This is a genomic window from Lysinibacillus odysseyi 34hs-1 = NBRC 100172, assembly GCF_001591965.1.
GTDB lineage: Bacteria > Bacillota > Bacilli > Bacillales_A > Planococcaceae > Lysinibacillus_B > Lysinibacillus_B odysseyi.
The window spans coordinates 173,015-230,685 of sequence record NZ_BCVX01000008.1 but is presented as its reverse complement, the minus strand read 5'-3'; the positions used below and the strand labels follow the sequence as shown (position 1 = coordinate 230,685).

Annotated in this window: 60 protein-coding genes, 1 other RNA gene, 1 pseudogene and 1 riboswitch (2 of these 63 running past the window's edge); of the genes and pseudogenes, 44 read left to right on the top strand and 18 right to left on the bottom strand. The window is 41.2% G+C overall.

What is annotated here, in order from left to right:
• The 9 genes from BOD01S_RS14625 to BOD01S_RS14585 all read left to right on the top strand — a co-directional run.
• Nucleotides 1-3,895, top strand: partial view of a hypothetical protein gene (locus BOD01S_RS14625; RefSeq protein ID WP_052124682.1) — the 3' portion only. It extends 527 nt beyond the left edge of the window; only the last 3,895 of its 4,422 coding nucleotides appear in the window; its start codon lies off the left edge, out of view; the stop codon is at nt 3,893-3,895.
• A 1-nt stretch (nt 3,896) separates the two neighbouring features.
• Nucleotides 3,897-4,286 carry a phage tail family protein gene (locus BOD01S_RS14620; RefSeq protein ID WP_036150476.1) on the top strand — a complete coding sequence of 130 codons (390 nt, stop codon included), beginning with the start codon at nt 3,897-3,899 and terminating at the stop codon, nt 4,284-4,286.
• Entirely contained in the window at nt 4,283-6,601 is a 2,319-nt protein-coding gene (locus BOD01S_RS14615; RefSeq protein WP_036150474.1) for a hypothetical protein, read from the top strand. Before BOD01S_RS14620 ends, BOD01S_RS14615 begins: the two co-directional genes overlap by 4 nt.
• Nucleotides 6,534-7,745 (top strand): M26 family metallopeptidase, encoded by a 1,212-nt coding sequence (locus BOD01S_RS14610; protein ID WP_143815074.1) that lies wholly within the window; start codon nt 6,534-6,536, stop codon nt 7,743-7,745. The genes BOD01S_RS14615 and BOD01S_RS14610 overlap by 68 nt, the downstream gene beginning before the upstream one ends.
• Before the next feature lie 50 nt (nt 7,746-7,795).
• A complete protein-coding gene (locus tag BOD01S_RS14605; RefSeq protein ID WP_036150472.1) occupies nt 7,796-8,128 on the top strand; it encodes a hypothetical protein in 333 nt (110 codons plus the stop codon).
• A 4-nt stretch (nt 8,129-8,132) separates the two neighbouring features.
• The gene (locus BOD01S_RS14600) at nt 8,133-9,731 is read left to right on the top strand and encodes a S8 family peptidase (RefSeq protein ID WP_052124681.1); all 1,599 of its coding nucleotides are present in this window, start codon (nt 8,133-8,135) and stop codon (nt 9,729-9,731) included.
• Between the two features lie 62 nt (nt 9,732-9,793).
• Nucleotides 9,794-10,186, top strand: a complete 393-nt coding sequence (locus tag BOD01S_RS14595) for a hypothetical protein (protein ID WP_036150471.1) — start codon at nt 9,794-9,796, stop codon at nt 10,184-10,186.
• An 11-nt stretch (nt 10,187-10,197) separates the two neighbouring features.
• Nucleotides 10,198-10,449: a phage holin gene (locus tag BOD01S_RS14590; RefSeq protein WP_036150470.1), complete on the top strand. Its 252-nt coding sequence runs from the start codon at nt 10,198-10,200 to the stop codon at nt 10,447-10,449.
• A 5-nt stretch (nt 10,450-10,454) separates the two neighbouring features.
• Complete coding sequence (locus BOD01S_RS14585) at nt 10,455-11,177, top strand: M15 family metallopeptidase (protein WP_036150469.1); 723 nt, start codon at nt 10,455-10,457, stop codon at nt 11,175-11,177.
• Nucleotides 11,178-11,398: 221 nt separating this feature from the next.
• Here BOD01S_RS14585 and BOD01S_RS14580 read toward each other — a convergent pair whose 3' ends face one another.
• On the bottom strand, nt 11,399-11,881 hold the full coding sequence (locus BOD01S_RS14580) for a DUF2975 domain-containing protein (protein ID WP_036150468.1): 483 nt from the start codon (nt 11,879-11,881) through the stop codon (nt 11,399-11,401).
• Between the two features lie 287 nt (nt 11,882-12,168).
• Nucleotides 12,169-12,345: pseudogene (locus BOD01S_RS14575) on the bottom strand (transposase); the annotation flags it as partial.
• On the opposite strand from BOD01S_RS14575, the gene BOD01S_RS14570 reads away from it, so the two are divergent.
• Both BOD01S_RS14570 and BOD01S_RS14565 read left to right on the top strand, forming a co-directional pair.
• The gene (locus tag BOD01S_RS14570; RefSeq protein WP_081977860.1) at nt 12,267-12,917 is read left to right on the top strand and encodes a M15 family metallopeptidase; all 651 of its coding nucleotides are present in this window, start codon (nt 12,267-12,269) and stop codon (nt 12,915-12,917) included. The pseudogene BOD01S_RS14575 and the gene BOD01S_RS14570 overlap by 79 nt on opposite strands.
• Nucleotides 12,918-13,039: 122 nt before the next feature.
• Entirely contained in the window at nt 13,040-13,258 is a 219-nt protein-coding gene (locus BOD01S_RS14565) for a hypothetical protein (protein ID WP_036150466.1), read from the top strand.
• A 44-nt stretch (nt 13,259-13,302) separates the two neighbouring features.
• Here BOD01S_RS14565 and BOD01S_RS14560 read toward each other — a convergent pair whose 3' ends face one another.
• The 3 genes from BOD01S_RS14560 to BOD01S_RS14550 form a co-directional block, all read right to left on the bottom strand.
• Nucleotides 13,303-13,767, bottom strand: coding sequence for a hypothetical protein (locus BOD01S_RS14560; protein WP_036150463.1), 465 nt, complete (start codon nt 13,765-13,767; stop codon nt 13,303-13,305).
• Nucleotides 13,768-13,892: 125 nt separating this feature from the next.
• Complete coding sequence (locus BOD01S_RS14555) at nt 13,893-14,180, bottom strand: hypothetical protein (protein ID WP_036150460.1); 288 nt, start codon at nt 14,178-14,180, stop codon at nt 13,893-13,895.
• Between the two features lie 13 nt (nt 14,181-14,193).
• Nucleotides 14,194-14,397 (bottom strand): helix-turn-helix domain-containing protein, encoded by a 204-nt coding sequence (locus BOD01S_RS14550; RefSeq protein ID WP_036150538.1) that lies wholly within the window; start codon nt 14,395-14,397, stop codon nt 14,194-14,196.
• A 170-nt stretch (nt 14,398-14,567) separates the two neighbouring features.
• On the opposite strand from BOD01S_RS14550, the gene BOD01S_RS14545 reads away from it, so the two are divergent.
• The 4 genes from BOD01S_RS14545 to BOD01S_RS14530 all read left to right on the top strand — a co-directional run bounded on the left by BOD01S_RS14545 (nt 14,568) and on the right by BOD01S_RS14530 (nt 16,461).
• Entirely contained in the window at nt 14,568-14,822 is a 255-nt protein-coding gene (locus BOD01S_RS14545; RefSeq protein ID WP_036150458.1) for a hypothetical protein, read from the top strand.
• Nucleotides 14,823-14,893: 71 nt separating this feature from the next.
• A complete protein-coding gene (locus BOD01S_RS14540) occupies nt 14,894-15,136 on the top strand; it encodes a hypothetical protein (protein ID WP_036150457.1) in 243 nt (80 codons plus the stop codon).
• Nucleotides 15,137-15,166: 30 nt separating this feature from the next.
• Entirely contained in the window at nt 15,167-15,979 is an 813-nt protein-coding gene (locus BOD01S_RS22650; protein ID WP_081977859.1) for a helix-turn-helix domain-containing protein, read from the top strand.
• Between the two features lie 185 nt (nt 15,980-16,164).
• Nucleotides 16,165-16,461, top strand: coding sequence for a hypothetical protein (locus BOD01S_RS14530; RefSeq protein ID WP_088321778.1), 297 nt, complete (start codon nt 16,165-16,167; stop codon nt 16,459-16,461).
• 137 nt (nt 16,462-16,598) lie between these two features.
• Here the strand turns inward: BOD01S_RS14530 and ssrS are convergent.
• From ssrS to BOD01S_RS14505, 5 genes are all read right to left on the bottom strand, one after another.
• Nucleotides 16,599-16,787: non-coding RNA, 6S RNA (ssrS, locus tag BOD01S_RS14525), on the bottom strand.
• A 162-nt stretch (nt 16,788-16,949) separates the two neighbouring features.
• Nucleotides 16,950-17,660, bottom strand: coding sequence for a YfjL-like protein (locus BOD01S_RS14520; RefSeq protein ID WP_036153486.1), 711 nt, complete (start codon nt 17,658-17,660; stop codon nt 16,950-16,952).
• Nucleotides 17,657-18,250: a zf-HC2 domain-containing protein gene (locus BOD01S_RS14515; RefSeq protein ID WP_036153483.1), complete on the bottom strand. Its 594-nt coding sequence runs from the start codon at nt 18,248-18,250 to the stop codon at nt 17,657-17,659. The genes BOD01S_RS14520 and BOD01S_RS14515 overlap by 4 nt, the downstream gene beginning before the upstream one ends.
• Nucleotides 18,243-18,740 (bottom strand): RNA polymerase sigma factor, encoded by a 498-nt coding sequence (locus BOD01S_RS14510; protein WP_036153481.1) that lies wholly within the window; start codon nt 18,738-18,740, stop codon nt 18,243-18,245. Before BOD01S_RS14510 ends, BOD01S_RS14515 begins: the two co-directional genes overlap by 8 nt.
• Before the next feature lie 378 nt (nt 18,741-19,118).
• The gene (locus BOD01S_RS14505; RefSeq protein ID WP_233153150.1) at nt 19,119-19,772 is read right to left on the bottom strand and encodes a YfbR-like 5'-deoxynucleotidase; all 654 of its coding nucleotides are present in this window, start codon (nt 19,770-19,772) and stop codon (nt 19,119-19,121) included.
• Between the two features lie 665 nt (nt 19,773-20,437).
• Here BOD01S_RS14505 and BOD01S_RS14500 point away from each other — a divergent pair.
• The 9 genes from BOD01S_RS14500 to BOD01S_RS14465 all read left to right on the top strand — a co-directional run bounded on the left by BOD01S_RS14500 (nt 20,438) and on the right by BOD01S_RS14465 (nt 28,792).
• A complete protein-coding gene (locus BOD01S_RS14500; RefSeq protein ID WP_036153478.1) occupies nt 20,438-21,172 on the top strand; it encodes a 3D domain-containing protein in 735 nt (244 codons plus the stop codon).
• A gap of 286 nt (nt 21,173-21,458) precedes the next feature.
• Nucleotides 21,459-22,466: a TAXI family TRAP transporter solute-binding subunit gene (locus BOD01S_RS14495; protein ID WP_036153476.1), complete on the top strand. Its 1,008-nt coding sequence runs from the start codon at nt 21,459-21,461 to the stop codon at nt 22,464-22,466.
• Nucleotides 22,467-22,527: 61 nt separating this feature from the next.
• Entirely contained in the window at nt 22,528-23,037 is a 510-nt protein-coding gene (locus BOD01S_RS14490; protein ID WP_036153474.1) for a DUF1850 domain-containing protein, read from the top strand.
• Nucleotides 23,027-25,036: a TRAP transporter permease gene (locus tag BOD01S_RS14485; protein WP_036153471.1), complete on the top strand. Its 2,010-nt coding sequence runs from the start codon at nt 23,027-23,029 to the stop codon at nt 25,034-25,036. Before BOD01S_RS14490 ends, BOD01S_RS14485 begins: the two co-directional genes overlap by 11 nt.
• A gap of 68 nt (nt 25,037-25,104) precedes the next feature.
• Complete coding sequence (locus BOD01S_RS14480) at nt 25,105-25,395, top strand: hypothetical protein (RefSeq protein ID WP_052124787.1); 291 nt, start codon at nt 25,105-25,107, stop codon at nt 25,393-25,395.
• A 120-nt stretch (nt 25,396-25,515) separates the two neighbouring features.
• A complete protein-coding gene (locus tag BOD01S_RS23385; protein ID WP_169745606.1) occupies nt 25,516-25,665 on the top strand; it encodes a hypothetical protein in 150 nt (49 codons plus the stop codon).
• A 252-nt stretch (nt 25,666-25,917) separates the two neighbouring features.
• The gene (locus BOD01S_RS14475; RefSeq protein ID WP_036153469.1) at nt 25,918-27,039 is read left to right on the top strand and encodes an amidohydrolase; all 1,122 of its coding nucleotides are present in this window, start codon (nt 25,918-25,920) and stop codon (nt 27,037-27,039) included.
• Complete coding sequence (locus BOD01S_RS14470; protein ID WP_036153467.1) at nt 27,036-28,151, top strand: mandelate racemase/muconate lactonizing enzyme family protein; 1,116 nt, start codon at nt 27,036-27,038, stop codon at nt 28,149-28,151. Before BOD01S_RS14475 ends, BOD01S_RS14470 begins: the two co-directional genes overlap by 4 nt.
• Nucleotides 28,151-28,792, top strand: coding sequence for a GNAT family N-acetyltransferase (locus BOD01S_RS14465; protein WP_036153465.1), 642 nt, complete (start codon nt 28,151-28,153; stop codon nt 28,790-28,792). The genes BOD01S_RS14470 and BOD01S_RS14465 overlap by 1 nt, the downstream gene beginning before the upstream one ends.
• Before the next feature lie 68 nt (nt 28,793-28,860).
• Here BOD01S_RS14465 and BOD01S_RS14460 read toward each other — a convergent pair whose 3' ends face one another.
• Nucleotides 28,861-29,571, bottom strand: a complete 711-nt coding sequence (locus tag BOD01S_RS14460; RefSeq protein ID WP_036153463.1) for an IucA/IucC family C-terminal-domain containing protein — start codon at nt 29,569-29,571, stop codon at nt 28,861-28,863.
• A 111-nt stretch (nt 29,572-29,682) separates the two neighbouring features.
• Between BOD01S_RS14460 and BOD01S_RS14455 the strand changes: the two genes are divergently transcribed.
• Entirely contained in the window at nt 29,683-30,126 is a 444-nt protein-coding gene (locus BOD01S_RS14455) for a DUF4395 domain-containing protein (RefSeq protein WP_036153459.1), read from the top strand.
• 283 nt (nt 30,127-30,409) lie between these two features.
• Here BOD01S_RS14455 and BOD01S_RS14450 read toward each other — a convergent pair whose 3' ends face one another.
• The 3 genes from BOD01S_RS14450 to BOD01S_RS14440 all read right to left on the bottom strand — a co-directional run bounded on the left by BOD01S_RS14450 (nt 30,410) and on the right by BOD01S_RS14440 (nt 33,367).
• Nucleotides 30,410-31,363, bottom strand: coding sequence for a DMT family transporter (locus tag BOD01S_RS14450; protein ID WP_036153456.1), 954 nt, complete (start codon nt 31,361-31,363; stop codon nt 30,410-30,412).
• A gap of 111 nt (nt 31,364-31,474) precedes the next feature.
• A complete protein-coding gene (pepT, locus tag BOD01S_RS14445; protein ID WP_036153453.1) occupies nt 31,475-32,698 on the bottom strand; it encodes a peptidase T in 1,224 nt (407 codons plus the stop codon).
• A 27-nt stretch (nt 32,699-32,725) separates the two neighbouring features.
• Entirely contained in the window at nt 32,726-33,367 is a 642-nt protein-coding gene (locus BOD01S_RS14440; protein ID WP_036153451.1) for a lysoplasmalogenase, read from the bottom strand.
• Between the two features lie 103 nt (nt 33,368-33,470).
• On the opposite strand from BOD01S_RS14440, the gene BOD01S_RS14435 reads away from it, so the two are divergent.
• The gene (locus tag BOD01S_RS14435; RefSeq protein ID WP_036153448.1) at nt 33,471-35,159 is read left to right on the top strand and encodes a hypothetical protein; all 1,689 of its coding nucleotides are present in this window, start codon (nt 33,471-33,473) and stop codon (nt 35,157-35,159) included.
• A gap of 128 nt (nt 35,160-35,287) precedes the next feature.
• On the opposite strand, the gene BOD01S_RS14430 is transcribed toward BOD01S_RS14435, so the two are convergent.
• Nucleotides 35,288-35,707 carry a hypothetical protein gene (locus BOD01S_RS14430; protein ID WP_036153446.1) on the bottom strand — a complete coding sequence of 140 codons (420 nt, stop codon included), beginning with the start codon at nt 35,705-35,707 and terminating at the stop codon, nt 35,288-35,290.
• 134 nt (nt 35,708-35,841) lie between these two features.
• Nucleotides 35,842-36,579 (bottom strand): oxygen-insensitive NADPH nitroreductase, encoded by a 738-nt coding sequence (gene nfsA / locus BOD01S_RS14425; RefSeq protein ID WP_036153445.1) that lies wholly within the window; start codon nt 36,577-36,579, stop codon nt 35,842-35,844.
• A gap of 367 nt (nt 36,580-36,946) precedes the next feature.
• A riboswitch (SAM riboswitch) is annotated at nt 36,947-37,056 on the top strand.
• A 158-nt stretch (nt 37,057-37,214) separates the two neighbouring features.
• On the opposite strand from nfsA, the gene BOD01S_RS14420 reads away from it, so the two are divergent.
• The 3 genes from BOD01S_RS14420 to BOD01S_RS14410 all read left to right on the top strand — a co-directional run bounded on the left by BOD01S_RS14420 (nt 37,215) and on the right by BOD01S_RS14410 (nt 40,419).
• The gene (locus BOD01S_RS14420) at nt 37,215-38,510 is read left to right on the top strand and encodes an O-acetylhomoserine aminocarboxypropyltransferase/cysteine synthase family protein (protein WP_036153442.1); all 1,296 of its coding nucleotides are present in this window, start codon (nt 37,215-37,217) and stop codon (nt 38,508-38,510) included.
• Between the two features lie 186 nt (nt 38,511-38,696).
• Nucleotides 38,697-39,092 (top strand): hypothetical protein, encoded by a 396-nt coding sequence (locus BOD01S_RS14415; protein WP_036153440.1) that lies wholly within the window; start codon nt 38,697-38,699, stop codon nt 39,090-39,092.
• 340 nt (nt 39,093-39,432) lie between these two features.
• A complete protein-coding gene (locus tag BOD01S_RS14410; RefSeq protein WP_036153437.1) occupies nt 39,433-40,419 on the top strand; it encodes a homoserine dehydrogenase in 987 nt (328 codons plus the stop codon).
• Nucleotides 40,420-40,669: 250 nt separating this feature from the next.
• On the opposite strand, the gene BOD01S_RS14405 is transcribed toward BOD01S_RS14410, so the two are convergent.
• Nucleotides 40,670-40,900 (bottom strand): MerR family transcriptional regulator, encoded by a 231-nt coding sequence (locus BOD01S_RS14405; RefSeq protein ID WP_036153435.1) that lies wholly within the window; start codon nt 40,898-40,900, stop codon nt 40,670-40,672.
• Nucleotides 40,901-41,032: 132 nt separating this feature from the next.
• On the opposite strand from BOD01S_RS14405, the gene BOD01S_RS14400 reads away from it, so the two are divergent.
• From BOD01S_RS14400 to BOD01S_RS14360, 10 genes are all read left to right on the top strand, one after another.
• Entirely contained in the window at nt 41,033-43,129 is a 2,097-nt protein-coding gene (locus tag BOD01S_RS14400; protein ID WP_036153433.1) for an MMPL family transporter, read from the top strand.
• Between the two features lie 32 nt (nt 43,130-43,161).
• On the top strand, nt 43,162-43,833 hold the full coding sequence (locus BOD01S_RS14395) for a response regulator transcription factor (protein ID WP_036153431.1): 672 nt from the start codon (nt 43,162-43,164) through the stop codon (nt 43,831-43,833).
• Nucleotides 43,830-45,215, top strand: coding sequence for a sensor histidine kinase (locus tag BOD01S_RS14390; RefSeq protein ID WP_036153427.1), 1,386 nt, complete (start codon nt 43,830-43,832; stop codon nt 45,213-45,215). Before BOD01S_RS14395 ends, BOD01S_RS14390 begins: the two co-directional genes overlap by 4 nt.
• Nucleotides 45,216-45,230: 15 nt before the next feature.
• The gene (locus tag BOD01S_RS14385; protein WP_036153425.1) at nt 45,231-45,626 is read left to right on the top strand and encodes a hypothetical protein; all 396 of its coding nucleotides are present in this window, start codon (nt 45,231-45,233) and stop codon (nt 45,624-45,626) included.
• Between the two features lie 170 nt (nt 45,627-45,796).
• Nucleotides 45,797-46,675, top strand: a complete 879-nt coding sequence (locus BOD01S_RS14380) for a DMT family transporter (protein ID WP_036153423.1) — start codon at nt 45,797-45,799, stop codon at nt 46,673-46,675.
• 97 nt (nt 46,676-46,772) lie between these two features.
• Complete coding sequence (locus BOD01S_RS14375; protein ID WP_036153535.1) at nt 46,773-47,456, top strand: response regulator transcription factor; 684 nt, start codon at nt 46,773-46,775, stop codon at nt 47,454-47,456.
• A complete protein-coding gene (locus tag BOD01S_RS23025; protein ID WP_156117014.1) occupies nt 47,434-47,589 on the top strand; it encodes a hypothetical protein in 156 nt (51 codons plus the stop codon). The genes BOD01S_RS14375 and BOD01S_RS23025 overlap by 23 nt, the downstream gene beginning before the upstream one ends.
• A gap of 12 nt (nt 47,590-47,601) precedes the next feature.
• A complete protein-coding gene (locus BOD01S_RS14370; protein WP_036153421.1) occupies nt 47,602-49,785 on the top strand; it encodes a sensor histidine kinase in 2,184 nt (727 codons plus the stop codon).
• 281 nt (nt 49,786-50,066) lie between these two features.
• Nucleotides 50,067-51,140 carry a metallophosphoesterase gene (locus tag BOD01S_RS14365; RefSeq protein ID WP_036153418.1) on the top strand — a complete coding sequence of 358 codons (1,074 nt, stop codon included), beginning with the start codon at nt 50,067-50,069 and terminating at the stop codon, nt 51,138-51,140.
• An 11-nt stretch (nt 51,141-51,151) separates the two neighbouring features.
• A complete protein-coding gene (locus BOD01S_RS14360; RefSeq protein ID WP_036153415.1) occupies nt 51,152-51,976 on the top strand; it encodes an undecaprenyl-diphosphate phosphatase in 825 nt (274 codons plus the stop codon).
• A gap of 271 nt (nt 51,977-52,247) precedes the next feature.
• Here BOD01S_RS14360 and BOD01S_RS14355 read toward each other — a convergent pair whose 3' ends face one another.
• Nucleotides 52,248-53,003 carry an alpha/beta hydrolase gene (locus tag BOD01S_RS14355; protein WP_036153412.1) on the bottom strand — a complete coding sequence of 252 codons (756 nt, stop codon included), beginning with the start codon at nt 53,001-53,003 and terminating at the stop codon, nt 52,248-52,250.
• Nucleotides 53,004-53,093: 90 nt separating this feature from the next.
• On the opposite strand from BOD01S_RS14355, the gene BOD01S_RS14350 reads away from it, so the two are divergent.
• The 5 genes from BOD01S_RS14350 to BOD01S_RS14330 form a co-directional block, all read left to right on the top strand.
• Nucleotides 53,094-53,930: a helix-turn-helix domain-containing protein gene (locus BOD01S_RS14350; protein ID WP_052124786.1), complete on the top strand. Its 837-nt coding sequence runs from the start codon at nt 53,094-53,096 to the stop codon at nt 53,928-53,930.
• Between the two features lie 176 nt (nt 53,931-54,106).
• A complete protein-coding gene (locus BOD01S_RS14345) occupies nt 54,107-55,090 on the top strand; it encodes an ABC transporter substrate-binding protein (protein WP_036153410.1) in 984 nt (327 codons plus the stop codon).
• 85 nt (nt 55,091-55,175) lie between these two features.
• Nucleotides 55,176-56,183, top strand: a complete 1,008-nt coding sequence (locus BOD01S_RS14340) for a FecCD family ABC transporter permease (protein ID WP_052124785.1) — start codon at nt 55,176-55,178, stop codon at nt 56,181-56,183.
• The gene (locus BOD01S_RS14335) at nt 56,176-57,204 is read left to right on the top strand and encodes a FecCD family ABC transporter permease (RefSeq protein ID WP_036153406.1); all 1,029 of its coding nucleotides are present in this window, start codon (nt 56,176-56,178) and stop codon (nt 57,202-57,204) included. Before BOD01S_RS14340 ends, BOD01S_RS14335 begins: the two co-directional genes overlap by 8 nt.
• A gap of 11 nt (nt 57,205-57,215) precedes the next feature.
• Nucleotides 57,216-57,671, top strand: partial view of an ABC transporter ATP-binding protein gene (locus BOD01S_RS14330; RefSeq protein ID WP_036153402.1) — the 5' portion only. Its footprint extends 333 nt past the window's final position; 456 of the gene's 789 nt are visible here — the first part of the coding sequence; the start codon lies at nt 57,216-57,218; its stop codon lies off the right edge, out of view.

The window sequence follows — 57,671 nt, the reverse complement described above, 5'->3', positions numbered from 1 at the left end:
AGCATTCAATCAGATAGCTCAGGCTACCCAGGGAGCTTCTGCAAACGTTAATCAGGTGAGACAAGCTTTGGCTCAATTAGATGCCGGGGCAAGCGTGCAGAGCGTTCAAAACAGTTTACGATCACTTAATACCGTCACACGGACAGCGGCCGATCAGACAAGGGATTTACAGCAAGCCATGCGCCTGCAACAGGAAGAAATGAAGCATACAGCTTCTGAGACACAACAGTTGGAAGCGAAAGTCAATAGTCTGCAGGCCATACACAATTCCATGCAGCGCGAGACGCAGGAAACTACGCAGCAGCTATTGGCAGCAAGAGCAGCATACGGAGCTAACTCCAGAGAGGCCCAGCAATTAGAGGCTCAGCTACAGCGGAATCGTCTCGCCCAGCAACAGACGGCCAATGCCATTACAGAAACAAATGCGGCATTAGCCCGTGCCCGGCAGGAGGAGCAACAAGTAGCAGGAGCTATGCAGGATCTAAATAGGATCTTTGCATTATCTGGCCGGACGCTCACAGATTTTACTGATGTATTAGGTAATGACCTGACACGTGCTATCCAGGAGGGACGCGCTTCCTCTGCCCAACTTGATCAGGCTCTTGAACGGATTGGCCGATCGGTAGTCGGCACGGAAGTGGATGTCAATGAGCTACGACAGGCTTTGCAAAATCTCGGCTCCAGTGGCAACCTTGATACCTTACGGCGAGACCTGGAAGATTTGTCACAGGGGGCAGATGATGCACGTGATGCTGTAGAGAATTTAGGCAGCGAGTTGGCTGGACTGGCAGCGGGTGCTGCAGCCGGTGTCGGGCTAGGAAAAGTTATCGAAGAATCCTTATCGGCAAGTGATACAAAAGCGAAAATCAATGTTGTTTTTGATGTTCCGGAATCATCCAAAGCGAGTATCCGGGCAGCCATTGCAGATGTGACAGCCTATGGAGTGGAGGGCGAGGACGCCCTCGAAGGCCTACGTCGCCAGTGGGCGCTCAATAAGAATGCTTCCGATGAAGCGAATCGGGCCATTGTTACTGGGGCTGCCGTAATTACAAAGTCGTATCAAGGTATCGATTTTGTTGAATTGGTGCAGGAAACGAATGAAGTTTCGAAAGCTTTAAAAATTAGCGATAAAGCGGCGCTGGATTTGATTAATAGCCTATTGAAAGTCGGTTTTCCACCTGAACAACTGGATATCATTGCCGAATACGGAACTCAACTGCAGCGCGCCGGCTTCCAGGCAAAAGAGATAAAGGGAATCATGGCAGCAGCTGCAGCAGCAGATTCTTTTAATATCGATAATCTCCTCGACGGTTTGAAAGAAGGACGTATTAGAGCAGCAGAGATGGGCGTGGGCCTATCCAATAGCATGAAAGATGCTGTTAAGTCTGTTGTGGACAACACAAAAGCAGCCACTGACGAACAACTAGCGGCTATGTCCAGCACATTTGCCAAGCAGGAGGACGCACTCTCCAAGTCACTCGAAAGACGCTACAATGCCATTTCCAAGTCTTACGACAACCAGAAAAAAGCATTAGATAAGGCGTTGGATAACGAGTACAGGGCGGCTGAAAAGTCATATGAAAAACAGGAGACGGCAAAAGAAAAGTCTCTGGAAAAGCAATATGAAGAAGCAGAAAAAATGTATGCGAAGCAGCTGGACGAACTGGAGAATTCCCTAGAAGCCGAACTCGAGGCTTATGAAAAAGCAGCAGATGCCAAAATTGCGCTGATCGATAAGGAGTACAATGAGAGATTAAAGCTGATTGATGAGGAGCGCTATCGCAAGGTTAAAGCAATTGAGGATGAGATAGCGCAAATCAATGCTACCCAGGCAGCAGAGGACAAGCGGCGTAAAGAGAGGGAGAATGCCGAGAAACGATCCGAGCTTCAGGCTAAAATCCGGACAGCAAAAAATGCGAAGGACCGGCAGGATGCCACAAAGGCCCTGCGCGATTTCGAAGAATCGCTCCGGATCGAAAAGGTAAAAGAGGAACGCCAGGCACAAATTGAAAGTCTCCGTACTCAGAAGGACTCTATCAAAGAAGCATTCGACGAACAAAAGGATGCCTTAAAGTCAGAATACGACGAGAAAAAAGAGCAGACGAAAGAACAGCTGGATGCTGATAAAAAAGCCATGAAAGAGCGTCAGGACGCTGAAAAAGCTTCTTTGAAGGCATCCAACCAGGAACGACTGAAACTTCTAAAAGAGGCAAATACAGCCGAAATCAATGCCTATAAGGAAACGAATCGAGCAAAACTCGAATCGCTCCGAGAAGAACATGCGACCCGAAAAGAAGCGTTAAGTGAGCGACTAAATGCTGAATTATCTGCCGTCCGTGAATCACACCAGGCAGAATTAAGCTCTTTCCGTGAGATGAATCAACAAAAGCTTGATTTAGCGAAAAATCCACCTGATTCTGCAGCTTATAAGGCTATTGAGGGTCAACTCGAAAGCTGGGGAAAAGCTATCGCAAAAGGCGGAGACGAAGGTGCTAAAGCTTTCGAGGATATGACTCGGTGGCTTAACGGTCTGGAAGATGCGACCCTGAAAAACGCTATAGGAACCGAGCTTTTTGGAACGATGTGGGAAGACCAAGGGCAGAACATTATCGATTCCATTTTAAATGCTGATGGCGCCTTGCAGGAATTGAACAAGTCTCAAAAATCTTTAAATAAAGATATGGATGATATAGATGAGAGCGCTATGGTGAAGCTACAGCAAGCAGTTTCCGATTTAAAAGTAGCGCTGGATCCTTTGTTAAATGTGATAGCCGATGTAATAGGTGCCATCGCAGAATGGATGTCTAAAAATCCAGAACTTGCATCGGCTATCGTAGCAATTGGCTCAGCTATTGGCATATTCATGGGCCTCCTCGCCGGACTGGCGCCTATTGTCACGGCTGTTGCAAGTGTTATCGGTCTGGGTGGGGGTGGACTAGGGCTCTCCGGTGTGCTTGCTAATCTTGCATCTAAAGTGTTGCCGTTGCTGATGAGAGCTTTTAGCGCCTTAACGGGACCAATCGGGATAGCGATTGCAGTGTTGACCACCGTCGTACCTTTGATTATTAAACACTGGGATTCTATAGCAGGCTTTTTCCAAAAGTTATGGGACACCGTAATTGGCATCTTTAAATCTGTGGGTGGTGCCATTGTCAGCTTTTTAAAGGAAAATTGGGCAACCATCCTTGCCGTCATAACGGGTCCGATTGGCATTTTAGTGAAAGCCATTGTTGATAACTGGAGCACTATTAAAAATAAAACAGTAGAAATTTTCACGGCCACGTCCAAATTCTTTTCAGATATCTGGTCCAAAATTTTAGAGATAGCAAAAACAGTCGTCAGCAAAATCAAAGGTTTCTTCTCCTTTAGCGACATGCTAGCAACCGTTAAGGAAAAATGGAACGGCATTTATTCGGCAATTAAAGGACCCATTGAAAAGGCACGTGATGCAGTAAAGTCGGCCATCGATAAAATCAAAAGCTTCTTCAAATTTGAGTTTGATTGGCCAAAATTAAAAGTCCCGAAATTCAGCATTAAGGGATCCATTAACCCGTTGGATTGGTTCGACGAGGGGCTTCCAAAAATCGATATTAAGTGGTTTGCAAAAGGCGGCATCATGACAGGTCCTACTGTCTTTGGTGCTACTGGAAATTCACTACTCGCAGGCGGAGAAGCGGGTCCGGAGGCAATCCTCCCATTGAACGAGCGCGTTTTAGGGACGATTGGGAATGCCATGTTTAAGGCATCTGGAGGGCAGCAAGAACCTCAAGTTATCCAGCATAACTATGCGCGTATGTTAGAAGGGGCTGTTTTCCATTTACGAGAAGAAGCGGATATCAAAAAAGTAGCGCGCGAATTTTATACCTTACAACAAAAAAACAGAAAGGGGAAATAGCATGAGCGTAACATTCAAGGGCATCCCTTGTTCACAGGTGGGGCTTGAAGTCATGGACGTTGAGCGCCCCCTTTTTGGACCTTTTAGCGATTCTTTTATCAAACTACCAAAAGTTAGCGGCGACATTGTTATTGGTGATAAAACGGAGGGGGATCTCGAAGTCCGGATCCAGTTTCTGCTCGAGCCTCCTCCGGGCCAAAGCCATTACGATGCCTGCCGGGCACTGCGTACTTACTTCAAGTCAGACGACAAAGAAAAATTGATATTTGCAAAAGACTCCGGATGGGCATATATGGCTAAATTCGTATCAAGCGACAATATCGAAAGGATTGTGGAGGACGGAATCTTCTGGGCAACGTTCCGGTGCTCTCCCGATATGGTACCGGCATGAGCTACAGCATTAGAGTCCTAAATTCAGGAGCCTCGACCGAAGTAGGAAAACTACAGAATATTGTAGATGCTGAAGTGTATGAAGTCATCAATGATCAGTACACGGCAGACGTAGAAATAGCGGAAAATAAGTTTCCTCCCTTCTTGCAATACCCTAACCTTTTAGAAATCGAAGGGGATTACTTTATCATTGCCGGCATCGACAAGCAGCGTAACAACAGTAAGTCCATCAAGCTTAACCTAGAGCATATCAGTTATCTTTTAAATGATCCGTTTGCTGCTCCCTATGTTGTGGAGGGCGAAGAGGAAATCTATGAGGGTTCACCAGGAGACATCCTGCCCCGTGTATGGGGAATGGGTGTTTTCCAGCTTGTGGACTTGGCAGGAGGATATTATCAGTACCGGCCAAGTGCAAAAGGCGGGAGAAGCCGGATCAATGAGTTTGCCCGTCAAAATGGGCTGGAGGTGGAGTACAAGCAATTTTCCGTTATCATCCATCCTCAGCGCGGAGCAAATAAAGGACTGATTTTGGAAGTCGGAAAAAACATTGAATCCATCCAGCAGAAAATTGACTTGAATGATAATTTTGCACTTGAATATGCCCATGAGGTAGAAATCATCGATTTCAGCAAAATGACAGGCGCACAGAAGCGGGATATTGCCTCTGCAGAGCTTGGCGATACCGTGACAATGATTGATACGGATTTGGCCATTCACGCTGTTGAGCGTATTGTAGGAAAGCGATATAACCCTTTATTCAAAGAAATTCCACAGCTTGATGTAGGGCAAATCATCCGGGATTATGTTTCATACGAAGAAGAAAAAAAGGATGAAAAGGAAGAAGAGGATAAAGGCCACCTCGCTCAATTTAAAGTTGGGAAAATTGACTGCCTGGCATTGGAGGACAAGATCGATGCCAAAAGTGCCGTTTTGGATTACATCAAGGACACGTCCTTACAAGGCGTGATTCCTTCAGCAGATGTGGAACTAACGGAAAATCAAACCGGAGTATTTGCCTCTTTAAAATCGGATTACAGCAGTCACAAATTAACGGCCATCATTACCACGGAAACGGACAGCGGACTGACCACAAATTTTTATGAGCTGCCGAATCCTACCGTTAGCTCGCTTGTGCTGCCACAGAAAAATATTTCGGTCTCGGTCACTTTAGTCATTACAAAAGTGCCGTTTGCTGATCTGGTCAATGGTAAGGTTCCTATTGTAGAAGACGGAGAAAATGCAACCTTCATAGAAGCCTATGGTGTCCGTTTTTTAATTAATGACAATGCAGACGGTTTTTTGGAGCACTTTAAGGTCGGTACCGTGGACGCTTTAACCTTTGACGATATCGAATGTACAGATGCGGTAAAAGCGTATATCAAAGGGCAGAAACTACATCCTCATGCGCTATGGGAATATGAAACAGAAAAGTTAAAAGGGATTTACGCTTCTTTGAAAGAGCAATACAAAAATCATTATTTAACGTTTATCCACACGAAAATTGTGGCAAGTAAGACGACTACCGAAGTCCGGAAAATGCCTTTTGCCAATGCACGGATTATGGAGGTTCCCACGGCAAAAGACGACTCGGTGATTATGGTGATCACGAAAGAACCCTATGAAAGCCTTACGGCAGCCAATGTTGATAAATCGTTTATTAAAGCGTTCGGTATTCGATTTCAAATTGGAAAGCCGGGAAAGAGTTACTGGCTCTCTGAATTTCGTATTGGTGATGTGGACTGCTTGGCAATGGAAGGTGTACAAATCGAGTCTCCAAATTCGGCTGATATTCTTGCGGAAATTGAATACTCGAAGGAAGCTGAGTTTACTGGTTTATTCTTATCTTTAAAAGAAGAATATAAAGATGCGACGATTACCGTTAAAAATCAGTCGGGTGCATCCATCAATTACAATGCCCCTACTGTGCTGCCAAACGGAAATACTGCCATTATTGTGACGCTTACGAAAGGCCAAGAAAAGCAATATTATGGGGTTAAATTTAACTACACAAAGCAATACCGGGAAGATCAATACCGAATCGAATTTGCAACGTGCCCACTCTCAAACGATATGTCATATCAATTTGATAATGTTGATGGGTATGACGAGGTTAAATCTATTACAACCGGAGTAATTGGTGATACCGGATTATCCACTCCAATTATCCTAGTGGCAAAGGCGAAAGAAACAAATGCCAAGTATACCTCCGTTGAGATTAAAGCTAATTGGGGAGAAGGCGAGATGCCGGATGTGGAAGTTAGTATGCAAGCTATTTGCCTACTTAAAGGGACGGAAGAAGGTGCCGAAGATGTTTAGTGGAGGAGAGGGGACATTACAAAAACCTTATTTAATAAGCACCGTAGAAGATTTTTTGTTAATTAACGCCCATCTTTCCGCACACTTCCGACAGATAAAGGATATTGATTTTAGTGAGGATGAAATAGCACCGATAGGCACAGAAGAGGGCAATATATTTTCGGGTGTATATGATGGGGACAACTTCTTATTAAACAATGTAACCATTCGAGGCGTTGGTGACGGTACAGCTCTATTTGACCGATGTTCGAGAGCAATACTTAAAAATATACACTTAAATAACGCAAACGTATATCCTGTTCCCAATAATGGTAAGACACGTTCAGCCCTTTTATGTAATACGATAAATGAAGGTACTGTAATAGAAAACTGTCATGTACAAGGTGCCATATTGGACGTTTCCTCCAGTTCATACAGTAGTGCAGGTGGTGCAGGTATTGCCAATATAAGTGATCAGGATTGTGTAATTAAAAAATGTTCAGCCCATTTACAAATTTCACAGACGGGTTTTGCAGCAGGACTGGTTGTTTTCAATGGTGGGGAAATACATGACTCTTATGCTTTTCTAACAGTTGATGATGTGTACGAAATAGGTACGATTGTACACACAAACAATGAGTCGGGAAATGTATATAACTCATATACCGTATTATCATTTACAAGGGCACGATATATATATTTCCCGTGTATCAATCGCCGGGATGATTACGGATTCCATAATTCGTTTTTTGATTGTAATACACTTGGAGGGGACGATTGGGAACCGGGTAGATATTATTATGATGGTACCGACTTTGTGAAGGGTACAGACGGGAATCTTTATAAATGTATTCAAATGCAGAGCGATAAAGATTATTCCTATTGGGAGCCTGGTTGGACGCAGCCTCCTTCCTGGTGGCCACCACCAATGTATAGCGCAAGACCTATAGATGGTGTTGCTTACTCGCAGTATTGGGAGGCAATTGGCCCGACTAACACCGAGGGAGCAAGGACAACGATTCAGATGAAATCTAAAAATAATTATGAGGGTTGGGATTTTAATAGTATTTGGCAAATTAGTGAAGGTAAAAGCTACCCGACTTTTAAAAGACCTAAAGTCGTTAAATGCAACTCTATCCCCTTAACAAAATTAACCGTAAATTAAACCTTCTCATTACTACGAGAAGGTTTTTGCATTGAAAAGGAGATGTTTATATGGAAGAAAAATTAATCAGAGACGCATTAGGCAGTCCAGTACCGCAGCATTTTAACGAGGAGTTAGGCATGTTTACGGTCAATACGCTGGACGGCTCCACTGTTACAAACGGGGACATTGATTTTAGCCGGACGAAATTATTGCGTGATCAGCTGGGGAGCGTAATCCCTCAGGTGTGGGATAGTGTGAACCATAAGTGGGTTGTAATGACAACGCAACATATTGGGGGAGGCGGCGGAAACACCGGCACTGTATTGCTAGCTCAAGGTGAATACGACGCACTAACTGATACAGAAAAGAATAATGGTTCCTTCTACATCATTAAGGAGTGAGTTAATGAAGCAATATATTGTAGAGTTTAATAATATTTTGGATAATAAGCAAAAGCTAGAAGTGTTGAATGATGCGGGCGCTGAACATATCGGAAATGTATTTGCTAATTTTGAACTTGTGAAATGTAGCGATGAAGTAGCAAATGCATTAAAACAGCATGAGAAGATAATATCAGTAGAGGTAAACGGCCAAGCAGAAAAAAATGATACTGAATCTCCAGACTTTCCTATGCAGTTTATTAATACCGTTGCTAATGCGCATAATAAGGGCTATAAAGGGAATGGTGTAGTTGTCGCTGTCATTGACTCAGGTATAGATTATGAGCATGACGATTTACAATTTCCTATTTATAAGTGCGCTAGAATTCTAAACAGCGCAATAAAGAGTACTGGAGTGCTTGCCGATGTAAAGGATTTAGGTGGTCATGGTACAGCTGTAGCCTCTGTTATAGCAATGCAGGATAATGGTTTTGGTTATGTAGGGTCTGCACCTAATGCCAAAATGATTATTATAAAAGCAACAAATACAGATGATGGCGGCTCTATGGAGTACGCTGACATGGCTAAAAGTATTATATGGGCAGTAGATAACGGTGCACATGTAATAAATATAAGTTATTCGCAGCCCACTACCAATTCTGCTGTAGGAGCCGCTTGTCAATATGCCTATGATAAGAATGTAGTTGTAGTAGCAAGTGCAGGTAATAATGGCTATGACTTAACTTTTAGTGGTTCATTAACCTCGCAAGAAAATGTAAACCTCTGGAAAGATTACCCTGGCGTATTTGTTATTAGTGCCCTTAGAAAGAGAGAAAATTATAATGGAAAAATGCTTGCTGATATGCCTAGTGAGTATTACCAATATCCGTATAGATTAATTTATTTCAGTTCTAATACGAAGTACAGATTATTATTATCTGATAAGCCTATTTCAATGCGTCCCGCCACCAATGCAGAGTCTAAATTTAAACTTTTCTTGGAAGGTTATAACGCTATTCTTGAATATACGCCAAATATATCTAATAAATGGGAGGTATATAGATCACGCACATCTCAAGAGTATTCTCTTCACTTTGCAAATGATCCAACACCTACGTATCCAGATATTAAATTAAGTAACCATGATATTATAGATGCTCGTGATGGTAATAATAGTGTGTGGTTTGCATCCAACCTATTTGATGACTTTAAAGCCGCAGTAGTAGAACGATTTTATGATAGTTTACCGGATTATACGGATAGTCTTAAAAATATTTATAAGGCACCTTTCAGTTCATTCGGTCAGGGCATAGATTTTGCAGCGCCTGGTTACTTTAATTTAGCTGTTAAAGATACAAAAGACACTTATAGATATGGGAATGGTACATCTTACTCTGCACCTTATGTAGCTGGTATGCTTGCTTTGATAAAACAACGTTATCCTTCTTTAAGAGTAGATGACTTATACAAGCTATTGAAGGATAATGCACTTACAGTAGATAACGGGAATTCGAATTATTACGGCAACGGGTTGGCAACTATGCCCGATTTATCAAAGCAATTAGTAACGAAATTTTATTATAGAGGGCAGAAAATCAAACTTGCTGATTTTTTGACCATTTAGTAAACGCAGCATAAGCTAGCGTTATTTTTTATGTCTTCCACAGCTTGTGGAGGGCTATTTATATGACGAGGAGAGATAGGATGTCCCCATTAACACAAGCTGACGTGTCCCAAAAGATTTTAGACAGTATGCAAAGCCTGTCGATGGATAACGCGGAAATAAAGACTACCTTGAAGCATATAGACAACAAATTCGATAGAGTAAATGACGATATTAAAGACTTGAAAGACGGTGTGCTCAAAGCGTCTTCAGATGCTGAAATAGCAAAAGGTGATGCTCGATTACTAGATTCCAGAGTGACGGAGCTGGAGAAGGATAAAGATCGATTGTTCGATAAATTTCGAGAGCGCGATAAAAAATCAGACGCAGACCGGAAATGGTTAATAGGCACCGTGATTGCTGTATTCGCTTTAGTAATTTCTTTTGTATCGTTTTTAATTACTTATATCGTATAGGAGGATAAAGTATGAAAATCAACTGGAAAGTACGTCTACAACACAAACAATTTTGGGTGTATTTAATCGCCTTGCTAATCGTGCTGGCCAACCAAGTGGCCGGCATCTTTAATGTCGATATTACCATTTACAATGATCAGGTTACGGCAATCACGGAGACAGTATTGAGCATCCTGGCATTGCTAGGTATCATCATTGATCCAACGACTGCTGGCGCATCAGATAGCTACCAGGCCATGCGATATCAAAAGCCAAAGGAGTGATATAGATGGTAAGCATTACAGAAACCTGCAGAGATTTATCGGAGCTAACTGCAGCTGCACAATTAGCCTGCCGTCTTCTATTCCAAGAGTGTTATAAAGCTGGTATTACGGATATTTTTATAACAGAGACATATAGATCACAAGCGAGACAAAACTATTTGTACGAGCAGGAACACCCTCGTGTCACTTGGACAAAATCGAGTAACCATACATCGCGCCGAGCATGGGATATCGCGGTAGCTCCTCCCAAAAATCTGTATGACCTGAACATCTTGAAAAAGGTGGGTGCCATTGCTAAAAAGCTCGGTATCACATGGGGAGGGACCTGGCCGGCGAGCCAATATGATGCTCCTCATTTCGAGATTCCGGCAAACTGGCAATTACCAGCTGGCTACAAATTAGAGGGAACAATCATCGTACCATCAAACAGCAAGCTCCGAGTCCAGCTGATTGTAAGCGACAAAGGCCAAGCTATTGTAGGTGTTAACGATGGCAAACTATATCGGGTACAGTCTGGCACATTTAAAACACAAGCTCAAGCTAATGCAGCAAAGGCGGCTTTGGGTAAACACAATATCGCTAACCCTGATTATGTGCGAGTAGTGCAGGATGGATCTGCGTGGCGCTTTATCACTGGTACTTATCAGACGCTGCAAGTAGCAAACAATGCGATTACCGAAATGAAGCGCCTTGGTATCTTACAATATGCAGAGCCGGTTCCTTCATAATTGAGGCCGTGCCCGTGGAAAGCGTAGAGCCTGTAGCGGAAATCGACGATTTCTTAGTATGTATTGTAAAAAATAGAAAAAAGACTGAAGACAACTTCAAATTTCTTTGAGTTTGTCTACAGTCTGAAAAGAGCAGTGAATTCTGCTCTTTTATTTATTGAATAGGCTATGTTAAACAATATTGTGGTTGCTATCTTCATACTCTCGTATAATTCAAAATGTTAATTTTTTTTTGGTTGTGAATTCGAGACATTCTTTATAGGTTTTTGAAGCACGTCTACAATGGCTGTGATGATACTTGTTGCCAAGATGCCCATTAGACCTAGAGATATTGGACCTGCTGCATCATCACCTGTGAATTGAGCACGTACCCTTAAATAAACTATTGCTAACAAAATGAAGAAAATGACAGTAAAAGTGCATTTTTTTAGTACCTTCAAAGATTGAAGAGATGACTCAAAGAAAGCATTGTTCTTTTCGATATAGGTTAAAAGTTTAAATCCTTGATACAACGCCACAGAAAACGTAATGCATATTCCATATGCACATACCAAAAGTGGATATAGCGAATAATCACCTGGGCGCTCTATCGCATCTCTTCTGGCTGCTTCAGGTAAAAAATATATACACACGGCAAGCACTGCAATTCCAACCAGAAAAATAATGACCTTTAAGAAAGTGGTAGAACCACGTTTAACATTCATTTAAAACACCTCACTTATTTAATGACAATGTGATTTTAACATACGATTTATTGATTAACAATAAATTAATATTGTTTTTTATTATATTATTATTGTTATTTTAATATCCTTTTAATTTTAACAAAAGTAAAAAGCATTTCTCATTACAAAGAAATGCTCCAGAGTGAAGACAAAATGCATCGAGGGTCCGGCTCTCGATGCATTTTGTCATTTTTGCAGATAGTTGAATGTAACTTTCCGCTGAGTTTTGCTTTTGAATTGTCTCTACTAGACACCTTCCTCTCGTATTAAGTAGCTTGCCATGTCCCAGTGGCAAGTTTTTTCAAATTCATTGCAGCAAAAGTAAGCATCGCCTGCATGGACAATTTTTTAAGATCCCGTAGGGTTGTCCAACGCATACCATGCTTTTCTTTCGCATCAGCAAAGACACGCTCAATCGTTTCTTTACGCTTCGCATAGATTCCATTTACTTGTATGTGATGATGTAAATGTTCCCTGGACAACTAGCTCTAACCATACATCGCGCAGAGCATGGGATATCGCTGTCGCTCCACCAAAGCAACTGTATCATCTTAATATTCTTAAAAAGGTGGGTGCCATTGCCAAAAAGTTAGGTATTACATGGGGCGGTTACTGGCCGGCAAAAAACTACGATGCTCCCCACTTTGAGATCCCTGCAAACTGGCAGGCACCGGCTGGTTATAAATTAGAGGGTACGGTCATCATACCGTCTAACAGTAAGTTGCGTGTCCAGTTGATTGTAAGCGACAAAGGACAGGCCATTGTAGGTGTTAACGATGGCAAGCTTTATCGGATTCAATCCGGCACTTTTAAAACACAAGCTCAGGCCAATGCAGCAAAGGCGGCGCTGGGTAAACATAAAATTGCCAATCCTGATTATGTGCGAGTGGTACAGGATGGATCTGCTTGGCGATTTGTCACTGGTACTTATCAAACGCTGCAGGTGGCAAACAATGCAATCGCTGAAATGAAACGCCTTGGTATCTTACAATATGCAGAGCTGATTCCTTCATAACGTGAATCCCGTTACCTTTATCGGTAGCGGGGTTTTTTTATGCCCAAATTTAAATTTTAGAATGACGAAAAGGAAATTATTCTTTTACATAGAATTATCAAACAAAAGGAGGAGGGTAGTAAGTGTGTACAATAGCAGTAGTACGTTTTATGTACTTCAGCAGATTTGATATGGTTGAAAGGCCGGGCATGTTGGTATTAGAAGTTCCACACGATAGAAAATTAAAAGATGTCGAACTGTTGGAGATGGTACGACACAGGGGTTACAATGTGACGAGAATCATTAAAAACGAGGATGCGGAAACTGAATGGGTTATGCTAACAGAGGATATGTTTCATTAAAAACAAGCCTTCCACGGGTGAAAATGTGGAGGGCTTGTTTTTTGTTACCTTATAATTTTATATCCCTCGCTCGTAATTTTAGGACTTGCCAGCTTATCACCATTTGCATCTGAAATAATCGACATGTAAATTTTCGTTGGAGCAGCTAATTGTTCCATTTGGCGTCCAATCGTCGCGGCGACGCTTGCTTTTTCGCTTTCTGTCGATTTAGCCCAGCTCGCCTCATCTATGTAAACATGGACTGAAAATGTATCTGAATCTTTGATATCTAACATTTCGATTCGTTTTACAACCCCGTTAGTTGCAGCAATATAATCACCTGTATTCCCTTCAAATTCGCTAATTATATTGTTTATTTCAGCACGTTCCTCATCTGTTAACTGTTCTTCTTTGCCAGCGTTGTTGATGGCAACAATGATGATTATACAAAGCGCGATAAATAAAATCCCGAAGCACCCAAGACACCCCATCAAGCCTTTCTTTTGTTGCTTTGTAATTTCAGCAGCCATTCCCCATCCTCCTTTTATCTTATATTAATGAATTTTATTGGTAATTGTATATAACAAAAAAACAGACAACTTTTATTTGTCGTCTGTTAAGCGAAAGTAACGTGTCTACATGAATAGTCGTTTGGTTAATATTTGCTTTTATATTCAAAACCTATACGCTCGCCAAGTAAAGTTTCCTTAATCTCCTCTATATTCTCAAAAGGGCCTTTTCCAATTAAGTTTGCGAGTTTTTCTTTTATTATATTTTCTTGATCTTTTAGGTAATCACCTTTTTTCACTAATACATCCACGCCGGTATAATCAATTTCAAAAGGTTTGCTTTCATGCCCCACTGGATAAGTGCCTTTTATGATTAGCGTATAGGCATACTTGTTTTTAGGTTTCACATTTGAAATGTATAAATTGATATGCATTCAAACCCCTCCGTTAAATCTTCGTTCCGTCCTCTGTTATAAAGTTTATTTCCACCTTTGCATTGCAAGCAGCAGCGATATCTTCCAATTCCTTTTCGCTAAAATTATCACGTTTCAACTTATTGGATAAATTCGGTTGGGAAGTGCCGATTTTTTCTGCTAGCTCAGTGATGGTTAGGTCAGCTGCTACCATCAACATTTTAATTTTCTTCGCCATTGCCACGATTAATCACCTTCTTCGATTTGCTTCTTAATACTTATTGTACATGATTCATTAGGAAAAATAAATAATTCATAACTTTTTAGTGATAAAAACTTTACTTCATAATATTTATGTTATATATTATAACTACAAAGTAATAGTTAATAACGAAAGGCGGAATAAATATGGCATCCCAAACTCTACAATTACGCTATTTAATTCCTGAGTTTTACCCAGCAGCAACAGACTTTATCGTGGACGAAGTTGAAGAGCGAGTGTATTTCGAAAATGAAGGAAATGGCGAAATGCAGGCGCACATTGACCGTGAAAATGAATGGGTGGCCTTCTACTACAAACAAGGAGAAGACTGGCGCTGGGCAGATGGCGTTATATTTTGGGAAGCTGATGATGTGAACGGCGAACCGATTTTTAACATTTAAGAACTGAACAGGGAGTATCACCATTTGGTACTCTCGATTGAGTTTTTAAATATTACAAGGTAGGTGATTTTATGTCCATGAAATTTAACGGCAGCAGTAAACGTTTTCCGGCAGCAAAACATTTAACAACTGAGGAATACGTGCAGCTAATGGAAACGTATGCGGCACACAATCGCTCAATGGGATTGCAAATGAGGGATAAATATTCCGTCGGCAACATTGTAAAAATTAGACGGGGTCGAAACAGGGATTTACTTGTGTACTATGCAGACGGTGAGTGTTGGCATTATACGCGGGAGCTTACTTGGTATTAAAAATTCTTGAAGGAAAGTGAGGTGAGAACGATGGCGGCATTCGATTATTTGGAACAATACAGCACATTTGAAACAGTAGCAGCTATGGACGTGGCTGTAGAGCAGCATATTCAGCAGCATTATTTTGATTTGACAGAAAGTGAGCGCGCCATCGTTTTCATGCTCGCTTCACGTTCGCTCCTTCATCCAGGAGCATCCCACTTAAAAGCGGAAACGATTGCTGATCAAGTAGGCGTTTCCACTAAAACGGTTTATCGTAGCATTAAGAAATTGGCCGAGCTGGGTATCATCGAAAAGGTTCCTGGCACAAAGCTAAATGGTATCAAAGGTGCCAGCATTTATCGTATTCTCCCTTATGTCCCATCGGGAGTGTCCCAACGAGTGACAGCCCATAAAGCTAGCAGCAGCAAGGACCAAGCACCAAAATCTGAAAACCAACCATCTATTTCTTTTAATCAAAATCTTAAAGATCATAATACGTATGCTCCGCAAGCGTCTGCTGAAGAAAATGTGGATAACTTGTTAGTAACTAAAGAACAAACATCTTACCAACGAATGAAAACTTTCATTGCTAACTTTATCGATGATAAAAAGTTAACTTACAAAATATACGGCATTTGGTTAGCACAAACAAAGCGCTGCATCAATGTACCGGATATCGATATAGCTATTGATGCTATCAAATACACTATGCAGGCTGTCAAAACAAACCGGGTAAGATCCGTTACTGGCTACTTTAATAATACGCTGAGCAATCTTCTTGATAAGTATTACGAGAGATCCGTGGAAGACATATATACAGAAATGGAGAAATGCCAGGGGCCAGAGTGGCTGTTTTGGTAATAGGGCGCTGCGCTTATGCCCTTATAAAAATGGCGATTACACGCTTGTACAATTACACACTTTAAGGTTATTGGAATTTTAGCCATCCATACTGAAGGAAGGGGATAGGTCTGGAAAAAATCAGAAAGACTAGAAGTGATAAAAAATTTACGGTTCAAACGAGACTGACGCCAGCTGAAATGAAGATGTTTAATAAGTTCGCTTTGCATATTAAATGCAGGACAAAACTAGAGGCCGTTAACTATTGCATCGAAAAAGGATTGGAAGAGGGCCTGCGAACGTTTATAGATGATGAAGAAATCCATATGGTCAAGGCCAGGAAAGTCACTGATAAAGAGACCATTCTAATCAACGGCCGTATCAGTAACAATCACAATTATGTATTTAGATATCTACAGGCGGAATTTAATTTGAACCAGCGGCAGCTGCTGTACATTATAATAGGAAGAATCTCGGGTAGAAATGGGTTTGAAATAGGGTGATTTATTTTCTTTTATTGTTGATTACTTTGAATTTTAACCCCAATTTAACCCCATCGGCTATTTTGGGTATAAGAAAACACCCAGTCCGTATTCGGCCTGGGTGTCTATAAAATGTTGATGCATAAGCTTTCTTAATGGCAAAAGCCACGATGCCGCGACATTATAGAAAGTTTTAAACCACACTTCTCCAAGTGGGTGTTCGCATAAGCTTTCCTGTTTATCCCGAGGTCAAAGGAGCCCGGGCCCGCCATTTCAGCTTGGATATAAAACTCCCTGTTACTGTATAAAGGTTAAAACTTAATATTACACGTACAACGTAGCTTCAATTATTATTTTATAATAAACATTCAGCGTATGCAAGTAAGGGGCATTCGAGAAATTTGTCAAATAAAATGACAGGAATTTATCATAAAAACAATGGGTAAAATGTTTTTTTCTCCATACTAAATATATAAATATAATTTGGTACTTCTACGATTAGCAAGGAATTACTCAGTTGTTTTCACTTTCTCAACGGTAGCCTTCTCTCCGTATTCAATCGTTGTCCAATAAGCACGTGCAATATTTTCGGTATCATCTATTGTGTCAGAGATCGTGCTTTCTATATAGAGCTGCCTATATAATATTCCATCTAATGCTTCCTGTACTTCTTTTACATAATTAAAAAATTCCTTTCTGGAGGCAAAAGACTGTTGTATATATATATTAATATCCGCGCTTACGGGTAATTCGATGTTGGGTTTCCATTTAGTCCGAGAATCTACATATCCTAGTGGTACTTGCACATAGTAATATGCTTCACCATCTAATTTTGTCTCTTTTAATATTTTTTTGATATAAGCAGTTCCTTCTTCAGAAAAGGCATTGCTCATCCCTACATCTTCTGAATCATAGCGTAGAGAATTGTAAATGATTTGGTCCGGTTTTAGACCCTTCCCAATTTCAATAGAATAATTATATATTTTGTCGTTTTTTTCATTCACAATATAATAAAAATAATAACTCTGATCCTTGAAGTTATATCCACTCTCCTTGATAGAATAGTTATGTTCCGGATAGTATTTTTCCAAGTAATCTGTAGCATGATTTTTTGCGATTGCTTTAGAAATTGGATTGCCGTTAAAGCTTATATAGAAAAATAAAATATAGCCTGTAATAGCAAGGGCGATAATGAGGTAAATCCGTTTTTTCCATGTCATGATGTCTCCTCCTTTTCTGTAATTTTCTTTGTTAGCAGAGCGACGACAGCCCCCAATACGGCAAAGACAGTATGAATAATGCCCATTAACAAACTGCCGCCGAGAAGTGTACTGAATAAGCCAATGGCAGAATCATGATTTTCCAATGCTTGTGTATACCATTTTCCATAAGAACCATAGGAGGCGATGGTATCGTAAATAGACCAAATGCTAATTGGCACTATCGAAATAAGAAGTGTCAATATCCAGCTCCGGTAAAAGTAGAATGTCATAAAACCAAGCACAAAATAGCTTAGAATGAATTGAAAGCTATTAGCGAATATAGATGTACTCATAGCAAAAGCAAATGAGAGGAGTACAAGAAGCAGTTGATAAATAGCAAGTTTAGAAATAGCATTTTTCATCATAGTTGATGCAGTTTTTTTCGATTTTATTGATGTTACGGGAAACTGGGTAAGCGTCTCATTTGCCCGGGAACGGCAAGCATCACACTTAGAAAGATGTGTGTCCATCCATTCAACTGTTTCTTTATGTAGTAAATCCTCTTCATAGAGAGGAAGTAAATCTTCAACAATACGACAGTCATTCACTTTGATCCCTCATTTCCTTTAATAGCTTATTTTTTAGACGATGGAAGGTGACACGGGTATAGTTTTCGCTTTTGTCAATCAGCTCACCGATTTCCTTGAAGGATAAATCTCCGAAAATCCGCAGCAGGATAATTTCACTGGACTGGGAATCAAACTTTCGAATGGCCAGTAGGATTCTTTGTATGTCCTCTTTCATTTCAATTTGCTGCTCAAGGGTAAGCGTTTTGGGGAGAGGGCCACTCTCTAGTGTTTCAACCATCACCTTTTCATATTTTCTAGAACGATAATATTTCCTTAAAAGATTACGGGCAATGGCAAACATCCATGTAGACAGGCTGGAATGTCCTTTAAACTGGTGCAGGCTTTTACTTGCCTCATAGAAAACATCCTGTGTAAGATCTTCGGCTGTTGCAGTATTAGACGTTTTTAAATAGAAGTATGAAAATAGCTTTGGATGGATGTCCCGGTATACATGTTCTAGCTCTTCCATAATGCTGGCATCCCCCCTTCTCTTAGCAGAATATTCCTATCGTTTTAGAGTTGTTTCCTTCACAATTTTAACCCTTGAGAGAAGGATGGAACGTCCCTAATACATCATGCCATCCAAAAGAGTGCACTTAAAGAGAATGTTAGTGCAGGCTGGTTGTGTGTTAGGAAAACGGCTTGCCAATTTCTTTCTGAATGTATAAGTACAAATTGAATTCAGAAAAAATAATGCCGGGGCATGATTGATAGTTTCCTAACTTCTTAGTACCATCTTAATTCATTTCGTTACAAGTATGTGGAAAATAAAAAGTGCTGCCCCATTGGATATGAGCAGCACCTAGCAAAAAAAGCCTTCCATCCATCTGGAAAACTTTACGAGCAGTTATTTATTTTTTAAGATTTCTTCGGTTAAAGTTACAATATCGATTTGAGTATCTTCAGCCATAGCATCTGATAAAATTTCATGGCGGAAATAGTGGACACTGTTCGGGAGGGGAAGATCGAGTAATTTTGCGACCGCACTTTGATACATGATAACAAACTCTTTATCTGTATTGCCGCGCTTTAATTCAGCAAATGCTTCATAAAACTGATCCAGCTTGTCAGCAAATTCGAGTAAACGTCCTTCCAGTGTACTATCTTTACCTTCCTTCATCCGGTCGAAGAAAACGGCCTGGAATTCTGAAGGAATCTCCTCTTCAATAAATTTCTCCATCATCTTCTCTTCAACAATCGTCAGCATTTCCTTTAATTTCGGGCTTGCATGTTTAACCGGTGTTTTAATATCACCGATAAATACTTCGGCAAAGTCATGATTGATTGTTTTTTCATAAAGCGACTTCCAATTTACAGTTGCTCCGTGCATTTCTTCAATCGTAGCAAAAAACATGGCATACTGGGAAACCTTCCAGGAATGAGCAGCTACATTATGCTCCTCAAATTTAAAGCGTCCTGGTGCACGAATGATTCTCTCCAGGTCATTCAAGCTCGTAAAAAATGTATGAATACCGATAATACTCACTCCTTTTAACTGCATCGTACTATATTTATTCCCCAATTCAGCTGGAATTTACACGATTTTAAAAAAGATTAATAGGTACTTTATAATTTTACGTTTTATTTAAATTCAAATGGAAGAGAAGCCTAGTCTGGCCGAGTGAAGAAATCTCCTTTTATGTCTATCTGTCGGTGACTTGTCCTTTACAAAAATGAACAACAGGCTGCGCCCGGTAAAAGGTTTTTGCGCATTTCAGCTTTCGTATGGAAGTACGTATTCCAAATGTTCCGTTGCCGTGTTTGCTGCCGTTAAAAAGTGTGAACTAACATAAGTGAATTAACCTGTGTAAACGTGCTCCCTTAACCTATATATCATTTTTTCTCTCGGTTGCTTCAATGGGGTAAACATTACAAATTGTTGTTATTTACGTATGCTTTGTTAACGTTCTGTAATAGTATTTACCAGTTTAAAATACCTGAAACCTCGCTAATTCAAGATTTATCAGCGTTTATCCTTAAATAACCATGGTAGATATTCAAAAAAGAGGTAAAATGGTGAAACGTGAATGTAATGTAGGGAGTGCGTAGGCGTTATAATGCTGCAATGTTTTTTCTGTAAAGTTAGATTCAGAGTTTGCGAGTGACCCCCCGAAAGAACGGGTCGCAAAAATTTAACTGAACAGAGCAACGGAGGAAATGAAAGCTATGAAGAAAACATTCTTAACATTAGCAACAGCATTGACGGTAAGCGCAGGTGCATACGCAGCAGATACTGAAGCAGCTACACACACTGTTCAATCCGGGGAATCACTTTGGTCAATTTCACAACAATACAATACATCGGTTGATGAATTGAAGACATTAAACCATTTGAATTCCAATATAATTATTCCAAATCAACAATTGGAAGTTTCAGCTAAAGAAAATTCAACTTCAGGAAATGGTATTTATATCGTTCAACCTGGAGATACACTATTTAAAATCAGTAAAGCCTATGGCGTAACAGTCGATCAACTATTGGCTTGGAACAATATATCAACACCTAATTTAATATATGCTGGAGATACAATTACTGTATCAGCAGGGGCATCTCCATCCCAGCCAAAGCAAGAAGTACAGCAAGGGACGCAGGAAGTGGCCGGCGAAGAAATCCAGACAATGACGATGACAGCAACAGCCTATACAGCCTACTGTAATGGCTGCTCAGGAGTAACAGCGAATGGTACGGATTTACGAGCCAATCCAAATGTAAAGGTCATCGCGGTAGACCCAAGCGTCATTCCTTTAGGGACACGCGTGTGGGTTGAAGGCTACGGAGAAGCAGTAGCAGCCGATACAGGCACGGCGATTAAAGGCAATAGAATAGATGTATTCATCCCTTCGAAAGAAGGAGCTCTTGCCTGGGGACGTAAATCTGTAAAAGTTACGATTTTAAAATAATATTCAATCAAACCATCTTTCTGTTAAAAAGGAAGGTGGTTTTTATATTTCTTTTTCATAATCAAATTTATATTAAAAATTAATATAAAGCATATATTATTCAATGTAAGCGTTTGCTTTGCATAAGCTTATCAACCTATATAAAATAATAAATTCTCGTATACACATTGTTTTTCTGCCAAATAAAGCTTTTAACTATATAAAGATTTTTCGATATTGTTTGACAATTGTATAATAATCTATGTAAAATAGACCCATATTTTAGTTTTTGAGGGGGATATATACAATGAAAAAGAGTAAGCTTTTGCTATTCATGCTTGTAAGCGCATTTATCTTGATCTTAGCAGCATGCGGCGGGGATGACTCATCTGATGGCAATACATCAGACGGAGGCGATAAGGCCTCTGATGGGGAAAAAGATTACGGTGTAAAATACTTAAGTATCTTAACAGGTGGTACGCAAGGTACATACTACCCATTAGGTGGTACATTTGCAGACCTGATTAGTACTGAGACGGGTGTGAAAACGACTGCTGAGGTTTCTCAGGCATCAGCGGCTAACATGACAGCTTTACAAAATGAAGAAGGCGAAATTGCATTTGTGCAGACCGACATCGCATATTATGCAACAGAAGGAACGGAGATGTTCGAAGGGCAGCCGATTGATACAGTTTCAGCTTTAGGTGCTCTATATCCTGAAACGATTCAACTTGTGACACTGGCTGACTCAGGCATTACATCATATGAAGACCTAAAGGGTAAAAAAGTATCTGTAGGTGCTCCTGGGTCTGGTACTTATGCAAACGCTGAGCAGCTATTAGAAATTCATGGTTTGTCAATTGAAGATGATATTGTTGCCCAAAACCTTGACTTTGGTGAATCAACTGATGGTCTGGCGTCAGGACAAATTGATGCTGCCTTCATTACAGCCGGTTATCCAACTGGCGCTGTAGAAGCATTAAATGCTACAAACTCTGTTAATATCATTCCTGTTTCTGCTGAAAAGGCAGAGGAACTGATTGCAAAATATCCATACTATGCAACAGATACAATTCCATCCGGCACATACGGTTTGGCAGAAGATGTACCTGCAGTATCAGTTCTTGCAATGCTAGCTGTTAAGAAAGATCTTTCAGAAGACTTAGTATATGCAATGACAAAAGCAATCTACGATAACACAGATAAAATCAGCCATGCAAAAGGTTCATTAATCAAAGCAGAAACTGGGTTAGACGGCATTGGGATTGAAGTACATCCAGGTGCTCAAAAATATTTTGATGAAGTAAATAACTAAACGTAATGAGCTCTGTTGCACATTGCTTCAGAGCTCTTTTCCTATGAGAAGGTTGAATAAGATGAAAAAATTGCTCGTATTCTTAACAATAGCCATTGCTATCGTTTTTTTGTTTATCCCTATATTTCCAGTATTTAGCTTTACGGAAACCCGGATAGATCACCCTAGAACGTATTATGCAACTGTAGAAGAAGAGCCGTATTTTCAAATTACTTTTACCCACTCTATCCATCTATCCAATGTAGTAGAAACATATAAAGTATCATCTACATATGAAATTGTACCATTCTCTATGAGTTATTCAGATGTAGCGGTTGGTATGCCTGGCTATGCGGAAGAAGGTCAAACGCTGATTTATGAGGATGGAATTTATACATTGTATTATGAGAAAACGGTGTTGCCTAACTTCACCTTATACATTGGTGATGTTGACTATCCCTTACACTTTGTATACAAGGGAAAAACATATGATTTAAAGGAAAACTTACAACGGGGTAAATCTTATTTAGTTGAAATAAAAAAAATATCATTCTATGAAAAAATGAAAGGAGTCGAGTTACATGGCGGATAATAAAGATATTAAAAACGAGAAGTTCCAGCAGTTATCAGAAGCTGAACAGCAGGCTCTGCTTGAAAAGTATGACATTGAATCGAATACACGAAATGTCACGGGCATTTTCCGCTGGATTATTTATTTTGGGTTGTTAGCGTTTGCGTTATTTCAGCTTTATACAGTTATATTTGGGGTCTTTCCAGCACAAATTCAACGTACCGTCCACTTAGGGTTCGGCCTGACATTCATTTTCCTGTTATTTCCGGCTCGACGAAAAGCCCGAAAGGATAAAATTCCGTTTTATGATGTTATTTTAGCGATACTTGCAATAATTGTAGGCTCTTATTGGACGATTAACTACGAAAGACTAGTTAAAATGGTCGGTCAATTGGAAACAACGGATTTCTATATCGGTGTTTTAGCGGTACTGCTCGTACTTGAAGCAGCTAGACGTGCTGTAGGTTTGCCGATTACGATTATCGCAGCATTATTCCTTGTGTACGCATTTTACGGACAATATATGCCTGATTTCATCGCTCACCGGGGACAAAGCATTGAAAGCCTTGCCAATCTGATGTTCTTCTCGACAGACGGAATTTTAGGTACGCCGATCAGCGTATCCGCCACATTTATTTTTGTTTTCTTGTTATTCGGAGCATTTCTCGTAAAAACAGGGGTCGGTCAATATTTTAATGATTTGGCCGTATCAATAGCAGGGAAGCTGGTTGGCGGCCCTGCTAAAGTAGCAGTTTTCTCTTCTGCACTGCAAGGGACTATCTCAGGATCCTCCGTTGCAAACGTAGTAACATCGGGTTCTTATACAATTCCTATGATGAAAAAACTTGGATATAAGAAAGAGTTTGCCGGGGCGGTAGAAGCGGCAGCCTCTACAGGCGGACAGCTGATGCCGCCGATTATGGGTGCTGCAGCATTCCTGATGGTAGAGTTCATCGGGCGGGGCGTCACATATTGGGATATTGCAAAGGCAGCTGCTATTCCAGCGTTGCTTTATTTCACTGGTATTTGGATTATGACGCACTTTGAAGCAAAACGGTTAGGTCTAAAAGGACTTTCTGATGAAGAGATGCCGGATCGTAAGGAAGTATTAAAGAAGATTTACTTATTGATCCCTATTTTATTAATTATTGTTCTCATGTTAGTCGGTGTTCCAGTTATGCATGCTGCACTTTATGGAATCCTAGCTTGTATTCTAGCAGGTATGGTCAACAAGGAGACACGTTTAGGACCGCTGGAGATGATTGATGCATTAGTAGAAGGCGCTCGTACTGCACTTGGGGTAGTAGCGGCAACTGCCTGTGCAGGAATTATTGTAGGGGTAGTTGTAAAAACAGGTCTCGGTCTATCGTTAGCGAATAGCTTAGTACAGCTTGCTGGAGGCAGCATTATATTAACATTATTCTTAGTTATGATAGCTTCATTGATTTTAGGGATGGGAGCACCAACAACTGCAAACTATGTTATTACGTCAACAATTGCTGCTCCTGCTATCATTGCTCTTCTTGCACCGAATACACCAAGTGATTTAGTGCCTGTTGTAGTAGTTATGTCAGCTCACTTCTTTGTTTTCTACTTTGGTATTATTGCTGATATAACACCACCGGTTGCGCTTGCAGCCTTTGCGGCATCGGGGATATCGGGTGGTGACCCGATCAAGACGGGTGTGAATTCTTCGAAGCTCGCAATAGCGGCGTTTATCATTCCATATATGATTATCTTTTCGCCAGCCCTGCTTATGATTGATGTAACTGTAATGCAGATTATCTGGGTAACATTCACCGCAATCATGGGTATGCTTGCGATTGGATCAGGAGTCATTGGCTACTGGTACCGCAAGTTAATGTGGTTTGAGCGGATTATTTTAATCGCAGCAGGTCTTGCGATGATTTATCCGGAATCTATTTCAGATATTACAGGGCTGATTGTCTTTGGTATTATGTTTGGAATTCAAGTTATAGGTGATAAAAAAGGAAAAGGTACAAAAACGGTTACTTCCTAAAAAGCAGCTGGCTTATGCATTGCATAAGCCGGCATTTTTTGTTTAGATGGTCAAAAAGGAGGTAGACTATGGATATTATTATTGCCTGTAATAAGCAGCTCCCGTTACGTTATTATTCAAACGAGGGAGTATGGATTAGAAGAGGCACCCATTTTTCTGATCGCAGACTTCCTTTTTTTGTAGAGGTAGAGGTTGGGCAGCAATTGGAGTGTCTGCATGACTATATTGCGGAAATTGAAAGCCAGTATAAAACATTTGAACTGGAGGTAATTGTGAGAAACAAAGCGCTCAAAAGCGCTGTGGAAGCGTTATTGTCATATGGTACTCTTGAAGACGGAAGGATTTATATAGTGAAATAATATCAAGAAGAGATATGTTTTATATATATTATGCATAAAGTGTATAAAGAACTTGCATTCCAGTATAACGCCCTGTATAGTATAATTATTAGAAAATTCAAACTATAAGGGGTGTATGATATGGCTGATTTATTACCGTCACGTTTTGAGACATATTTACTTGATGAGGAAGTGGAAAAGGAAACAGAGACTTCTGATTTAGAGAAACGAGAGGAATATTTGCCGCTAGAACAACCACAATATCCACAAGGCTTCTTTTCAAGCTTGTAAGGGTCGGCGCCAGCCGGCTTTTTTTGATGCCTGAATTTATAAAAGCGCTAAAAAAGATATTTTTTTGCATTTGCCTACTTGAACGATCAATAAGGTCATATTCCTTTCAGTAAGCCTTTAGGAAGCCAAATATACATATAATTTTATTCTCTAACAGGACTTTTTATAAGCAAATAGGCAAGTTGCGCTAAACTTTCAAAAATAGTTATGTATAATATAGAAAGTGAATTCAAAAAATTTGAGGTGCTGATAATGAAGCAAGTAGCGTCAGAGACGGACATAATTTTAGAATGGTTTGACCACTTCCACAAATATCCGGAAGTGAGCTGGAAAGAATTTAATACAACGAAGAAAATTGCCTCTATACTTGATGAAATGAAGGTGCCTTATAAACTGTTTGATGATGTGACAGGCCTTGTCGCGGAAATCGGGTCAGGGGAAGAGGTAATTGCCGTACGTGCCGATATTGATGCATTATGGCAGGAAGTGAATGGCGTCATGCAGGCAAATCATTCATGTGGACATGATGCAAATATCACGATGGTTTTAGGTGCTTTAATGAAATTGAAGGATATGCAGCTGAAAAGTCGTGTACGGTTTATTTTCCAACCTGCTGAAGAAACGGGAGGCGGTGCACTCTCTATGATCGCACGGGATGTACTAAAAGATGTGTCATATTTATATGGCGTACATTTACGCCCTTCAGAGGAGCTGCCGCTTGGAAAGGTAGCGCCGGCGATACATCACGGGGCCGCAGTATTCTTAGAGGGTACTGTGCAGGGAATAGATGCGCACGGGGCTCGTCCACACCAAGGAAAGAATGCAGTAGATGTGCTTTTTGCTATCCAGCAAATGCTGCAAAATCTTCATATTAACCCATCAGAGGTTTGTTCTGCCAAGCTGACGAAAATAGTGGCAGATGGAGGCAGCATCAATATCATCCCCGGAAAAGCAACTTTTTCTATCGATGTAAGAGCGCAAAAGAATGAAGTGATAAAAGAACTGCAAAAACGTATTGAAAAAGGATTTGGCCATATTGCCTCTATGTTTGATGTAGATGTTCAATGGGAGTGGCTTGATTTAACACCGGGAGCGGAGGTATCCGAGGAGGCGGCAAAAATTGCGGAGCTTTCCATTATCGAGGCATGTGGCTTGGATTATCTGGCACCGGCCGTTATTACCCCAGGCAGTGATGATTTTCATTACTATACGGTTAAACAGCCTGCATTAAAAGCGGCCATGATCGGCATCGGAGCCAATTTGGTACCGGGTCTTCACCATCCGAATATGACATTTGACAAAGAAGCATTACAGATAGGAATAGACGTATTGACGGCTACATTAAAAAACGCAGCAAGAGGAAAAACGGAATGAAAATTAAACAAGTAGAAATCTTTGCAATTGATTTACCATTAATTGAGCCATTTATTGTAAGTTATGATACGTATCCTTCTATGCCGTCAATCATTGTTAAAATGACGACAGAGTGTGGCCTTGTAGGCTGGGGAGAATCAGTACCTGATGATCATGTAACAGGTGAGACGCTGGAAGGCACATATGCTGTATTGAAGCATCGGCTTGCTCCAAGAATAATTGGGCAAAACCCGATGGAATTTGAAAAGATTCATGAGCTGATGGACAGCCTGGTGAAAAATGCACCTGCTGCAAAGGCAGCAATCGATATTGCCTGTTTTGATGTGACAGGAAAGAAGCTGGATGTACCGGTTTATCAGCTGATTGGCGGCCGCTATCATGATAAATTCCCGATTACGCATGTACTGAGCATTGGTGAGCCGGAAAAAATGGCTGCCCAGGCCGCTGAAAAAGCTGCAGAGGGTTACCGTTCATTCAAAATGAAGGTTGGCCGTGATGTAGCTGGGGACGTAGCAAGAATTCAGGCTGTACGTGCCCGTGTCGGCGAAGATATTGCCATTCGAGTAGATGTAAATCAAGGCTGGAAAAACAGCGGTAATACACTTCAGGCTTTAAGTCAGCTTCAGTCAGCAGGGCTTGACTGGCTGGAGCAGCCGGTTGCTGCAGATGATATTGATGCAATGGTGGAAATTAAATCAAAAACGACCGTACCTGTTATGATTGATGAAGGACTTTGCGGGATGCGGGAAATGCGGGAAATTATCGCAAAAAGGGCAGCTGATAAAGTGAATATTAAGCTGATGAAGTGTGGAGGAATTTACCGGGCGATGCAGCTTGCTGCTATGGCAGAAATGGCGGGAATGGAATGCCAAATCGGCTCCATGCTGGAATCTTCCGTTGGATCTGCGGCTGGCTTCCACGTAGCCTTTTCAAAAAAAGTCATGACGAGTGTGGAACTGACAGGGCCATTAAAATTCTCAAAAGATATCGGCAATTTGCGTGAGAGTTACCGCATTCCGTTCATTGAACTTGGTACTGGTGCCGGCTTAGGCGTAGAAATTGATGAATCGGTGTTGAGCGAGCTGACACAATATTCGGATGTGGTACGTTAATGTTTACTCACCGATTATTAAAAGAAATAGATCTTCGAGCTATTCAAGCACTGCAGCAGGAGGTGTGTGATGCGCTTGAAGATCCAAATATCCTGCAACCGCTGAGTGAAGAAGAACTCAAGCATATTTTACAGGGGAGCGGTGTCATGCTTGGTGTGTTTGTAGATGAGCGGCTTGTGGCATTTCGCGCGCTATTGAAACCCAAAGCTGACGAGGAGGAACATCTTGGTCAAGATGTCGGAGCAGTTGACCTTTCAAGAGTACTTTATCAGGAAATCTCGAATGTTCACCCTAGATTCCGGGGACAGGGCCTGCAAAAGCTGATGGCTGGTTGGGTTATGGAGGAAGTGAATGTAACACATATTGACTGGGTCTGTGCAACGGTCATGCCCTATAACATTGCCAGCTTGAAGGATAAGTTTGCACAAGGAATGTATGTATACGCGCTTAAATTCAAATATGGCGGTAAATTGCGTTATGTGTTCGGCAAAAACTTACATGCCGATCATCAGCTTGGCGACGAGCAGGTAGCTATATCGATGGGAGATACTAAAGGACAGCAGCAGCTATTAGCGGAAGGCTTTGTTGGGACGTCGATGGAATCTGCTGAAGGTGATTGGATAGTAGTATATAGAAGATGATGAAAAGGCGATTCTCAATTTTAGAGAATCGCCTTTTTGTAGAAAAAACATTTAAGCTTTACGAAATGTTATTTAACCGGGCAGAAACCGCAGGCCATAAGACCGGGAACATCCTTTGACAAGCAGCAGCTTTTTCGGACAGGAATATTAATGAGCTGTGAAGGATTCAATCCACCTGTATATGACTTGAACAGGGACTTCTGTGAGAAGGTACTCCATACTTTTTCGTTTTCTAAGATTTCCAGGTCTTCGAAGGCCCGATCTGCAAGTGCTGGATTTTCAAGCAGCATATGATAGTGCCACAGCATGTAGCCAAAAATATTCTCCCATAGTGTTAAGGGGGAGATGGTCGTTGTCTTTCTTAATTGCTGAATAATTTCATAACATTGCTTATAAAGAATGTTTGTGATAACACGCTCTCGTTCATCGTCCTCTACATAGCGAAAATCTGTTGCTGTAATAAAGGTACCGAATGTACGCATACCATATTCCTCAACCACAGCGAAACGAATATCCTTAAAATTGCCATCCCATACTTCATCATAAGCAGCCAGCATATAAAACTGCATCGCTATAAACATCCCGTAACGCCGGCCAAAATGGGATACGGCAGCTGCCTCTGTGGCGGCTCCGGTAACACCCATTAGCAGGTTGCGAAAATCGGTCAGATAAAAGTCCTTTTGTATGTTTGCCAGTGTGAAGAGGGGCTTTGACGGCTCCTCCGTATAAATGCTATATGAATTCAATTGGCGTATTTGATCATAGGAAAGTGCAGGCATACTGATCACCTTTCAAAAATAGTTATGTATATATTGTAACATTTCCTTCTATACAAAACGTAGTAAATGAATTAAAATATATAAAACTCATAAGAAAGGTTGGTTTTAGATATGCGACAACGACCCGTATCTATTCCACGCCCATTGGTAAGAACAAATCAGTGGACAATTTTTTTATCTGTGGTCATTACATGGATAACAGGGCAATATTGGATTTTACTCATTCCTTTTATTGCTAATCTGCTTGGTTTTATGATTGGCTTCAATCCGGTTATAAGGATAGCGAAGCTTTTTTTAAAAAAGGATGTAAAAGACTATATTCCTGAGGATGCAGTGCAGCAACGCTTTAATTCCAGCATTGCAACATGCTGCCTAGGTGGAGGGCTGGTCGGATTTGCTGCTGGTTTTCCGGTAGTTGGCTATATATTTACTGTTATGGTGGCGATTGCATCATTTATCGCTATTTTAGGTTTTTGTGTAGGCTGCTTTATCCATTTTCAATGGAATCAGTACGTATATAGAAAAAAGCAAAGAAGTACACTAAAAGAAAATTGAAAAAATTATTAAAAAATGTATTGACGAAACAAATGATAACGATTATCATTATCATATACAAAGTATCACTTGCAAAACAGTGTGAGTGTACTTGAACTTCAGCTACTTTTCTCCAGGAGTGTGCTAGTTCATGAAATGTTCTAAACCCCCCTCATTTTAGAACATTACAACTTATGGCTTTTGCCATGAAGATTTGTTTTCACCCTTTATTTTTAAAACTTCTCTTGAATAAGAGAAAACCATTTACGCCAAAATCTTTTGATAAGATTTTGGCGCTTTTTTCTTAGGAGGATTCAATATCTTCGAGGTGCATTCTCTTTGCAGAAAGCATTGTATGATAGCTGTGCATCAGCATGCCTACAATGATGACGCCCACACCGGCTAATGCAATGGATGACGGCAATGGAATTCCGAGCAGCAGCATTTCACCCGCCATAACAAACAAGACTTCTGTCGATTGGGTTGCCTCGACCGCCGCGAGCTTACCTTGATTATTACGGGCCTGGTCTGTTGCGATAAAGAACAAGGTTGTTGCAATAACGCCTGAACTGACTGCCACAAGGAGACATTGGAATAATTGTGAGCTTGTCGGTAACCCAACTGTTAGGAGAGCCCAAATAGCCATGATGATCCATGCTGGCATCGATGCGAGCGTCATACCAAGTACTCGCTGAAATGTATCAAGCCGGCCATTGCATACATCCATCATTTTTCGGTTACCGAGAGGATAGGCGAAGGCAGCGACAATAACTGGCAGCACACCGAGCAAAATGGTTTGCCAGGAAGCTGTACTTGCCTGTGGAATTTGAATAAGAAGTATACCAATTAATATAACGGCCGAAATAGCCAGGGAAACAAGCGGAACTTTATGCCGGCCTCCTGCAGCTGTCAGGAATAAAGGGGCAAGCAGAACGCCTGCCACAATAGTAAATTGCCATGTGCCTGATACGAGCCAGCCGGGACCAAATGCAGCAGCGAATGTAAGGGGAGCATAAAACAGTACAAAGCCTACAAAACTCCAGCCAAGCCATGGAATGGGTGCCTGTCTTAGCTCTTTTGTCAACGGTTTACCTCCCTTGCGCATCCAAACAATGGCAATTAAAAATGGCAGCATGAAAAAATAACGGAGTGACGCGCTCCATAGCCAGCTTCCGCCTTCTAGCTCCATCGAATGATTAAAAATAAAAGTAAAGCCGAAAAAGAATGCGGCAAGTATACCGATTGCGATTTCTTTCATTTTTTTGCACCTCCACTCTGAAAATTCAGTTAACTTATCAGAAAATAAAAGCGAAGTGCCAAAACACTCCGCTTAAACACGTATTATAAACTTTTCAATGAAAATTTCAACCTACTTTTGTTCGAATAGCTGGACGATCTCTAAAATTACTTGTGTTGCTTTTTCCATCGTTTCAGCGGATACATACTCGAACTTCCCGTGCATATTTTCTCCACCGGCAAAAATGTTTGGAGTCGGCAGTCCCATAAAGGAAAGCTGGGAGCCGTCCGTGCCGCCGCGAATAGGCTCTATAATCGGTGTAATACCGAGTTTATGCATCGCTTCTTTTGCAATATCCACTATTTCCATAACAGGCTCAATTTTTTCGCCCATATTATAATATTGGTCCTCAATTTCTACTTTAATTGCCTTTTCTCCATAAGCTGCTTTAATTTGTTTTTCTGCTTTCAGCATATGTGCTTTTTTTGCTTCGAATTTTTCACGGTCATGGTCACGGATGATATATGATAATTCGGCTTTTTCGATACGGCCGTTGAAGCTCATCAAGTGAATGAAACCTTCATATCCGTCTGTTTTTTCAGGCACTGCATCCTGTGGCATCAAGTTTTGGAATGTAACCGCCATTGTTGTAGCATTTACCATCTTATCTTTTGCAGACCCTGGATGCACGCTAGTGCCATAAGTCGTTACTTTTACGCCTGCTGCATTGAAGCTTTCGTATTGAAGCTCACCCAGCGGCCCGCCGTCCAGTGTATAGGCATAGTCAGCATTAAATGCCTCTACGTCAAATTTATGTGGTCCACGCCCGATTTCTTCGTCCGGAGTAAACGCAACACGAATTTTACCATGTTTGATTTCCGGATGTTGCACTAAATATTCCATTGCTGTCATGATTTCAGCTATACCAGCTTTATCATCAGCTCCGAGTAAAGTTGTTCCGTCCGTTGTAATCAGTGTTTGTCCAACATAGTTCTTTAAATTCGGAAAATATTCCACTGACATTGTGAGTTCTTCATTCAGCGGGATGTCTTTTCCATCATAGTGATCAATGCGTTGCGGGTTGACGTTTGTCCCCGTAAAATCAGAAGTCGTATCAACATGGGCAAGGAATCCAAGTGTCGGTACAGACTTATCTGTATTGGCCGGCAAGGTAGCAAACAGATACCCGTTTTCATCTAATGTGATCTCTGTCAGGCCGATATCAGCTAGTTCTTCCTTCAGTACATGAAGCAGATCGAATTGCTTTTGTGTAGAAGGTGTTGTGTTACTGCTTGCATCTGATTGTGTATCGATTTTAGCATAGCGGATCAGGCGTTCTATACATTTTTCTTTCATCAATTATACCTCCTTAAAATGGTATATTTAGTGTACCACTTTATTTCGCTTTTCGGAATATTGTGTAATACTTAACGCAATGAAAATTTGTGCTCCGTAGTAGGTGAACATGATCAGTTCGTGAGAAAAAGGGACCTCCAGAATGAATTTATTAATCGCAAGGATGCTGTCGGATACGATAAATGAAAGAGCACCTACTTTGGCATAGAGGGCACCCGTTTTAAAAGACATCCAGCCCATCGTTAAAATAATACTAATATAAGCAAATACCGCAATTGCTAGAATGGCTTCATCCTGACCAAAGAGCTTGCTGCACATCCAAATTGCCATGGAAGCTCCGTAAAGGACCAGAACGATCTTTATACTGGCTGGCACGTGTGCTTTACCATCAGAAAAGGCAGCAATATAAAAAATATGACCAATCAGGAAGCTTGTTAGTCCAATAATAAACCATTGAAGCGTATAGTCGCCAATTGCACAAAATATAAGACCGGTACATACAAGTACATAGTATCTTGCTATACGAATACGGGTTAAAAAGGCAAAGAGAATAATCAGTACCATTGGAATAAGCTTGAAAACCATTCTTGTTTCCAGGGGGATTGTATCCAATAAAAATACATAGTAAAATCCGAAAATCACAGCGAGAATGAGCGGAATATTGCGCATGAAACAGCCTCCTTTAAGTGTGAAATGCCAGGGCTTATTTATAATTATGAAACCTTTTATCTGATTAGTCCGTAGAAAAGGATGAATAGAAAGGATGATTCGAATGAGTCAATTATTTATCATTTCAATAATCGCGACGGGTATTATCACTATTTTACTCGTACCGGTGACAAAAAAATTTCCAAAAGTAGAGCTGACATCGAAGCAGTATAGAATTATAGCTGTCTCTGTTTTAATTTTCAGCTTTATTTCGACATTTTTCGTCGTATATGTATCGAAAATTGATCTGCAGTGGACCACTTTTCTTTATATATTACCAGTAATCGCCCTGGGGGGAGCCATTTTCTCAACGGGTATAGAAAGGAAAATAAAGTCTGCAGTTGTACTGTTGAGCATTATTGCTGTCGCCTATATACTCGGTGCGCCGTTATTTAATGCAAACGATAAATATAAATCAGCGGAGATGGCAGAAGATGTAGAAATCAAGGCATTTGATGAGACTCAGACACCTGCTAGTGTACCGCCGAAATATGTGAAAAACAAAATGAAAAAGGCTTTCGGGCAAGTACCGAATACGAGTTTTTATGAATTAGGAAATTTACAGATCCAGAAGGTGAATGGGGAGTATGTGTATATTGCTCCTGTTGAATTTTCAGGACTGTTCAAATGGTTCAATGGAAAAACAACACCTGGTTATTTCACGATGAGTGCAACAGACGCAAATGAAAACCCAAAGTTTGTAAAGCAGGAAATGACCTATGTACCGTCCGCCTTCCTGAATAAAAATTTAGAGCGGCATATACGTTTGCAATATCCTACATTGATTTTTTACGGAGCACCACAGCTTGAGGTGGATGATGATGGTAAGCCGTATTATATTCGCTCATACGGCGAGTTTATATCAGCCCGGAACGGCTTTGATGTTAAAGGGATCATTTTAGTGGACGCAGCTACCGGTAAATCGGAAAAAATAACTTTGGCAGACGTACCTGCCTTTATCGATGGGGCCGTATCCCCAGAAACAGTCAGTCTGCAAAACAGCTACTTTGGCAATTATGTACACGGTTTCTGGAATAGCGTGTTCGGCAAAAAGGATGTCAAGCTGCCGTCGGATGAAGGAACGGAGGCAAATGTATCACCGATCTTTACAGAACAAGGAGAGATGTATTACTTCACTGATTTTACAAGTCCAAAAGAGGGTGTAGACTCGATGCTCGGCTATTCTTTAACAAATGCCAGAACAGGAGAAGCTACGTATTACACTGGTAATCTAGAAGAGTCTTATATGGATTCCCAGGGGGCGCTGGAAATCATTGAGAAGAAATTTATCGAGAAGAAATGGGAAGGTGAGATGCCGGTCCTGTACAACTTTTACGGAGAAGCAAGCTGGCTGACAGCCGTGCTTGATTCGAACGGCTTCTTGCAAAATTATTTCATCGTTTCGGCAGCCAATCCGGAAATATCTGCCTATGCATCCACACCGAACGAAGCCCTGAAGTTATATAAAACAGCTTTATCCCGTGGGGGAAGTATGGTGGAAGGTGCCTCTGATGCAGAGGAGGCTCGTGCTACAGGCGAAGTCATCCGTGTATATAAGGAGCGGGTAGGCGACTTCACGATGGTATCCTTCCTATTGGCATCAGGGAAAAGCTTTATTGTTAGCACAGAAACGGTTCCTCTTGCTGTTTATATGGAAGCAGGAGATACAGTAAACGTAATCTATTTGGCAACCGGGGAGCAGTTCCTACCGGTCAAAGATGTCGTGATTACAGGATTGCCGGGACAGAAATAGATGAAAATTATCTCGAAAGTAAGTACTTAACTTGCTTTCGGGTTTTTTATTGTAAACATACATGGCACGCAGTCATGCTCTTTTAGCACAGAAGGGAAAAAAGCGGGAAATCCGCTATCTAATAGCAGCTAAATATGTGATTTAATATAATCCAGCATTTTTTGTTTGCGCTTTTCCATATGTTCGATTTTATAAGGCTTTAGATTATAAAAATGTCGCTCCTGTTCCGCCAGAAGCGCACGTTCTTTAATGAATCGCTCTTTCGGTTCTTGATCAAATATGTAATGCAGGTGGAAAATCTGCAGTAATGCCACTTCAGGGCTCTCCAGATTTGCAACAAACTTCAGATTCCATACAGATGTATAGGAAATGTATTGATGAATATAGTCAGTGGCAAATTGGTATTTTTTTAAATCGATCTGTGGCATAATTGCTTGATGCACCGCTGATAAAGCAATATTAATATCTGCAATAGATAAATAATATTTCCGCACATTTTGGAGATGCTGTTTTTCAAGAGAATTTGCTACTTGCTTATTTGTATACATACGAAAAGTCCTTTCTTCCTATCTTTTTCGCTCATTCCATTTTAACAAAATGTAACGGAGGATTTCAGCAAAAAAGCGAAATTAACAGGTGTTCAGCCATGTCAATTTCGCTTTTAGGTTGTAGCCCTTTTATACTATCTCCAAGTAAATCCTTTTGTTTCCAGGAATTCCTTTATAAATGGCCGTTTTTGATCGATCAGATAATCAGCCATTTGTTTTGTCCAATTGGCCATTTTTTGGTTGGAAGAGCGGCTTGCGTAATACGATTCCATTATTGCATCATATTCATCGAGAAGGGTTTCGTATTTTTCCTCATCATAGCCATTTTCATGCAGTACAGCAGCTACAGGCAGACGGGGCTTTGTTTCATTGCGTTTTGTCGGCTTGCCGATTGTCATTGCAAATAATGGAAATACATATTCCGGAAGGTTAAATAATTCACTGATTCCCTGTGGATTATTACGAGCACCGCCGATATAGCAAATGCCATAACCTTCAGATTCTGCAGCGACAACAAAGTTTTGTGCAAACAAAGCGACATCCGCTACGCCGACAAGCAGGTTTTCGGCAGAATCTACTACGATGTCAACTCCATTTTTTTTGCCAGCTTTTTGCAGACGCTTAAAGTCTACACAGAATAAGAAAGAGGCTCCTGCTGTTTGGAATTGAAACTCGTTTTTCGATAGCTCACCCAATTTTTGCTTTTTCTCCTCTTCCGTTACCCAAATGACGCTGTATGCTTGTACAAAATGTGAGCTCGCGGCCATTTGAGCCGTTTCGATTAAGTCCACCACTGTTTCACGCGGAATTTCCTCTCCCGTATATTTACGGACAGATGAGTGACTTTTTAAAAGTTCTTTTGTCTTATTCAATTGATTGTCCCCCTTCTACAAAAATCAGCTTAAAGGAATTTCCTTTAAGCCCATCTTATAATATTTTTTTGGAGTAAGCCAATCTATTGCTAATACGTTGCGCTAAACAAGTAAACGGACAAATAGCCGAGTGCTGTCAATGAAATGTGGAATTTCAAGAAACCTTTTGTAGTAAAGGCATCTATTCCATATGCTCTTGTTTCTGAATGTTTGTTCTTGAAGCCTGATATAAAGCCAGTTTTATTCATGAATGAGCATAACAGGGGTGGAAAAGAAATTTAAAATCTGAAAATTTTAAACTAATAGTTGACTAATCGGTTTAACCTGTTTTATACTTTGAAACAATAGATGGAACATGAATCATAAACTCTTATCAAGAGCGGCGGAGGGACTAGGCCCTGTGATGCCCGGCAACCAGTAATGACTTACAAAGGTGCTAATTCCTACAGATTCGAATCGGGATCTGAAAGATAAGGGGAGGAAAACTTGCTCATTCGCAGCCCTCTTCTTATTTGAGAAGAGGGCTTTTTAGTGCTCATTTGTACAGAGGCCCTTTTCCAAATAGAGTGCGGGGAGTTTTCCGTATCCTCCTCGACCGATTGTCCATCGACTATACATTTAGGAGGAAGATACTCATGTCACAAAACCCAGAAACATTATTATTGCACGGCGGCCAAAAGCCGGATCCTGTTACAGGAGCAATCGCCGTACCAATCTACCGCACAACGGCTTATGCGTTTAAGGATACTGCCCATGCGCAGCGCCTCTTCGCCCTTGAGGAGCCTGGCAACATTTATTCGCGTATTATGAACCCGACAGTGGGTGCTTTTGAGGAACGTATCGCGTTAGTTGAAAAGGGGACAGCTGCTGTGGGCTTGTCATCCGGGGCAGCTGCCATTGCCTTTTCTATTTTAAATATTGCCGGTGCTGGAGATGAAATTGTATCAGCTGGTTCACTTTACGGAGGGACTTACAACTTATTTGCTACTACATTACCGAAGTATGGGATTACGACAACATTTGTGGATGAGCGCGACCCGGAAAACTTCCGCTTGGCAATTACAGAAAAAACCAAAGCAATCTATGCCGAGACAGTTGGCAATCCGAGTTTAAACATTTTAGACATCGAGGAAGTTGCGGCTATTGCTCATGAATATGGGCTGCCATTAATTATTGACAATACATTCCCTTCACCATATGGCACAAACCCTATTGATTTTGGAGCGGATGTTGTTGTCCATTCAGCAACCAAATGGATTGGCGGCCATGGCACTACAATTGGCGGAGTAGTGGTAGATGCCGGAAATTTCGACTGGACACAGGGACGTTTCCCTGGGTTTACGGAACCGGATGCGAGCTATCACGGGATCCGCTATGGAATAGATGTACCGAATGCAGCATTTGCAACAAAGCTACGTGTGCAGCTGCTGCGTGATTTTGGACCGACTTTGTCAGCCGATTCTGCTTTTCATTTCATCCAAGGGCTGGAGACGCTTCATCTGCGTGTAGCCCGCCATAATGAAAATGCTTTAAAGGTCGGGGAATATTTAAAAAATCACTCATTTGTGGACTATGTAAATTACCCGGGCTTTGAAGAGTTTCCTTCTCATCATTTAGCCAACAAGTATTTGAAAAATGGTTATGGCTCTATTCTTACATTTGAGATTAAGGGCGGCCGGGATGCTGGACGTGAGTTAATTGATAACGTGGAACTATTCTCTCACGTAGCGAATGTTGGAGACGCCCGTTCCTTAATTATTCATCCGGCATCAACGACACATCAGCAGCTATCAGCTGAGGAGCTGAAAATAGCCGGTGTATCCGAAGGGCTCATCCGCCTGTCAATCGGATTAGAGAATGTAGAAGACATTATAGCTGATTTAGAACAAGCGCTAGCAAAGGTACAAGAAAAAGTAACTGCTAACATTTAATTCATTGCCTCATTCGGCAACAAAAGCGGTGGTTCCGTGTCATTTCACAGAGGGCCGCCGCTTTTGCTAAAAAAGACAACAAATTCATAGTAAGTTTATAAGTTTTATTGACAATAGCTGTACTGTTTTGTAATATAAAGCCAACATTAAAACCTACTATCATACTCGGAAAAAGGAGAGTGTAAAATGGGGAATATTTATAGTGCTCAACATGTCGCAGCTTATTTTATATATGAACTAAATGAAGTCCAAGCTTTCGTAAATCAGTGTTCCCTCCAGCAATTATTAGGGCAGATCAATACTATTTGGAAAAAGGTATTTGGTCATGGCGCTTTTTTTGAAATGACATACAGCCCGGCCTCTGCCGGATTTGTTGTAAAGGAAGTATATGATGCCTATAAGGATTTAGGGACAGGCCATATTTTATTACCTGCAAAAGAGTGGTATTTAAAATACGGGGAATTTCAGCTTGTACACCGTACATATGGTATCCCTCCCTTTACACAAAAAGAGGAAATGATCGCGAAAAAGGTGCTCGAACGTTATCGTGTATCATTAGAGGGAATGAATATAGCTGTGTAGCTGGATAAATGGGAAAAACACATAACACGAAAGGGTTAAATGAAAGGTTACACAATCAACCCTTTTGAAAGCATCCACTATGGGTGCTTTTCTTTTTTAGGAACTTCTCTTTTTAAATAGTAGTTATTTGATCAGGTTTCCTTGTAAAAGCGGAGAAATGTGGCAGAAATATGAAACATAAAAGAATATATAAAAAGTTCTGTGTTCATTTTACAAAAACAAATGTTTTTCTAGAGGAGATTCTTCTTGTTTTCGTTTATAATATAAGATAGAATTTTTATATAAAATTTTTAGAATTGTGCGTTTATATAGATTTTTTGAGACTTTGGAGGAGACATACATGGCAGTAATAAAGGCGGCCATCCTAGGATTTGGCACAGTAGGTCAAGGGATTTATCATATTTTAAATGAAAAGCGAGAAGCGCTTCGGGAAAAATTAGGCGTGGAGTTAGAGGTAGCTAAAATTTTGGTGCGTGATACGTCAAATGAACGAATCCCAGGGACGCAGCATTTATTGACAGATAATATTGATGAAGTGTTTGCCGAAAAAGGCATGCAAGTTGTATTTGAGGCAATCGTTAATGAAGAGCCGGCATTTTCTTATTTGAAACAGGCTATCGAAAACAAATGTCATGTAGTGACAGCAAACAAGGTGATGTTTGCGAAGAGGGGACTGGAACTGCAGACACTGGCAAAGCAAAATGGTGTATTTGTAGGGTATGAGGCGACGGTCGCCGGTGGTGTGCCTGTTATTAAGACATTGAAAAATATTCTGCTCGTCAATGATGTAAGCTGCATTCAGGGAATTTTGAACGGTACGACAAACTACATGCTGACAAAAATGCGTAAGGAAGGATGGAGTTTCGAGGAAGCCCTGCTGGAAGCACAGCGCCTTGGTTATGCAGAAGCTGATCCTTACAATGATATTTCCGGTCAGGATGCATTTAAAAAACTCATGGTACTGTCAGATTTAGCCTTTGGTGAACAGCCGGCTTGGGCAGAAGTAGAAGTAATCGGGGTTGATACTATTTCTGCAGAGGATGTAAAAGTTGCTACGGAACAGGGAATGCGATACCGTCATGTAGCAGAAGTAGAGCGGCAGGCAGATGGGAAAATCGTAGGTAAGGTAGCACCTATGCTTGTAGATAGGGAGCATCCTTTATTCCCGATTGATGATGTTTTTAATGCAGTAGCTATAGATACAAACTACATTGGCACCTTAACAGTGACAGGTCCGGGAGCTGGTATGTATCCGACTGCTTCTGTCATGGTAGAGGATTATGCAGAGATTATCGGCAAGCGGGCCGGATTTGTTGTTACGATTTAGCTATTATCAGATCGTATGTCCTGCTAATCGAAAAAAGTGGAGATATACCCTGCGACACAAATAAAGAAAAACCGGACAATCCATTTTCCAGGGATTGTCCGGTTTTTTGTGAAAAAATAGTAAGGATACGTTATAAAATATGTGAGAAATGGTGCAGTCAGCATTTTTTCATTCTGTGCTCATATCGCCATTTTTCCAGTGCTTTTTAAAGCAGTCAAGCTGGTGCTATATAGTTGCCGCTTTACAGTGCTCAGTCTTCATCCTTTACATCCACATCGTCTGGAATAGGCGTGCTCCGCCAAATTTCAATTTCCTCTTTAATACGCTCAAGCTGCTCATGATAAGTATCGAACTGCCGGCTGTTAATTAAGAACTGCTCGCCGTCATGGACAGCTTTAATGCGGCCATTGTAAATGTACTGCAGAATTTGATGCTCAGGCATGCCGATATCTTTAGCAGTCTCTTCCACCGTTTTATACATTTTGATGACCCCCGTTTCCATCTAATAATACTTTCATTATACCACGAGAATCGTAAAGGAAAGTTTATATTGAATTTATATTCATCCAGTAAGATACAAAGTGGAAATTGAATAATGAAGGAGGAAAACACAGTGAAAAAGTTTTTATACCCAATAACTGACTGGGTTTCAACAAAGCGTGGGATGTGGATTACAATCATTGGCTGGCTTGTGCTGATGATCGGCTTAAGTGCCGGTCCAAAGTTAGGTGATTATAAAATAACAAACTTCCAGTCGCTTCCCGATGAGGCAGAGTCTATTATTGCGGAGAATAAATTAGAGGAACTGTTCCCGAATGATCTGGGAACCCCTGGGATACTCGTCTTCCATAATGAGACGGGAAATATTGAGCTTGATGAGGTCAAGCAAGTGTTGAATGCGATTATGGCTGAAGATATTAAAGGCATTGAAACGATAATTGATGTTTCAGCTATGCCAGAACAGGCATTAGCTGCATTTACATCGGAGGATAAAACGACGATGATCGTGCCGATGAATTTGGAGGCGGGTCTTGGCAATGCCGATTATTCGGAAATCAATGATGCAGCTTCAGAAATCGGAAACGAAGCAGCGAAGGATCTAGCACTGGACTTCTATATTACCGGGCCGGCGGGTATAGCAGGTGACACGACAAAGCTCTTTGAATCTGCAGACCTTCAGTTGCTGTTTGCGACAATTGCCATTATTTTGGTGCTGTTGATTGTGATTTATCGTTCACCGCTGCTTGCATTCATTCCGTTGCTTGCAACCGTGATTGTCTACCAGGTAGTAAACCAATCGGTAGCACTGATGGGGTTAGGCGGGCTGGAAATTAACAACTCGACAACTTCTATTATGAGCATCCTGTTGTTTGCAGCAGTTATCGATTATTCACTGTTTGTCTTCTCCCGTTATCGCGAAGAGCTGAACCACTATGAAAATAAATATGAGGCAATGAAGGATGCCATGCGTGCAACAGGGGAGCCAGTATTTTTTGCAGGTGGTACAGTCCTTGCAACAATGCTCATTTTATTCTTTGCGGATTTCCGTGATTATCAGAACTTCGCCCCAATCTTTGGCTTAGCGATGTTTATTATAATGCTGGCTTCTATTACATTAGTACCTGCGTTATTTACATTGTTTGGCCGTAAAGCATTCTGGCCAAAAGTACCGGAATACGGCGAGCAAAAAGAAGTGAAGCATGGGATATGGGGAGCAGTCGCAAAATTTGTTGTTAATAAGCCTGGTCTTTCAGGCGGGCTGGTTGCCATTTTTATGTTGATTACGGCATTAAACGTATTTAACTTGGACTTTGAATTTAACTCTGTTAAAAACTTCCCGGAAAAATTGCCTTCAAGAGTAGGATATGAAATTGTAGAAGAAAAATTTAACAAAGGGGACCTGGCACAAACAACAATCATTCTGCAGGGTGTTGAAGCACTGACAGAAGAAGAAATCCAAGCCTTCAGCAATGAGCTGACAAGCAATGAAGAAATTGACTCGGTCACATTGGTAGACTTAACAGATGATCAAACGGCAGCAAAAATTAACGTTTCTTTAACGATGAACCCTTATTCGTCAGAAGCAATTGATTTTATAGAAAAGTTACGTAAGGACACAGATAATGCCGTGAAGAATTTAGAAATTGAGGCAGACGTCTACTTTAGCGGTATAACGGCCAAGCTGGCGGATGAGAGAGACATTAACAATGGGGATATTATCAAAATTGTGATTTTGGAAACTCTGCTGATCCTTGTATTACTGTTTGCCTTAACACGCTCAATTAAAATGCCGATTTATATGATGGCAACCATACTAATTTCCTATGTTTCGGCTCTTGGCCTAGGATTATTCCTTATAGACGTGCTGTTTGGGTATGATGCTATAAGTACACGGGTACCAGTGTATGCGTTTATTTTCCTCGTAGCGCTGGGCATTGATTATAACATTATTTTAGTATCGCGCTTCCTGGAAGAACGTAAAAACAAGACAGTGAAGGATGCATTAGAGGTGGCCATCCGTAATACAGGCGGCGTCATTTCTTCTGCAGGATTAATTTTAGCGGCTACTTTTGCTGCACTTACGACAATGCCGATTGCCGATCTGTTCATTTTTGGATTCATGGTAGCGATTGGAATTCTGATTGATACCTTCCTAGTACGTGGTATGCTGTTGCCATCGCTAATCCTATTTTTTGAAAAAGATAAATAATACTGCTCCTACTCAGAGCGTGGAGGGATGATATGCGGATAATAGTCGTAGATGATGATCATGATATTTTACAGCTTGTTTCAATTCACCTGACACGCGAAGGTTATGAGGTCGAGCAGGCGAGCGATGCACAGCAGGCACTGGATGTGCTTGAAGAGAAAGAAGTGGACTTAGCGATAGTAGATGTGATGATGCCGGGCATGAACGGTTTTGAACTTACGGAAATTCTTACGCGAGAGCTTGATATTCCGGTCATCCTTCTCACCGCCAAGGGCCAGCTTGAGGATAAGGAAAAAGGCTTTATTGCCGGGTCGGAGGATTATATTGTAAAACCCTTTGAACCAAAAGAGCTGCTCTTTCGTGTCGCTGTTGTGTTAAGACGATTCGAGCGCTCAATTGATGCTTTAATCGAAGTGGGAAACCTTAAAATTGATCGTAAAAACTTTGAGGTGGTCATTAATCAAGAGACGATTATGCTGCCAATGAAGGAGTTTGAGTTACTAAGCCTGTTAGCAGCCAGGGCGCATAAAATAATACAGCGGACGCTGTTAATTGAACAGACATGGGGAGCTGATTATGAAGGTGGCGAAATGACGCTCAATACCCATATTAACCGAATTCGAGAACGTCTGAAACGATACGGTGCGACGGTTGAAATACAGACGGTGCGAGGAATTGGCTACAAATTAGAGGCGAATAAATGAGGACATTATATAGGCAGTTTATTAGTGCTACAATTATCATCCTGATATGTAGTGTAGGAATCGGTTTTGCACTCGCTAACGTTGTGTATTTCACATTTACAAAAGATAAGGTTGATCAGCAAAATGTAGACACTGCACAAGAAGTAGTTCATATTTTGGAGAATTTACACGGTTCTGAGGAGTCAATGAATGAATATTTAGCCTCCATTGGAAAGCTTGGTTATCAGGTTTTTATGGTAAATGAAGCTGGTGATTATATGTATTTTGGCAAAGCCTTTACGAACGAGGAAATGCCAGCAGAAGTGCTTGAAGAAATTTTAGAGGGAAAAATCTATCACGGTATGCAAAGCTTTTCGGGGAGTTTTCTCATGATGAGCCACTTTTCCAATGATGTACAAAACACAGTCGGCGTACCCTTTTCTGTAGAAGGAAAGGAATACGGCCTGTTTTTGCGGCCAAACAATAAAATGCTCTTTTCAGATATCCATACCGTGCTTGTCGGGTTTGTCTTGGCTATTGCCATTGTCAGTATAACCGGCGTTGTCTTGATGACACGCCAGCTCATCCGCCCGATTACCCAGCTTACAGAGGCCACAAAAGCAGTGTCGAAGGAAAATTTCCATTATACATTGGATATTTCGAGAAAGGATGAAATCGGCCAGCTGGCAGAGAGCTTTAATCTCATGCAGCAACAATTGGCACATAATGATGAGGCCCGTAAGGCGTTTATCAGCAATGTATCACATGATTTTCAATCACCCCTTATGAATATTCAAGGCTATGCGGAGCTGCTGCAGGGTGAAGAGGTCAGCGAAAAAGAGAGGCTGGAATATTCGGCGATTATTGACCGAGAATCGAAGCGCCTATCAAATTTAACAAAGCAGCTTCTGCTGATTACGTCACTCGATCAGGCAACATATCCAGTGAAATTTAAGCAGCTTCGCATTGATGAGCAACTAAAGGAGGCGATCCGGAAATACCGTTGGCGGCTGAGTGAGCAGGAAATTGAGCTTTCCTACAAAGCAGAAAAGGCCGTTGCCTATGCAGACGAGGAACTGCTCGTGAATGTATGGGATAATCTATTATCAAATGCTATTAAATACAATCGTCCCGGAGGCAGCATTGTTATTAAATGCAGTGGTGCTGGAGAAGAGATTGAGATAGTTTTCAAGGATACAGGCATTGGTATGTCATCTGAAGTACAGGAGCAGGTGTTTGAGCGATTCTTCCGTGTAGATGAAGCACGGAAAAAAGACGGGACGGGTCTTGGCCTAGCAATTGTTAAGCAGGTGGTAACGCTGCATGGGGGTACTATTAGGCTGGAAAGTGAGCCAGGCTTAGGTAGTATGTTTATCATTCGGATTCCGATAGAGAGAAGATAAAAGGAGATAAGGGAAATGGAGAAAAAATGGTCAATTCGATTGATTCGATTTGCTGCAATCTTTGGTTTGTTTGGAACATTTTTAGGCTCTAAAATGAGTGGAGATATAGACTATTCGCTACGTCCAATCCACGCACACATACTGTTGGTCGGATGGCTTTCGGTATTTGCCTGGGGGATATTCTATAAGGTTTATACAATTAAGCATAAAATACTAGTAACAATTCAAAGTATATTGGCAATGACCGGTGCTTTTGGGCTGACATTCGGCATGTGGATGTATAATTTGAATCCGTTCAATTTGAACGACACATTTGTGATGATTTTTTTCATTGTTGGAGGAACATTGCTATTGCTAGCGTTCACATTGTTTATGGTGATTACATTCTTTATAGAAGTTCAAGAAAAATAAGAGTGAGAAAAGTCTGTCCGAGGAGGGCAGACTTCTTTTTGATAGCAAGACGAATGGTTGGTCATTCGCCCTATTATAACTGGCTGAATTTATAGGAATTTTCTTCTATATTTATAAAAAAGCTCCGTACTTAACCTCCAGACGTTATAATCTTTGTAAGGGGGCTTTTTATGAAATCTTTACCGTACATAATGGTGTTGTTCGGAGCTATGCTTTGGGGTACGACCGGGACAACACAGACCTTTCTTCAGGAGGGAATTTCGCCCTTTTCTGTTGCCTGTGTACGATCGGGCATCGGGGGAGGATTATTACTGATAATTACTCTTGTAATGAAAAAAATGAATTGGCGGACATGGCCATGGAAATGGAATATTCTTGCCGCCCTTGCCATTGCCTTATTCCAGTGTCTGTTTTTCTCGTCCATTCGTTTTACAGGAGTAGCTATTGGAACGGTCATGACAATTGGAAGTTCACCTGTATTTTCCGGCCTTTTGGAATGGACAATTTGGAAAGAAAGACCGAGCCGTATATGGGCTTGGGCAACAAGTTTTGCCATCATCGGCTGTGCCATGCTGTTCATAAACCGGGGAGAGGGGATAATCGATCCTTTCGGCATCGGGCTGGCGCTGTGTGCCGGTTTAATGTTTGCCCTTTATACAAATGTCAGCAAGCAGTTGATGGAGCAGGTAGAAACATTGCCGGCTGTGGCGATGACATTTTCGTTATGTGCTGCTATACTGGCACCGATTGCCTTAATGGAAGGTGTATTATGGATAACAGATAAGGGAAATCTCCTGCCGATGCTTTATATGGGGATTATCACAACGAGTATTGCCTATCTATTATTTTTAGCTGGGCTCCGCTTTGTCAACTCTTCGGCAGCAGTAACATTGAGTCTGGCCGAGCCGTTGACTGCCGCACTTTTAGGCGTACTGTTCCTGGGAGAATATCTATCTTTAACTTCCTGGGCAGGGGTTCTTCTTATCTTGGGTGGAATTGTCGTGCTGACCTTTGGTAATAATCGTACAACTTCCCCTGAAGAAGCATAGTGCAGCTTCTTAAGAAATTCTTCAGATTTGGCATACAAAAAAACTCATTTTTTTGTTTTACGATAAGACTATAGGAAAAAGCAGTGAGGTGTTTATGGTGAGCAAGCTAACTGTGCTCGTCACGGATGACGACAAGGATATCCGTGACGGAATAGAGATCTACCTGAGAAATGAAGGGTATCATGTGCTCAAGGCAGCGGATGGCAGTGAAGCATTGGAGCTTTTGAAAACGAATGAAGTCCATCTCATTATCCTTGATATCATGATGCCGAAAATGGACGGCATTACAGCAACATTCAAAATACGTGCAGAGCGTAATATCCCGATTCTTATGCTCAGCGCAAAAGCGGAAGATACGGATAAAATTCATGGATTGTCGGTTGGAGCGGATGATTATTTAACAAAGCCGTTCCACCCGCTGGAATTGATGGCACGTGTGAAGAGCCAGCTGCGGCGTTACACCGAGCTGGGCACATACCGCCAGCAGGAGGAAGTATCAGGACTTACACTCCACCCGGAAGCAAAAGAGGTGCGGGTGGACGGTGAGCCTGTGAAACTGACGCCAATCGAGTACAAGATTACCGAGCTGCTATTGAAAAACGCAGGACGAGTGTTTTCCATCAATGAAATTTATGAAATTGTGTGGAATGAAGAAGCGTATAATGCGGAAAACATTGTAGCAGTGCATATTCGGAAAATCCGTGAAAAAATCGAAGCCGATCCGAAAAATCCCCGTTATCTGAAGGTGGTGTGGGGCCTTGGATACAAGATTGAAAAATAAAGTACTGCGCATTTGTTCAACATGCAGCCTGATTGCCGCTGCTGTAGGGATCGTATGCATCGGGGCATACGTATGGAGCTGGGTGGATACAAATTTGATGGATACCATCAAGCTTTTACGCAAGTTATTTTAGGAGGAATAAAAAATGAAAACAAGATTATTCCTCACACTTTTTCTTATGTTTGTTATCGCTTTTGGCGGTATCTCCTTTTTACATCGCGGGCAGGAACTGCTGGCCGACAATTACTTCTATACCGATCGTTTTGAAGGTACAGAAAATCAATTTCTGGACGGGCTCAAACAATATATTCTAAATCCCATTGATTTTGAAGAATTGTTGGACAATATAGAAGTCACATCGGAAGAAATCGACTACTATCGCAGTTACTATGGCTCACTTAGTGATCAGCTGATGAACATCGAATCACAGTACAGTGAGCGCCTGGATGATCCAGCGATAGGTGAAGCTGCACGAACAGCCTTGGAGGAGGAGAGGAATAATAAGCTTGAAGAGGTCAAAAAGAACTTTGAAAGTGACGATGTAGTAAAAGAAAAAATTATTGCTTTAAAGAAAGAAGCACTTACAAAGTACGAAACAGAATTTGAACGTGGTGTACGAGAGTTTAAATCAACCTATAGCTTTTTTGATTATAAATTGAAGGATATGGAAACAGCCAAAAGTGTGGAAAAATGGGGAGATGAAAAGGCAGCTTATACACAGACATTTACCGAATCTCAACCCTTGCAGGCAGAAGCTGTCTCGTCTATTTATTTAGGAGAGTATACAAATTCGCCAGGACTGATCGGATACGATATACAGGTAAACCAGGATGATCGCTACTTTACAGGTTCTATCAGCTTGGCAAAGTCTATGCTGACGAAATCAGATTTTAGTGAGGAATACCATGTTTTCAAATTGGAGAGAATTATCTTTTATCTAATCTGGGCAGCCGCTTTAGCAGCAATCTTTTTATTGGTTACAGTATGGAGACCAAGCTGGCAGCTATTTAGTGGTGTTCTGGATATAGAAGAGCGTTTCTACCGTCTACTGCCCGATGTAAAAATAGCCTGTTCGTTTATCTTGGCTTTGTTTACTTTATCTGCTATGGAGAGCGGAGTTTATCGGGTTCAGGGCATGCTGTATGAATATACAATGTATGGCGGCTTTAGAAACGGGTTTGAGTTGATCTTTTTATTGGTTCTGCAATTTGTTTTATTTAGTGCAACGATAGTAACGGCTGTTTGGGCTTATTTGTCCATCAAATCAGAAGAGGCACCGTTTAATGATTCTTTCGTGATGAAAATCGTAAAAGCAAGTCAGGATGTTTTCCTGAACCGTTCTATCGGTATTCAGATGACAGCGCTCCTCTTCATTTTCTTCTTGGGCGGGGTCGGACTTGCAGGTGTAACACTACAGTTTGGATTAATCGTGATTTATGCTCCATTATTCACTTTCATTTTATTGCCGGCGCTATATATCTTCTTACGACGCATGGGCTACCTAAACCGTGTAATGAAACAAACAGAAGAAATGGCAGCCGGACGCCTGACATCCCCTATAAAAGTAAAGGGGAAATCACCGATTGCCCGTCATGCCGAAAATTTGAATGATTTACGGAAGGGAATCGAATTATCGATGAAGGAGCAGGCAAAGAGTGAACGATTGAAGACAGAGCTGATTACGAATGTCAGCCATGATCTGCGTACACCGCTGACATCGATTATTACGTATACGGATCTTTTGAAAAATCCAAATTTAACAGAAGAAGAACGGGCGAAATATGTTGGGATTTTGGACCAAAAATCTGCCAAGCTAAAGACACTTATTGAAGATTTGTTTGATGTTTCAAAAATGGCGAGTGGGAATGTGGAAATTATGAAGCGCCGTGTGGATTTAGCTCAAATGCTTCAGCAGGCTGCAGGTGAGCATGAAGAGGACTTTACTGCTGCTGGGCTTGACTTACGAGTGGCGATTCATGATCAGCCGGTATATGCGGAGGTAGATGGCCAGAAATGGTGGCGGGTTGTCGATAACTTGCTTCTCAATGCCCGGAAATACAGCCTTGAAGGAACGCGTGTTTATGTTTCGCTCCGCACCGTTTCCGGTATAGCGGAATTCTCTGTGAAAAATGTTGCAAAGTATGAGCTCGGCGAAAATGTAGAAGAGCTGACAGAGCGCTTTAAACGAGCAGATACATCACGTCATACGGAGGGCTCAGGGCTCGGCCTTGCTATTGCACAATCTATTGTAGATTTACACGGCGGCCAACTGCAAATCGAAGTTGATGGTGATCTATTTAAAGTCATTGTGAAAATCAACACTGTATAAAGGAAGTACACTGCCGGGGACGGTGGTGTACTTTTTCTGCACTAAAGCCGAAGCTGAGCCTGTTATGACGGTTATTCATCTAATTAACAGGAACAGCTTCATAAAGTTATGAATAATTACAACTCTTTCTAAAAAGTTTTTCGCTACTAGATTCGATTCGCTATCTTATACGTGCTATAATTTTTTCAGCGGATTTCTGCGTAAAAGAATCCTTCTTTTGGCTTATAGCTGACTGGGAGCTATGATTCTTATCATAAGAAGATAGGGGAGCGTGTACAAATATGAGGGTGTTGATTGGAGCGCTCGTCATAGCCTTATATGGCGGCATTACCTTTTATTTAGGCTGGAACTTAAAGAAGTGGCTCATTGCCCTGCATATTTTCCGCCTCGAACCGCTTTATTGGACTATACTGTTCATTGTGTCGTTTGGGTTTATTTTAGGACGAATCCATGAACTGCTGAAGCCGCTTGCAGTAATCGGAAACTACTGGATGTTCATTTTCCAATACGGCTTGATTATCTGCCTTATTGCGAACCTCATTATTTGGCTGACACCTATTAAAAGTATACTATGGGTAGGAACGATTGCAGTTGCCTTACTTGTTGTTTTGTTTGGTATCGGTACATATAATGCCTACACCCCGGTTACACGTGAGCTATCCATACAGATTGATAAAAAGGGCGAGCCGATGCGTGTTGTAGTAGCATCAGATTTTCATCTTGGTGTGCTTTCCAATAAGGGACACCTCGAAAAATTTGTGCAAAAGGCAAACGAAGCAAAGCCGGATTTAGTACTGCTCGTCGGTGACTTGATTGATGACGATCCAAGCTGGTATATCGAGGACGGCATGCACGAGGTAATGAAGCAGCTTAAGACGACATATGGTGTCTATGGGGTATTAGGGAACCATGAGTATTATGGAGGAAAGATTCCTATGCTTATTAAAGAAATGGAGGCCTCCAATGTAAAAATGCTATTGGATGAAACCATTTTAGTTCATAATCGTTTCTATTTAACAGGGCAAGAGGATAAAACGAACAAGTCACGTAAGCCGCTTGAAAGTTTACAGCCGGAAGATGGGGCACTGCCATGGTTTGTGATGAACCATACGCCTGATGATTTGGAGACACCTGCAGCACTTGGGGTGGATTTTCATACATCCGGCCACACACATAAAGGGCAGATGTGGCCAAACAGTTTTATTACTTCTCGTATTTTTGAACTTGACTATGGATATAAGCGGAAAGGTACAATGAATACTCTTGTATCAAGCGGTTTTGGTTTTTGGGGACCACCTACAAGAATCGGTTCTCAATCAGAATTATGGATCGTTGATATTGAATTTACTAAATAAGGAGCTCAATAATGGAATTACTTGAATTATTAAAAGCGCTCATCCTTGGTTTTGTTGAAGGGATGACGGAGTTCGCCCCTGTGTCTTCTACAGGGCATATGATCATTGTTGATGATTTATGGCTGAAAACAACAGAATTTTTAGGACAGGGGTCAGCCAATACATTTAAAATTGTCATTCAGCTAGGCTCGATCTTAGCAGTTGTAGTAGTCATGTGGAAACGAATTTTAAGCCTGGTTGGTTTATATAAAATAGAAGGCCAGGAAAAAACAAAGTTTAATTTGGGACATGTTATTGTTGGGATTATCCCGGCTGGTTTGTTTGGTGTTTTATTCGAGGACTACATCGATGAAAATCTATTTGGCATTAAAACGGTGATCATCGGTTTATTTATCGGGGCATTCCTAATGATTATTGCAGATAAATTTGGACCGAAGCGACCGAAGATTACATCACTTGATCAAATTTCTTATGCTAAAGCTTTGAAGATTGGACTTATTCAATGTCTATCGTTATGGCCTGGCTTCTCTCGTTCTGGCGCAACAATCTCCGGTGGTGTATTGCTTGGGCTGGACCACAAGACAGCGGCAGACTTTACCTTCATCATGGCAGTGCCTATTATGGCCGGTGCCAGTGGTCTTTCGCTATTTAAAAACTGGGATCAAATCAACATGGATCACCTTGGATTTTATGCAATCGGTTTTATTAGTGCATTTGTCTTTGCGCTTATTTCTATCAAGTTCTTCTTGAAATTAATTTCAAAAGTAAAATTAACACCGTTTGCTATCTATCGTATTGTCTTGGCCCTTATTTTAATGGCCGTTATTTATTTATAATGAAAGAAGGCAGCATCTTTTACGGATGCTGCCTCAGAGTAAAGACAAAGTCTTTTTACGACTTTGTCTTTACGTATTTTTAGAGAATAATGAAAAAGAGATTTACCCAGCCTGTCTTGAAAACGTTTGCCAGACAAGGCGCGCCGACGAGCGAAGACGCGAATAGAACCTAAGTTCAGGAGTGGACGAGCGAGGCAAGCAACGCGGGATGAAAGCGTTTGTCAACAGGCTAAGGCAGCATCTTTTACGGATGCTGCCTTTTGCATGCAATCTATTTGTCGGAGCAAAACCGGAGAGCGCGGCTCACAACGGTAGGAACAACAGAGGCATGATTTTCCCCCGGTGCTATATAGCATTCTACCTTCAGGTTGGCAATCTTCAGCATTGTATCCATTTTCTTAGCATCCTCTACCATAAACCCTTCACGTTCACCGACTGAAATAAAAACACCGGTATTCTTTATACTTCCCCCATGAGCGATAAAACGGGCGCCCATTTCCATTAACTCTTCCCCGTTCCACCAGATCGATGGGCTGATCGCTATGATATGCTCAAATTTTTCAGGATGATTAAAAAGGCACCATAGAGCAAAGTAGCCGCCGAGAGAGTGCCCAAACAGTGTCCGCTGTTTAGTGTTGACTGGATATTTCCCTTCTATAAGCGGAATGAGCTCTTGCTCAATGAAGCTGAAAAACTGTTCGCCCCCTCCATAAATGGAAGGGATTTTCCCTTTTGCATGCTTGGGCATAACTAATTCTTCTGCAGGAGCTGTATAGTCAATAAAGCGGCGCTCGCGCATTTCCTCTTCTTGATGGCAAATCCCGACTACAATAGCGGGGCCTATACCTGTTTTCATTTGATTCAATTGCTGCAGGCGCACTGCATCTTTAACAAATCCAAAATAGGATAAACCATCCAGTACATAATGGATAGGGAAGCCTGCCTCAGGTGTCTGTCCATCGGGTATATAAACTTTAATAGTATAGGCCGTGTTTGTAAAATGGGAATTTAGCAAAAAATCATTCATAAACCAGCTACCCTCATTCCATATTCATTGTTATAATATTTTAAATGATAATCATTTTCAATTACGAAGTCAATGGAGGAAGATACAAAAATGGAACTGTCAATCAATCAAGTAATCGAATACTATGCGAGCTCTTCCATTCAATTTGTGAATGCTTTTACGAATAGGATGGAGGCAGGCGAAAAGGACTGTGGAAGAAAAACGGCACGGGATGTTTGTGGACTTGTCATTCCACTGATAGGAAGAGCACATTTTTCATTTAATGGTTCGGTATACAAGATGAATAGACAGATGATCGTCCATGCAGGATCTTCCATGAATATAGAAATAGAATCCTTAAGTAGCCCGTGGGAATATGCAGTCATCCATTACCGGTTAATAAATACGCCTGAGCCGTATAGGGAAATGCTTCATCGCCACTTTTCATTGTCCGTTAATGATAGCAATCATATTCAGCAGATGGCTCTTCAGCTTCTCCAACAGCAGGCAAAGCCGGATTCTATGTCGAAACTCCATACACAAGTGATGTTTTTTCATCTGCTCGAGCAAATTTTAATAGCTGCCCGAAATGATTGTTATGAAAACCAAAATAGCATTACAGCCGCTTTAGAATACATACATCAACATTATACAGAGGAATTGCTCATTAGTGAGCTGGCAAGAAAGTTCGGAATGGAACGGAGAAGGTTTTCCCAATCGTTTGAAAAGCTAACAGGCCTGACGCCGATTCAATACTTAACGGAATATCGGCTGGGGAAGGCAAAGGAACTGTTAAGGACAAGCTCTTTTCCAATGGCAAAAATCGCAGAGCAAACAGGTTATCTCGATAGCTTCTATTTTAGCCGTGTTTTTAAAAAGCACTTCGGTATGCCACCGTCTACTTATCGCAGCACCTATAAAAAAAATCCATATTTTGAAGAAGAATAAGCGTTTTTATATAGATTGATTATGAAAAAGGATGTAGTAAGGTTTATCTATTATTTACGCAAAAGTCCATATGATTTGGATTTCTGTCCATTCACTAGAGAATGCTCCTTTGGTAAAATTCAAATGGTAATGATAATCAATATCAATTAAAGTTAATCATAGGAGGAGAAATCATAATGAAAAAGTATTGGTCTTTAGGAGCTGCGGCACTGCTTGCGCTAACATTGGCAGCATGTAATTCAGGCGACGAACCAAAGGAAACGAATGCAGAGTCGGAAAAAAAAGTAGAAACAAGCGCTAATGAGAATGCAGCAGCAGACACAGAAAAGGTGATTAGCTATTTAGATACAGATTATACTTTCCCGAACCCGGTTGAAAATATTGTGGCAGCAAGTTTGGAAGCGATGGAAGATGCCGCTGCGCTTGGTGTAAAACCAGTCGGTGTTTTGGAAATAGCCGGGGAGATCCCAAAGTATTTAGCGGAGGACCTAGCCGGAGCGGCATTGATTGGCGACAAAATGAAGCCAAATGCGGAAGCAATCTTAAATTTAGAGCCTGATGCTATTATTGGGACCTCCAAATGGAACGAGGATACGTTATCGCAAATGAATAAGATAGCGACAACATTGCCGTACTCACATATTTCTACCAATTGGAAAGATAACTTGCTGGCATTCAGTCAGCTTGTTGATAAGGAAGCGGAAGCAGAGAAAATCATTGCTGATTATGAGAAAAAGGCAGCAGATGCCAAAATAGCATTAGGTAAAGCGGCTGCCGATCAAGAGGTACTCATTATTCGTGTGCGTGGAGGAGTGATGAATATTTATCCGGCTGGTGTTTATTTAAATCCTGTACTGTACGAGGATTTAGGGCTCCAAGTACCAGCAGTTTTGAAAGAAGCAGAGGCGCAGGCGGAGCTTACTCTAGAGACACTGGCAGAAATAGATCCGGACATGATATTTCTACAATTCGAGACCTCCGAAAATACCGATGCACCGAATGCTCTGAAAGACTTGGAGGCAAATCCGATTTTTGCGAACCTGACAGCTTCTAAAAATGGAGAAGTACATGTGAACACGGTTGCACCGCTTGCCCAGGGGGGAACAGCTTGGTCGAAGGTGAAATTCTTGGATGCAGCAGTTGAAAAGCTAGTTAAATAATCGCTTATGAAGCTGGTAAAAGGTGATGGATGAGCCGCTACCAGTTTTTTGAAAATGACAAAGCGTTATAGAATAGGTGTCAAAATTGAACAAATCAGTGAAAGTACCTTTTATCATTTTAGCAATTGCGCCGTTTTTTATTTTCGCCGTTACGCTCATCTCCGTCATATATGGAACAAAGGAAATAAGCCCGTTAACGGTTTGGAAGACCCTCATTTCTTTTAACGAAGCCAATGTAGATCATCAAATTATTTGGACAGCGCGGATACCAAGGGCAATTGCTGTATTGATTGTAGGGGGCTTCCTGGCAGTAGCAGGGGCAGTAATGCAGGGGATTACACGGAATTATTTGGCTTCACCTTCATTAATGGGTGTAAATGATGGCTCTGCTTTTGTCATTACACTAGCCATTATCTTTTTGCCAGGCTTATCGAATTACCAAATGATATTATTATCAATGCTTGGTTCGGCACTTGGTGCAGGGCTTGTCTTTGGCTTTGGATCATTGATCAGAAATGGGCTGACACCTGTCAGGCTTGCTATTATCGGCACAGTCATCGGTACATTTTTAAGCAGTATTGCATCTGCTATTGCGATGTATTATCAAGTATCGCAAACGGTTGCGGTCTGGTATAACACAAAGGTTCAGTCTGTTGACCCTGACATGCTACGGCTGTCTATTCCTTTTGGAACGGTAGGTATTCTCCTTGCTCTGGCAAATGCACGGGCAATCACCATCACATCGCTTGGCGAGGATGTTGCCGTTGGGCTTGGACAAAAGACAAGAACAGTACGACTACTTAGCATGCTTTCCGTTGTCCTGCTTACCGGTACAGCTGTTGCCCTAGTCGGAAAAATCGCATTTGTTGGTCTCGTTGTTCCTCATATTGTCCGATTTCTAGTCGGGGAGGATTACAGGTTCATCATTCCTTGCTCGCTTATGACCGGTGCATTTTTCGTTAGTCTTTGCGATTTAATCAGCCGCTATGTGAATTTTCCATTTGAAACACCTATTGGCGTCATCACAGCCATTATCGGTGTGCCGTTCTTTTTATATTTAATTCGTACGCGTGGAGGTGGAAAACATGCTTGACTCCACGTATCGCCGATTTTGGATAGTAATAGTTGGGCTTATAGTACTGATTTTCACAGGTGTTTATTTACATATTACAAATGGCATGTTTGATATGTCTATACTGCAAGTTATAAAGACATTGATTGGGCTGGAGGAAAATGAAAATTTCCGTCTTGTTATTTTTGATTTCAGGCTGCCGCGTATCGTTATCGCTGCTCTAGTAGGAGCAGGGCTTGCGATGGCAGGTGTCGTGTTGCAGGGCATTACAAAAAATGGTCTTGCCGATCCGGGGATTTTAGGAATCAATGCAGGTGCCGGAGCTGCTGTCGTTATTTTTATGTACTTTTTTCAGTTTCAGGCATTATGGTCGGATGGCAGTGGTGGGATGAAAATTATGATGATGCCGCTTTTTGGGTTCATTGGCGGGGCATTGGCCGCAGCACTGATTTTCTTTTTTGCTTTGAAAAGCGGTCAACTTGATACACAGAGGCTCATTTTAACAGGGCTTGCGATCAACAGTGGATTTGGTGCCCTTTCGATGTTCATTTCGCTGAAAATGAATGAGAAGGATTATGAATCAGCAGCTGTTTGGCAGGCAGGTACCATTTATAATGCAAACTGGTACTTTATTATTGCTATGCTGCCGTGGATTATACTGATAGGCTGGCATGTCTATAAAAAGGCCTATCTGCTTGATTATTTTCAGCTTGAGGAACATACAATTGTTAGCCTGGGCATCCAGCTTGAAAAAGAGAAAATTATCCTTCTACTTGCAAGCGTAGGGTTGGTAAGTGCTTGTGTATCCGTATCTGGCAGCATCGGTTTTATCGGGCTCATGGCTCCGCATATTGCAAGGCAATTAGTTGGGATCAAGCATCGATTAGTGATGCCCATCAGCGCGTTAATTGGTGCAGGATTACTCATTTTTTCAGACTTTATTGCCAAGACGGTATTTGCACCAGCAGAGCTGGCCGTAGGAATTGTTGTTTCTATCATTGGCATACCATACTTTTTATATTTACTTGTAAAGGCAAAATAGGAGGGGATAGGATGCAAGCAGCTTTTCGAATCGAGGGACTGACGGCAGGCTACGAAAAAGTGCCCATCTTTGAGAATTTAAGTGTAGAAATAGCGCAAGGAAAGGTGACAACAATTATTGGTCCGAACGGCTGTGGAAAGTCGACATTACTAAAAACAATCGGTCGTATATTGAAAAAGGAGAAAGGGCAGATTTTCCTGCAGGAACAGGATATGCAAATGCTGTCCACCAAGGAAATTGCTAAAAGACTGGCGGTCTTATCCCAGTCACCTACAGCTCCCTTCCAGTTAAAGGTAGAGGAGCTCATTTCCTACGGGCGCTATCCACACCGTAAAAACGTCAATCAATTATCTAAAAAGGATAAGGAAATGATGGAGTGGGCAATGGAAGTAACAAATACATCTGCGTTCCGTGACCGTGAGCTTGCCCAATTATCAGGAGGTCAGCGGCAGCGAGTCTGGCTGGCT

Bases quoted from the DNA above. Each gene is read 5' to 3' on its own strand.
- BOD01S_RS14420 (WP_036153442.1), top strand. From the start codon at position 37,215: ATGTCACAAAACCCAGAAACATTATTATTGCACGGCGGCCAAAAGCCG.
- BOD01S_RS14545 (WP_036150458.1), top strand. From the start codon at position 14,568: ATGGCATCCCAAACTCTACAATTACGCTATTTAATTCCTGAGTTTTAC.
- BOD01S_RS14560 (WP_036150463.1), bottom strand. From the start codon at position 13,767: ATGGCTGCTGAAATTACAAAGCAACAAAAGAAAGGCTTGATGGGGTGT.
- BOD01S_RS14455 (WP_036153459.1), top strand. From the start codon at position 29,683: ATGCGACAACGACCCGTATCTATTCCACGCCCATTGGTAAGAACAAAT.
- BOD01S_RS14475 (WP_036153469.1), top strand. From the start codon at position 25,918: ATGAAGCAAGTAGCGTCAGAGACGGACATAATTTTAGAATGGTTTGAC.
- BOD01S_RS14495 (WP_036153476.1), top strand. From the start codon at position 21,459: ATGAAAAAGAGTAAGCTTTTGCTATTCATGCTTGTAAGCGCATTTATC.
- BOD01S_RS14470 (WP_036153467.1), top strand. From the start codon at position 27,036: ATGAAAATTAAACAAGTAGAAATCTTTGCAATTGATTTACCATTAATT.
- BOD01S_RS14555 (WP_036150460.1), bottom strand. From the start codon at position 14,180: ATGCATATCAATTTATACATTTCAAATGTGAAACCTAAAAACAAGTAT.
- BOD01S_RS14460 (WP_036153463.1), bottom strand. From the start codon at position 29,571: ATGCCTGCACTTTCCTATGATCAAATACGCCAATTGAATTCATATAGC.
- BOD01S_RS14415 (WP_036153440.1), top strand. From the start codon at position 38,697: ATGGGGAATATTTATAGTGCTCAACATGTCGCAGCTTATTTTATATAT.
- BOD01S_RS14365 (WP_036153418.1), top strand. From the start codon at position 50,067: ATGAGGGTGTTGATTGGAGCGCTCGTCATAGCCTTATATGGCGGCATT.
- BOD01S_RS14390 (WP_036153427.1), top strand. From the start codon at position 43,830: ATGAGGACATTATATAGGCAGTTTATTAGTGCTACAATTATCATCCTG.
- BOD01S_RS14380 (WP_036153423.1), top strand. From the start codon at position 45,797: ATGAAATCTTTACCGTACATAATGGTGTTGTTCGGAGCTATGCTTTGG.
- BOD01S_RS14590 (WP_036150470.1), top strand. From the start codon at position 10,198: ATGAAAATCAACTGGAAAGTACGTCTACAACACAAACAATTTTGGGTG.
- BOD01S_RS14435 (WP_036153448.1), top strand. From the start codon at position 33,471: ATGAGTCAATTATTTATCATTTCAATAATCGCGACGGGTATTATCACT.
- BOD01S_RS14510 (WP_036153481.1), bottom strand. From the start codon at position 18,740: ATGGAAGAGCTAGAACATGTATACCGGGACATCCATCCAAAGCTATTT.
- BOD01S_RS14350 (WP_052124786.1), top strand. From the start codon at position 53,094: ATGGAACTGTCAATCAATCAAGTAATCGAATACTATGCGAGCTCTTCC.
- BOD01S_RS14490 (WP_036153474.1), top strand. From the start codon at position 22,528: ATGAAAAAATTGCTCGTATTCTTAACAATAGCCATTGCTATCGTTTTT.
- BOD01S_RS14440 (WP_036153451.1), bottom strand. From the start codon at position 33,367: ATGCGCAATATTCCGCTCATTCTCGCTGTGATTTTCGGATTTTACTAT.
- BOD01S_RS14360 (WP_036153415.1), top strand. From the start codon at position 51,152: ATGGAATTACTTGAATTATTAAAAGCGCTCATCCTTGGTTTTGTTGAA.
- BOD01S_RS14385 (WP_036153425.1), top strand. From the start codon at position 45,231: ATGGAGAAAAAATGGTCAATTCGATTGATTCGATTTGCTGCAATCTTT.
- BOD01S_RS14615 (WP_036150474.1), top strand. From the start codon at position 4,283: ATGAGCTACAGCATTAGAGTCCTAAATTCAGGAGCCTCGACCGAAGTA.
- BOD01S_RS14370 (WP_036153421.1), top strand. From the start codon at position 47,602: ATGAAAACAAGATTATTCCTCACACTTTTTCTTATGTTTGTTATCGCT.
- BOD01S_RS14585 (WP_036150469.1), top strand. From the start codon at position 10,455: ATGGTAAGCATTACAGAAACCTGCAGAGATTTATCGGAGCTAACTGCA.
- pepT (WP_036153453.1), bottom strand. From the start codon at position 32,698: ATGAAAGAAAAATGTATAGAACGCCTGATCCGCTATGCTAAAATCGAT.
- BOD01S_RS14345 (WP_036153410.1), top strand. From the start codon at position 54,107: ATGAAAAAGTATTGGTCTTTAGGAGCTGCGGCACTGCTTGCGCTAACA.
- BOD01S_RS14410 (WP_036153437.1), top strand. From the start codon at position 39,433: ATGGCAGTAATAAAGGCGGCCATCCTAGGATTTGGCACAGTAGGTCAA.
- BOD01S_RS14580 (WP_036150468.1), bottom strand. From the start codon at position 11,881: ATGAATGTTAAACGTGGTTCTACCACTTTCTTAAAGGTCATTATTTTT.
- BOD01S_RS22650 (WP_081977859.1), top strand. From the start codon at position 15,167: ATGGCGGCATTCGATTATTTGGAACAATACAGCACATTTGAAACAGTA.
- BOD01S_RS14620 (WP_036150476.1), top strand. From the start codon at position 3,897: ATGAGCGTAACATTCAAGGGCATCCCTTGTTCACAGGTGGGGCTTGAA.
- BOD01S_RS14465 (WP_036153465.1), top strand. From the start codon at position 28,151: ATGTTTACTCACCGATTATTAAAAGAAATAGATCTTCGAGCTATTCAA.
- BOD01S_RS14500 (WP_036153478.1), top strand. From the start codon at position 20,438: ATGAAGAAAACATTCTTAACATTAGCAACAGCATTGACGGTAAGCGCA.
- BOD01S_RS14480 (WP_052124787.1), top strand. From the start codon at position 25,105: ATGGATATTATTATTGCCTGTAATAAGCAGCTCCCGTTACGTTATTAT.
- BOD01S_RS23385 (WP_169745606.1), top strand. From the start codon at position 25,516: ATGGCTGATTTATTACCGTCACGTTTTGAGACATATTTACTTGATGAG.
- BOD01S_RS14505 (WP_233153150.1), bottom strand. From the start codon at position 19,772: ATGCAGTTAAAAGGAGTGAGTATTATCGGTATTCATACATTTTTTACG.
- BOD01S_RS14395 (WP_036153431.1), top strand. From the start codon at position 43,162: ATGCGGATAATAGTCGTAGATGATGATCATGATATTTTACAGCTTGTT.
- BOD01S_RS14355 (WP_036153412.1), bottom strand. From the start codon at position 53,003: ATGAATGATTTTTTGCTAAATTCCCATTTTACAAACACGGCCTATACT.
- BOD01S_RS14540 (WP_036150457.1), top strand. From the start codon at position 14,894: ATGTCCATGAAATTTAACGGCAGCAGTAAACGTTTTCCGGCAGCAAAA.
- BOD01S_RS14530 (WP_088321778.1), top strand. From the start codon at position 16,165: ATGTTTAATAAGTTCGCTTTGCATATTAAATGCAGGACAAAACTAGAG.
- BOD01S_RS14485 (WP_036153471.1), top strand. From the start codon at position 23,027: ATGGCGGATAATAAAGATATTAAAAACGAGAAGTTCCAGCAGTTATCA.
- BOD01S_RS14550 (WP_036150538.1), bottom strand. From the start codon at position 14,397: ATGGCGAAGAAAATTAAAATGTTGATGGTAGCAGCTGACCTAACCATC.
- BOD01S_RS14605 (WP_036150472.1), top strand. From the start codon at position 7,796: ATGGAAGAAAAATTAATCAGAGACGCATTAGGCAGTCCAGTACCGCAG.
- BOD01S_RS14600 (WP_052124681.1), top strand. From the start codon at position 8,133: ATGAAGCAATATATTGTAGAGTTTAATAATATTTTGGATAATAAGCAA.
- BOD01S_RS14595 (WP_036150471.1), top strand. From the start codon at position 9,794: ATGACGAGGAGAGATAGGATGTCCCCATTAACACAAGCTGACGTGTCC.
- BOD01S_RS14405 (WP_036153435.1), bottom strand. From the start codon at position 40,900: ATGTATAAAACGGTGGAAGAGACTGCTAAAGATATCGGCATGCCTGAG.
- BOD01S_RS14610 (WP_143815074.1), top strand. From the start codon at position 6,534: ATGTGGAAGTTAGTATGCAAGCTATTTGCCTACTTAAAGGGACGGAAG.
- BOD01S_RS14335 (WP_036153406.1), top strand. From the start codon at position 56,176: ATGCTTGACTCCACGTATCGCCGATTTTGGATAGTAATAGTTGGGCTT.
- BOD01S_RS14430 (WP_036153446.1), bottom strand. From the start codon at position 35,707: ATGTATACAAATAAGCAAGTAGCAAATTCTCTTGAAAAACAGCATCTC.
- BOD01S_RS14450 (WP_036153456.1), bottom strand. From the start codon at position 31,363: ATGAAAGAAATCGCAATCGGTATACTTGCCGCATTCTTTTTCGGCTTT.
- BOD01S_RS14520 (WP_036153486.1), bottom strand. From the start codon at position 17,660: ATGACATGGAAAAAACGGATTTACCTCATTATCGCCCTTGCTATTACA.